37 protein-coding genes are annotated in these 47,297 nt (G+C 71.7%); 19 read left to right on the top strand and 18 right to left on the bottom strand.

The window, feature by feature from the left end:
* Window positions 1-474 precede the first annotated feature (474 nt).
* A complete protein-coding gene (locus tag ACFV1J_RS34355; RefSeq protein WP_385864833.1) occupies window positions 475-1,680 on the top strand; it encodes a Cmx/CmrA family chloramphenicol efflux MFS transporter in 1,206 nt (401 codons plus the stop codon).
* Here the strand turns inward: ACFV1J_RS34355 and ACFV1J_RS34350 are convergent.
* Window positions 1,625-3,565, bottom strand: coding sequence for an FUSC family protein (locus tag ACFV1J_RS34350; protein ID WP_385864831.1), 1,941 nt, complete (start codon window positions 3,563-3,565; stop codon window positions 1,625-1,627). The two genes, ACFV1J_RS34355 and ACFV1J_RS34350, sit on opposite strands and share 56 nt — an antisense overlap.
* A gap of 200 nt (window positions 3,566-3,765) precedes the next feature.
* Here ACFV1J_RS34350 and ACFV1J_RS34345 point away from each other — a divergent pair, with 200 nt between their 5' ends.
* Window positions 3,766-4,767, top strand: coding sequence for an FAD-dependent oxidoreductase (locus tag ACFV1J_RS34345; RefSeq protein ID WP_385864828.1), 1,002 nt, complete (start codon window positions 3,766-3,768; stop codon window positions 4,765-4,767).
* Window positions 4,768-5,072: 305 nt separating this feature from the next.
* Here ACFV1J_RS34345 and ACFV1J_RS34340 read toward each other — a convergent pair whose 3' ends face one another.
* Window positions 5,073-6,413, bottom strand: a complete 1,341-nt coding sequence (locus tag ACFV1J_RS34340) for a M14 family metallocarboxypeptidase (protein ID WP_385864841.1) — start codon at window positions 6,411-6,413, stop codon at window positions 5,073-5,075.
* A 508-nt stretch (window positions 6,414-6,921) separates the two neighbouring features.
* Window positions 6,922-8,901, bottom strand: a complete 1,980-nt coding sequence (locus tag ACFV1J_RS34335; protein ID WP_385864826.1) for a Xaa-Pro dipeptidyl-peptidase — start codon at window positions 8,899-8,901, stop codon at window positions 6,922-6,924.
* Between the two features lie 372 nt (window positions 8,902-9,273).
* Here ACFV1J_RS34335 and ACFV1J_RS34330 point away from each other — a divergent pair, with 372 nt between their 5' ends.
* On the top strand, window positions 9,274-10,776 hold the full coding sequence (locus ACFV1J_RS34330) for a M1 family metallopeptidase (RefSeq protein WP_385864823.1): 1,503 nt from the start codon (window positions 9,274-9,276) through the stop codon (window positions 10,774-10,776).
* Window positions 10,777-10,871: 95 nt separating this feature from the next.
* On the opposite strand, the gene ACFV1J_RS34325 is transcribed toward ACFV1J_RS34330, so the two are convergent.
* A complete protein-coding gene (locus ACFV1J_RS34325) occupies window positions 10,872-11,735 on the bottom strand; it encodes an oxygenase MpaB family protein (RefSeq protein WP_385864821.1) in 864 nt (287 codons plus the stop codon).
* Window positions 11,736-11,912: 177 nt separating this feature from the next.
* Between ACFV1J_RS34325 and sph the strand changes: the two genes are divergently transcribed.
* Entirely contained in the window at window positions 11,913-12,902 is a 990-nt protein-coding gene (sph, locus tag ACFV1J_RS34320) for a sphingomyelin phosphodiesterase (RefSeq protein ID WP_385864819.1), read from the top strand.
* Window positions 12,903-12,940: 38 nt separating this feature from the next.
* Here sph and ACFV1J_RS34315 read toward each other — a convergent pair whose 3' ends face one another.
* The 3 genes from ACFV1J_RS34315 to ACFV1J_RS34305 form a co-directional block, all read right to left on the bottom strand.
* Window positions 12,941-13,423 (bottom strand): macro domain-containing protein, encoded by a 483-nt coding sequence (locus tag ACFV1J_RS34315; RefSeq protein WP_385864817.1) that lies wholly within the window; start codon window positions 13,421-13,423, stop codon window positions 12,941-12,943.
* A gap of 155 nt (window positions 13,424-13,578) precedes the next feature.
* Window positions 13,579-15,045 (bottom strand): amino acid permease, encoded by a 1,467-nt coding sequence (locus tag ACFV1J_RS34310; protein ID WP_385864816.1) that lies wholly within the window; start codon window positions 15,043-15,045, stop codon window positions 13,579-13,581.
* Between the two features lie 261 nt (window positions 15,046-15,306).
* On the bottom strand, window positions 15,307-15,717 hold the full coding sequence (locus ACFV1J_RS34305) for a hypothetical protein (protein WP_385864814.1): 411 nt from the start codon (window positions 15,715-15,717) through the stop codon (window positions 15,307-15,309).
* Between the two features lie 119 nt (window positions 15,718-15,836).
* On the opposite strand from ACFV1J_RS34305, the gene ACFV1J_RS34300 reads away from it, so the two are divergent.
* Entirely contained in the window at window positions 15,837-16,598 is a 762-nt protein-coding gene (locus ACFV1J_RS34300) for a MerR family transcriptional regulator (RefSeq protein ID WP_385864812.1), read from the top strand.
* A gap of 436 nt (window positions 16,599-17,034) precedes the next feature.
* On the opposite strand, the gene ACFV1J_RS34295 is transcribed toward ACFV1J_RS34300, so the two are convergent.
* The 5 genes from ACFV1J_RS34295 to ACFV1J_RS34275 form a co-directional block, all read right to left on the bottom strand.
* Window positions 17,035-19,239: a 3-hydroxyacyl-CoA dehydrogenase NAD-binding domain-containing protein gene (locus ACFV1J_RS34295; protein ID WP_385864810.1), complete on the bottom strand. Its 2,205-nt coding sequence runs from the start codon at window positions 19,237-19,239 to the stop codon at window positions 17,035-17,037.
* A 32-nt stretch (window positions 19,240-19,271) separates the two neighbouring features.
* Window positions 19,272-20,486, bottom strand: a complete 1,215-nt coding sequence (locus ACFV1J_RS34290) for an acetyl-CoA C-acetyltransferase (protein WP_385864807.1) — start codon at window positions 20,484-20,486, stop codon at window positions 19,272-19,274.
* 22 nt (window positions 20,487-20,508) lie between these two features.
* Window positions 20,509-21,651 (bottom strand): acyl-CoA dehydrogenase family protein, encoded by a 1,143-nt coding sequence (locus ACFV1J_RS34285; RefSeq protein WP_385864839.1) that lies wholly within the window; start codon window positions 21,649-21,651, stop codon window positions 20,509-20,511.
* A 161-nt stretch (window positions 21,652-21,812) separates the two neighbouring features.
* Window positions 21,813-22,994 carry a CaiB/BaiF CoA transferase family protein gene (locus tag ACFV1J_RS34280; RefSeq protein ID WP_385864805.1) on the bottom strand — a complete coding sequence of 394 codons (1,182 nt, stop codon included), beginning with the start codon at window positions 22,992-22,994 and terminating at the stop codon, window positions 21,813-21,815.
* A gap of 178 nt (window positions 22,995-23,172) precedes the next feature.
* Window positions 23,173-23,553 (bottom strand): MmcQ/YjbR family DNA-binding protein, encoded by a 381-nt coding sequence (locus tag ACFV1J_RS34275; protein WP_385864803.1) that lies wholly within the window; start codon window positions 23,551-23,553, stop codon window positions 23,173-23,175.
* A gap of 163 nt (window positions 23,554-23,716) precedes the next feature.
* Between ACFV1J_RS34275 and ACFV1J_RS34270 the strand changes: the two genes are divergently transcribed.
* Window positions 23,717-24,457, top strand: a complete 741-nt coding sequence (locus ACFV1J_RS34270; protein ID WP_385864801.1) for an MgtC/SapB family protein — start codon at window positions 23,717-23,719, stop codon at window positions 24,455-24,457.
* A 79-nt stretch (window positions 24,458-24,536) separates the two neighbouring features.
* On the opposite strand, the gene ACFV1J_RS34265 is transcribed toward ACFV1J_RS34270, so the two are convergent.
* The gene (locus ACFV1J_RS34265; protein WP_385864837.1) at window positions 24,537-26,054 is read right to left on the bottom strand and encodes a sialate:H+ symport family MFS transporter; all 1,518 of its coding nucleotides are present in this window, start codon (window positions 26,052-26,054) and stop codon (window positions 24,537-24,539) included.
* Between the two features lie 277 nt (window positions 26,055-26,331).
* Between ACFV1J_RS34265 and ACFV1J_RS34260 the strand changes: the two genes are divergently transcribed.
* Complete coding sequence (locus ACFV1J_RS34260) at window positions 26,332-27,522, top strand: saccharopine dehydrogenase family protein (protein ID WP_385864799.1); 1,191 nt, start codon at window positions 26,332-26,334, stop codon at window positions 27,520-27,522.
* 34 nt (window positions 27,523-27,556) lie between these two features.
* On the opposite strand, the gene ACFV1J_RS34255 is transcribed toward ACFV1J_RS34260, so the two are convergent.
* The gene (locus ACFV1J_RS34255; RefSeq protein WP_385864797.1) at window positions 27,557-28,261 is read right to left on the bottom strand and encodes an endonuclease V; all 705 of its coding nucleotides are present in this window, start codon (window positions 28,259-28,261) and stop codon (window positions 27,557-27,559) included.
* Between the two features lie 169 nt (window positions 28,262-28,430).
* On the opposite strand from ACFV1J_RS34255, the gene ACFV1J_RS34250 reads away from it, so the two are divergent.
* Window positions 28,431-29,852 (top strand): amidase, encoded by a 1,422-nt coding sequence (locus ACFV1J_RS34250; protein ID WP_385864795.1) that lies wholly within the window; start codon window positions 28,431-28,433, stop codon window positions 29,850-29,852.
* Window positions 29,853-29,886: 34 nt separating this feature from the next.
* Window positions 29,887-30,186: a YciI family protein gene (locus tag ACFV1J_RS34245; protein ID WP_385864793.1), complete on the top strand. Its 300-nt coding sequence runs from the start codon at window positions 29,887-29,889 to the stop codon at window positions 30,184-30,186.
* Window positions 30,187-30,255: 69 nt separating this feature from the next.
* Here ACFV1J_RS34245 and ACFV1J_RS34240 read toward each other — a convergent pair whose 3' ends face one another.
* Window positions 30,256-31,722: a sugar porter family MFS transporter gene (locus ACFV1J_RS34240; protein ID WP_385864791.1), complete on the bottom strand. Its 1,467-nt coding sequence runs from the start codon at window positions 31,720-31,722 to the stop codon at window positions 30,256-30,258.
* A gap of 533 nt (window positions 31,723-32,255) precedes the next feature.
* On the opposite strand from ACFV1J_RS34240, the gene ACFV1J_RS34235 reads away from it, so the two are divergent.
* From ACFV1J_RS34235 to ACFV1J_RS34220, 4 genes are all read left to right on the top strand, one after another.
* On the top strand, window positions 32,256-33,161 hold the full coding sequence (locus tag ACFV1J_RS34235) for an SIS domain-containing protein (protein ID WP_385864789.1): 906 nt from the start codon (window positions 32,256-32,258) through the stop codon (window positions 33,159-33,161).
* 96 nt (window positions 33,162-33,257) lie between these two features.
* The gene (locus tag ACFV1J_RS34230; protein WP_385864787.1) at window positions 33,258-34,139 is read left to right on the top strand and encodes a class II fructose-bisphosphate aldolase; all 882 of its coding nucleotides are present in this window, start codon (window positions 33,258-33,260) and stop codon (window positions 34,137-34,139) included.
* A 212-nt stretch (window positions 34,140-34,351) separates the two neighbouring features.
* Window positions 34,352-35,158: a DeoR/GlpR family DNA-binding transcription regulator gene (locus tag ACFV1J_RS34225; RefSeq protein WP_385864786.1), complete on the top strand. Its 807-nt coding sequence runs from the start codon at window positions 34,352-34,354 to the stop codon at window positions 35,156-35,158.
* Between the two features lie 965 nt (window positions 35,159-36,123).
* Entirely contained in the window at window positions 36,124-36,435 is a 312-nt protein-coding gene (locus tag ACFV1J_RS34220) for a hypothetical protein (protein ID WP_385864784.1), read from the top strand.
* A 265-nt stretch (window positions 36,436-36,700) separates the two neighbouring features.
* On the opposite strand, the gene ACFV1J_RS34215 is transcribed toward ACFV1J_RS34220, so the two are convergent.
* Window positions 36,701-37,318: a TetR/AcrR family transcriptional regulator gene (locus ACFV1J_RS34215; protein WP_385864782.1), complete on the bottom strand. Its 618-nt coding sequence runs from the start codon at window positions 37,316-37,318 to the stop codon at window positions 36,701-36,703.
* Between the two features lie 359 nt (window positions 37,319-37,677).
* Here ACFV1J_RS34215 and ACFV1J_RS34210 point away from each other — a divergent pair, with 359 nt between their 5' ends.
* The gene (locus ACFV1J_RS34210) at window positions 37,678-39,876 is read left to right on the top strand and encodes an FUSC family protein (RefSeq protein WP_385864836.1); all 2,199 of its coding nucleotides are present in this window, start codon (window positions 37,678-37,680) and stop codon (window positions 39,874-39,876) included.
* A gap of 353 nt (window positions 39,877-40,229) precedes the next feature.
* Window positions 40,230-40,736: a MarR family winged helix-turn-helix transcriptional regulator gene (locus ACFV1J_RS34205; protein ID WP_385864780.1), complete on the top strand. Its 507-nt coding sequence runs from the start codon at window positions 40,230-40,232 to the stop codon at window positions 40,734-40,736.
* A gap of 243 nt (window positions 40,737-40,979) precedes the next feature.
* Here the strand turns inward: ACFV1J_RS34205 and ACFV1J_RS34200 are convergent, their stop codons facing one another.
* Window positions 40,980-42,107 (bottom strand): WD40/YVTN/BNR-like repeat-containing protein, encoded by a 1,128-nt coding sequence (locus ACFV1J_RS34200; RefSeq protein ID WP_385864779.1) that lies wholly within the window; start codon window positions 42,105-42,107, stop codon window positions 40,980-40,982.
* Between the two features lie 477 nt (window positions 42,108-42,584).
* Between ACFV1J_RS34200 and ACFV1J_RS34195 the strand changes: the two genes are divergently transcribed.
* A complete protein-coding gene (locus tag ACFV1J_RS34195; protein ID WP_385864778.1) occupies window positions 42,585-42,998 on the top strand; it encodes an SsgA family sporulation/cell division regulator in 414 nt (137 codons plus the stop codon).
* Between the two features lie 152 nt (window positions 42,999-43,150).
* On the opposite strand, the gene ACFV1J_RS34190 is transcribed toward ACFV1J_RS34195, so the two are convergent.
* The gene (locus ACFV1J_RS34190; protein WP_385864776.1) at window positions 43,151-43,753 is read right to left on the bottom strand and encodes a TetR/AcrR family transcriptional regulator; all 603 of its coding nucleotides are present in this window, start codon (window positions 43,751-43,753) and stop codon (window positions 43,151-43,153) included.
* A gap of 234 nt (window positions 43,754-43,987) precedes the next feature.
* Here ACFV1J_RS34190 and ACFV1J_RS34185 point away from each other — a divergent pair, with 234 nt between their 5' ends.
* From ACFV1J_RS34185 to ACFV1J_RS34175, 3 genes are all read left to right on the top strand, one after another.
* Window positions 43,988-44,521: a PH domain-containing protein gene (locus ACFV1J_RS34185; protein WP_385864774.1), complete on the top strand. Its 534-nt coding sequence runs from the start codon at window positions 43,988-43,990 to the stop codon at window positions 44,519-44,521.
* Window positions 44,518-46,431, top strand: a complete 1,914-nt coding sequence (locus ACFV1J_RS34180) for a PH domain-containing protein (RefSeq protein ID WP_385864772.1) — start codon at window positions 44,518-44,520, stop codon at window positions 46,429-46,431. Before ACFV1J_RS34185 ends, ACFV1J_RS34180 begins: the two co-directional genes overlap by 4 nt.
* Before the next feature lie 96 nt (window positions 46,432-46,527).
* Complete coding sequence (locus ACFV1J_RS34175) at window positions 46,528-46,941, top strand: SsgA family sporulation/cell division regulator (protein WP_385864770.1); 414 nt, start codon at window positions 46,528-46,530, stop codon at window positions 46,939-46,941.
* Window positions 46,942-47,297 lie beyond the last annotated feature (356 nt).

Genomic DNA, 47,297 nt, shown 5'->3' with positions numbered 1-47,297 from the left:
CGCCGGGCCCGCCAACGACGCCAAGGCGGACGCGCTGCGCCGGGCCGGGCTGCTGGGCAAGGACGGCAGCGGCCGCTGACCGCGGCGCCGGAACGGACGGGCCCCGGGGAGTCTGCGGACCCCCCGGGGCCCCGCCGTGTGTGCGCCTCGTCAAAAATTGCGTGGACGGGCCGGGCGGGCCGCCCTTAATCTGCGCCCATGTCCAGCCCCGAGGCGTCAAGACGCTAGCCACCGGCCGTCCGGTGGCTCTTTCGCGTTGCCTCGCCGGCCCGGCGTTCCACCGTCGCGCCGTCGTCTCTTTGTGCTCCGCCGCCACCGGATCGTCGTCGTCCGCCGTCAGCGCCGTCGTGCGCACGGCCTTCCCGTCCGACGTCTCGTCAGGATCCGTGTCGGAGCCCTCAGGTGCCCGGGCATCGCACCGCGCCCCTGTGAGGTGACGCACGTCGATCCCCGCTGTGGTTGCGGAGTGTTGCTGTGCCCTTCTTCCTCTACCTGCTCGGACTCGCCGTCTTCGCGCAAGGCACCTCCGAGTTCATGCTGTCCGGGCTGCTGCCCGACCTCGCCGCCGATCTGCGCGTCCCACTGTCCGCCGCGGGGTCGCTGACCTCGGCGTTCGCCGTCGGAATGATCGTCGGTGCGCCGTTGATGGCACTGCTGAGCCGGCGCTGGCCGCGCCGCCGGGCGCTGCTCGCGTTCCTGGTCACCTTCCTGCTGGTCCATGTGGCCGGCGCACTCACCACCAGCTATCCGGTGCTGCTCGCCACCCGGGTCGTCGCGGCACTGGCCAACGCCGGGTTCCTGGCCGTGGCCCTGGCCACCGCGGCCTCCGTGGTCGCCGCGGACGCCACCGGCCGGGCCACCTCCGTGCTGCTCGGGGGCACCACCCTGGCCTGTGTCGCGGGCGTGCCCGCCGGCGCGCTGCTCGGGGCGGCATGGGGGTGGCGCTCGGCGTTCTGGGCGGTCGCCGCGCTGGCGGTGCCGGCCGTGGTGGCGATCGTCCGGTCGGTCCCGGCCGACGGCGGCCGGGCGCCCGGCGACGCGGTGCGCGTACGGGGCGAGCTGCGGACGCTGCGCTCACCGCGGCTACTGCTGACCCTGCTCCTCGGCGCGCTGGTGAACGGCGCGACCTTCTGCACCTTCACCTATCTCGCGCCGCTGGTCACCGACGTCGCCGGGATCGGTACCGGCTGGGTGCCGGCCGTACTGGCGCTCTTCGGACTGGGCGCGTTCGCCGGGGTGAGCGCCGGCGGGCGGCTGGCCGACACCCGCCCGGTGCCGGTGCTGCTGACCGGCGGGACGGCGCTGCTCGCCGGGTGGGCCCTGCTGGCGCTGACGGCCGGCAGCCCGGTGGCGGTCCTGCTGCTCGTCCCCGCCCTGGGGGCGCTGTCGTTCGGGGTCGGCTCCACCCTTGTCGCGCAGGCCCTCCATGCGGCAACCGGGGCGCCGACCCTGGCCGGCGGGTACGCCACGGCGGCGCTCAACGTGGGTGCCGCCCTGGGCCCCTGGCTGGGCGGCGCCGCCCTCGCCGCCGGGTTCGGCCACCGGGCTCCGGTCGGGGTCAGCGTCCTGCTCGTGGCCCTCGCGCTGGCGGTGGGCGGAGCGGCCCTCGTCGGCTCCCGCCGGCTCACCCCGCCCCGGCGTGACCCCGGATGTGTTCCAGTTCCGTCGCGACGTCGGTGAGCGTGGCGCAGTCCGGGTCGGCCCGCAGCTCGACGTCCGGCAGGCCGGTGCCCGGCCGGCGTCCCGGGTCCTCCAGGACGTCGGCCATCGCCGAGAGCGCCCGGCACAGCCGCTCGGCCTCCTCGGTGCCCGGGCGGCGGGCGCCGTGGTCGAGGCGTACCGCGCAGGCGGTCGCGGCGTCCACGATGCGTTCGGCGGCGGTGACCACGGCCGGCCAGTCGGGGTTGCGGTCGCGGGCGGCCAGGAGTTCGGCGGCGGCCGTCTCCGCGGCCGCCCGGGCCTCCCCCAGCGCCCGGTACGCGGCCCGGCGCAGCGCCAGCCGCTCGGCCGGGTCCGTGCCGGGGCGGGCGGTGAGGACGTGCCGCAGGAAGCGTTCGGTGGCCCGCAGCGCCGCGGTGACCCGCTGCCCGACCCGGCGGCGCGGGTCCGCGAGCCGCGGCAGATGCCCCACCACGAGCACGATGGCGCAGGCGATGGAGGTGTCGACGATCCGCTCGGCGGCGGCCTCCCGGGCCCCGCTGACGTACACGAACGACAGCACCATGACGGTGATCGCCACGGTCTGCAGCGCGAAGTGCCGGGTGGCGAACGGCAGCAGCGCCCCGCCCGCCCCCGCCACCAGCGCGGGCCACCACTCCCCCGTCAGCAGCAGACCGGCCCCGGCGAACACCAGCACCCCGGCGACGGTCCCGGCGAAGCGGTTGACGGTACGGGAGAACAGCGGGCCCAGATCCGGCTTGACCAGGAAGGTGGCGGTCGCCGGGAGCCAGTACCAGTGGTCGGCCCGCAGCAGCAGCGCCACCGCCGCGCTCGCCGCGATGCAGAGCGCGACCCGCAGGCCGTAGTCCCGCCCGGCCGGTCCGAGCAGTTCGTGCCCGCGCCGGGCCGGCTCCGGCCGCCCCGCATGCGGCCGGTCCCAGGTCAGCGGCTCGCTGCGGGCGAACGCCACCGCCGCGTCCAGCAGCGCCTGGTCGAAGGCGCCACGGCCGGGCGTGCTGGTCTCCGGAGCGGACAGCCGGCCCGGTGGCCGCCCGGTACGCAGCGCCACGGCGAACCGGCGCGGGCCGTCGGCGACCCGGGCCGGCAGCGGGCGGGCCTCCCACAGCAGTGCGACGCTCGCCTCGCACAACGCGGTGGCCGCGGCGAACCGTTCGGCCAGCAGGAGTTCGTCCCGGCCGGCCGGCCGGCGCAGCAGCCGGTCCGTCAGCAGGCGCAGCCGCAGCGCCTCGTCGGCGCGGTCCAGTGCGGCGGTCAGCCGGCGCCGGGCCGGCTCGGCACCGGGCCCGCCGGCCGCGCCCAGGGCGTCCGCCAGCGCGTCGAAGACCGTGGCGACCGCGGCCCGCTCACCGCTGAGCGCACCGCCGGCCGGGCGCGGCGGCCGCAGCACCAGACGCAGCAGGAGCAGCCACAGACAGCCGGCGAGCAACGTCAGGGCCTTGGCCCACGGCGCGCCGGGCAGCGGCATCCCGGCGCCCAGGACCGTGGTGGCCAGCATCTGCATGCCCGCGTTCGAGCGGACCGGCCCGGCGACGCTGCCCGCGCCGGAGACGAAACCGACCGCGAACAGCGCCGGTACCACCCACCAGCCCGCGTCCACGGCCCGCAGCGAGGCGCCGATCAGCATCCCGAGCGCCGAGGCGAGCGCGGGCAGACCGATGTGCACGATGCCGGTACGGCGGGTGCCGGGGCGGTCGTTGACACCGGCCAGCATGGAGCCGAGCGCGGCGAGCACACCGGGCGCCGGGTGGCCGGTGGCGATGCCCGCGCCGAGCAGCGGGCCGGCGCAGAGCGCACCGCGGGCCACGGCGGCCCAGGGCACGGGCAGCCGCTGCCAGCGGAACGGGTGGGCGAGCCAGGCGGGCACGGCGCGCTGGGCGCGGAGCATGGGCCTCCTCAGTCGACGGCGTACGGACGGCGGGCGGATCCGAGGGGCGACATCGGCCGACGGTGCTTGCCCCCAGCCTAAGGTCCCGGTTTGTCCGCACGGCTGCGGGAGGGTTACCGCAAGATCACCCGTGGCGGAAGTCCGGCCGCCGCGGCCGGCGCCGGGTGCCGGCCCGAGGGGACACCTCCTACCATCCCGCCATGACGAGCGACACGGGCACGGACGAGGTGTGGGTGGTCGGCGGTGGCGTCATCGGGCTGACCTCGGCGGTGGCGCTGGCGGAGGACGGCCACCGGGTGCGGGTGGTGAGCCGGGAGGCGGCGGACGCGACGACGTCCGCGGTGGCCGGCGGGCTGTGCTGGCCGTACCGCATCCGGCCCTACGAGCGGGCGGTGGCCTGGTCCCTACGGTCCCTCGACGTGCTGTCCACTCTGGCGCGGCACCCGCAGGAGACCGGCGCCCGGATGGTGACGGGCACGATGGCGGCGGCCGCGCCGGGCGACGACGACGGCCTCTCCGCCTGGTACGCGGCCGTTCCCGGGCTGCGGCCGGCCCGCCCGGACGAGCTCCCCGCGGGGACCGCGGAAGGGTGGCGGGCGCGTACCCCGTTGGTGGACATGACGGCCCATCTCCCCTACCTGGAGCGGCGGCTGACCGCGGCCGGCGGCAGACTGGAACGCCGGGCGCTGACCTCCCTGGAGGAGGCCGGGCGGGCCGCCGGGGTGGTGGTGAACTGCTCCGGTCTGGGCGCCCGCGAGCTCGTCCCCGATCCCGAAGTCCGGCCGGTGCAGGGGCAGTTGGTCATCGTGGAGAACCCGGGTGTGCGGGAGTGGTTCGTCGCCGCGGACGGCGGCGCGACGGACACCACCTACCTGCTGCCGCAGCCGTACGGGCTGGTGCTGGGCGGCACGGCACGCGAGGGCGCCTGGTCGCGGAAGCCCGACCCGGCGGTGGCGGAGGCGATCGTGGCGCGCTGCGCCGGGCCCTTCCCGGAGGTGGCGCGGGCCCGGGTCCTGGCGCACAGGGTAGGACTGCGCCCGGCCCGCCCCGCGGTACGGCTGGAGGCGGAGCGCCTGAGGAGCGGCGCCTGGTGCGTCCACAACTACGGGCACGGGGGCGCGGGGGTGACCGTGGCATGGGGGTGCGCGGACGAAGTGGTGGCGTGGGTGCGGAAGATCCGGGGTGGGGTGGGGTCGGAGTAGGCAGCCGGGGAGGGGCGGTCGTACGGGCCGGGTCGGGGCGGGAGCAGCCGGCCGGACGGGCGGGAGTACGGGCCGCGTCGAGGCGGGAGCAGCCGGCCGGGACGGGCCGGGGCGGGAGTCGGGTGGCTCGCGCCCACGGCCCTTCCAGGGATGCACGTCACGGTATCCGGCCTTCGGGGGCCCGCGTTACGGCATACGGCTTTCGCAGGATCCGCACGACGGCGAACGGCCTGCCCGGGAACCGCATTACGGCGTACGACCTGCCCGGGATCCGCGCTATGGCGTACGGCCCGCCCGGGACCGCATTACGGCGTACGGCCCGCCCGGGGGCAGTCGGTCAGCGGCGTGGCCACCGTGACGTGGTAGGTGGCCCGGCCGTCCAGCAGGAGCGGGGCGAGGCGGCGCAGTGACTGGCGCAGCGGGACGACCACCGAGCCGTCCCGGTCCCGGATGCCGGTCACGCCGTGCAGCGTCAGCTCGTCCTCGGTCTGCGCGAACTGCTCCGGGGTGAGCCGGTAGCCGCACGGCGGGTCGGTCAGGACCTGGCCGGGGGCGGGGGACTCGTTGTCCGCGCCACCGAGGTAGACCGGGCCGCGGTCGGCGTAACCGGCGAGCCGGGCGGCGGTGGTGGCCGCCTCGATGCGCCGGCGGTGCTGCCCGAGGAAGTCGAACGCGCCCTTGAGCGCGGCGAGTTGGGAGGTGACCCGGCGTCTGTTGTTGAGCGCCGGGTCGGCCTTCTCGGCGTCGGTGAGGGCATCGACCCGGGTCTCGACGAGCAGTCCGACGGAGCCCTTCACCCCGGCGGTGTTGCGCAGTATCCGCTCCTGGCCGTCGCCCGCGACCTGCTTGACGGGGTCACCGGTCTCCGGGTCGGTCCAGATGCCGTAGACACCGGTGCTGAAGCCGGCCTTGCGGACGGCGGGGGCGACGAAGTCCTGGGAGAGCGAGGCGGCCTCCCGGTGCACCGGGTCCGCGGTGTTGAGGTTGCGCGGCCACAACGACAGCAGGTCCTTCATGTAGTACGGCACGGTGGGGCCGTACTCGTGCAGGTCGTAGACGGTGTCGGGGCGGTAGTCGCGGAGCACCCGGGCCATCGCGCGGGCCTCGGCGGTCTTCAGGGCGAGGTGGTCGCGGTTGATGTCGGTGCCCTCGGAGTTGCCGCGGGTGTCGGCGGCCCGGCCGTCGGGGTTGGCGGTGGGGACGACCAGCACACTGGTCCGCGCGAGGAACCGCCGGGTGGCCGGGTCCGTGGCGTAGGCGAGGTCCCGGACGGTGGTCAGGCAGGCCTCGCGGCCGGAGGGCTCGTCGCCGTGCTGGGAGCAGATGAGCAGTACGGAGTTGCCGCGCCGTACGGCGGCCGGGGAGGCGGGGGCCGGGGCGCCGATGCGGACGAGCCGGAGCGGGCGGCCCTGCGCGGTGGTGCCGATCCGGTCGATGCGGACGCGAGGGGTGGCGCGGTCGACGGTGGCCAGAAAACGCTGCTCCTCGAACTCGCTGGTCCAGCGGGTGCCGTGGCTGGTTTCGAATCCCGTACGGGGCAGGTGGTTCCCGGTCGCGCGGGCGGGTGGGGCCGGCAGGGTCGCGCCGAGGGTGGCGGTCAGACCGAAGGCCAGCGTCGCGAGGACGAGGCGGCGGGTACGGAGCATCACGGGCGGGTGCCTCCCTTGGATGAGCGGTGGGGGTCGTCGGGGGCGGTGTGGGGGCCGGCTGTGCGGGGGCCGGGGTGCGCGGGGCTGGGGTGCGGGGGGCTGGGGTGCGGGGGGCTGGGGTGCGGGGGCTGGTTGCTTGCGGGGGCTGAGGTGGGGGGCGGGGTGCGCGGGCCGGGCTGTGCGGGGGCTGAGGTGCGGGGAGGGGTGCTGGCCGAGGTTGCTGCGCCGGGCCGGGCGGGGCGGCGGGACCGCGGGGCCGCCCGCGGTGGGGCGGCCCCTAGCTAGGGGTGTCTCCCTGGCCCGGCCTGACCGGGAAGACCGGCTGAACTCGGCCCTACCGGGGAGCTCGGCCTCACCGGGGAGCTCGGCCTGGGTCGGGAGGCCGGGCTGGGTCGGGAGGCCGGGCTGACCAGGGAGGCCGACCGCGGCCAGGGGGTCCGGGCGCGGCCAGGTGTCCGGCCGAGGCCGGTGCGCCGGGCGTGCCCGGGGAGACACCGCTACGCGGTCACTGCGCGCCGGGCATCCGGCTGATCGAGCGCGGCGGGGCGATCCCGTCCAGCGGTGCCGTCCGGTGGCCGGGCAGGGACGCGTGCGCGGTGGCCCGTACGAAGGCCGCGGGGCCGCCGGTCAGCGGCAGGCGTGCCGATGTGCGGGACAGGTCGAGGGTGAGGGTGGGCCGCGACGGGGGCGGGTCGATCAGCCCGGCGTCGGTCCCGGCCACGATCAGCGCGAGGCGGTGCCCGGCGGGCACGATGTGGTCGGTGGCGGCCAGGTCGAGCGTGAGGGTGTAGGGCTTCCCTGGGGTGAGCGGGCGGCCCTTGTGGGGGTCGGCGTAGTTGCCGAGGTCCGCCCAGCCGCGACTGAAGACGGTGTGCGCGACCTTCTCGGTGTCCGCGGCGGTCTCCTTGAAGCAGCCGGTGTCCCCCTTGGTGCCGGCGCCCCAACAGGTGCGCCTGTCGAGGGTGGTGATGCCCTCGCCGTCGGCGCCGTAGTTGCGGATGGTGTCGGGGCCGAGGTCCACCAGGACGGCGGAGAGATGGGCGGTGGAGGTGCTCGGGGTGACGGTGACGGTCACCGATCCCGAGCCGGACAGCCGCAGGGGCGCGCGCAGCGGCCCGGTGGTGAACCCGGCCTTGGCGGGCGTCGACCGGTCGATGTGGGCCGCCCAGTCGGCCTCGCCGATCCGGGGGTCGTCGGTGAAGGCCTCGGTGGCGCCCTGGGGTGCCTTTTGGGTGCCGAGCAGGCCGACGCCGGGTTCCTGGCCGGCGCGCGGGCGCAGTGTGGTGGCCGTGGTGCCGGGCGCGGGCCACTGCGGGTCGGTGGACCAGACACCGGGCGACCGCTCGATATCGGCCATCGGGGCGCGGTCGATGCCGTTGTCGTAGCCCAGCAAATAGTGGTCGAACCAGTGGTGCAGCGTCGTGACCCAGTCCGTGCGCCGGTAGTCGAAGGGGTCGACGTGCCCGGTCTGCGAGAGCCAGATCTTGCGCGCGACGCCGTGCCGGGCGAGCGCGTCCCACCACTGACCGGCGTGCCCGGTACGGACGTTGAGGTCCTGCATGCCGTGGACCAGGAAGACGCTGGCGCGGACCTTGCCGGCGTTGCGGACGTAGTCCCGTTCGGTCCACAGCGCGGTCCAGTCACCGCTGCGCGGTGCCCCGTCGACGAGCTTCTGCTGGACGGCGGCGCACCGTTTCTGCGCGTCCGGGCTGTCGACCGCGTGGGCGAGTGCGTCCGGGCCGGAGTCGTACAGCGGGGCGCCCTTGGCGAAGTAGTAGTCGTACCAGGACGAGATGCCGGCGATCGGGACGATGGTTTTCAGCCCCTTGACCCCGGTGGCCGCGACGCCGTTGGCGATGGTGGCGTCCCAGCTCTTGCCGATCATGCCGGTACTGCCGTTGGACCAGGCGGCGGTGACGGGTCTGCCTCCGGTGCGGGCGGTGTAGGCGCGGCCCCGGCCGCCCAGCCAGTCGACGACGGCCTTGGCCGACCGGATGTCGGAGCGGCCGCCGACGTCGACGCAACCGTCCGAGCGGTTGGTGCCGGCCAGGTCGACGAGGACCGTCGCATAGCCGCGCGGCACGAAGTAGTTGTCGTAGAAGAGCGGGAATTGGACCGGCCGGCCGTGGGCGTCGTAGGTCTTCTTCTGGCTCTCGTTGCCGCGTCCGCAGCAGGAGTAGTACGGGCTGGCGTCCATGATCACCGGTATGCGGCGGCCCTGCCGGGCCGGTTCGGACGGCCGCACGATGTCGACGGCGACACGGTCGGTCCGTCCGTCCGCATCGCCGTCGAGCCGGGTGTCGACCCAGACCGATTCGCGTATCGCGTGGTCGTAGGAGTACACGGGTCTGCTCTCCACGGGTCTGCTCTCGCCGGGCGCCGCCTGCGCGGCGGCCGGCCCGATCAGTGCGGACAGCAGGGCGGCGACGGCCGCCAGCACGAGCGCTGTGAAGGGGATGCGGGGAAACCGCGCAGGGTTCGTCACGGGCGGACCGTAGCGCGGCTCAACTCCCGTGCGTAAGGGTGCGGGTGACGACGGCCGTGCGGTCGGTGACGGCCGGATCCCCCGGGCCGTACGGGACCGACCGGGGCGTCGAGCCCCGCGAGGCACCCGGGAGGAGCCCGGGATCGGCCGGGACGACCGGGGCGGCCGGGGCGACCGACGTGCGGTGGGGCGTACGACACCGGCCGGGGCAGATGGTGGTTCATGTCGGTCCGTGGTTCATGTCGGTCGGTGGTTCACGGCAGTTGGTGGTTCATGTCGGTCATGTGTCAGATCCAGCCATGTCCATGACGCTGCGCCGGTGGGCTGTCTAGGGTCTGAACCAGAGCCATCCCCCTACGAGTTGGAGGACTCGTGCGTCACAGACTCCTCGTCCCGGGCGCGGCCGCGCTCAGTCTGCTGCTGGCGATCCCGGCGTCCGCGGCCGCCAACGCCGATGGACCCGGCACCCCGGGCGCTCCGGGCGTGGGCGACACCTACTATCCCGAGAGCGGAAACGGCGGATACGACGTTTCCCACTACGACCTGCGGCTCAAGTACCAGCCGAAGACGGACCTGCTGGAGGGCACGGCGACCCTGCTCGCCACGACCACCCAGGACCTCTCCCGCTTCAACCTGGACTTCGGCCTCAAGGTCAGCGAGATACGGGTCAACGGCAAGAAGGCCGCCTTCGCCACGTCCGGCAAGCACGAGTTGGAGGTCACCCCGGCCGCGCCGCTGGAGAAGGGCCGGCAGATCAGCGTCGTCGTGCGCTATGCGGGCAAGCCCTCCGAGCTGAAGATCGACGACTTCACCGCCTGGGCCCGGACACCCGACGGCGCGGTGATCGCCCAGGAGCCGGACTCCGCCGTGTGGTGGTTCCCGAGCAACGACCACCCCACCGACAAGGCGACCTACGACATCTCGATCGCGGTCCCGGACGGCACCCAGGCGCTCAGCAACGGTGTGCTGGCCTCGCAGACCTCCAAGCTCGGTTGGACCCGCTACAACTGGCGCTCGGACAAGCCGCAGGCGACGTATCTGACGACGCTGGCGGTCGGCAAGTTCGACATCACCACCGACACGACGGCCAACGGCCTGCCGGTGATCAACGCCGTCAGCAAGGACCTCGGCGCGAACGAGGGCTCGGCGCGGGCGAGCATCGAGCGCACCACCGAGATCACCGAGTGGCTGGAAAGCGTCTTCGGCCCGTATCCGTTCAACGCGGTCGGCGGCTACGTCCCCAACGTGCCGGCGCGGTACGCCCTGGAGACCCAGACCCGTCCGTTCTACGGCAAGAAGGCCTTCGATCGGGGCACCAACGTCTCGGTCGTGGTGCACGAGCTGGCGCACCAGTGGTACGGCGACAGCGTCTCGCTCAAGGACTGGAAGGACATCTGGATCAACGAGGGCTTCGCCGCCTACAGCCAGTGGCTGTGGTCGGAGAAGGAGGGCGAGGGCACCGCGCAGGAGCTGGCGGACTACGTCTACGCCCAGCACCCGGCCGATGACCCGTTCTGGAAGGTCAAGCCGGGCAACCCGGGCGCGGAGAACCAGTTCGACGGTGCCGTCTACGACCGCGGCGCGCTGGCCCTGCAGGCGCTCCGCAACAAGGTCGGCGACAAGGTCTTCTTCGACCTCCTCAAGTCCTGGCCGACCGAGCACAAGTACGGCAACGCCTCGGTGGCCGACTTCGTGACGTTCGCCGAGAAGAAGTCCGGCAAGCAGCTGGCCGGGTTCTTCGACACCTGGCTGTTCCAGCCGTCCAAGCCCGCGACGGGCGCGGCCAAGCGGACCCTGGGCGCGCCCCGGGGACCGGTGGCACAGCCGAAGTCCTGGAAGCGGATCGCGGCCACGCACGACGTGCACGGGCACTGATGCCCGGCCGCTCGGCGGCCGCCGAGCGGTGAACCGGGCGGAGCCGGGGCCGTCGTCCCCCGGCTCCGCCCTCGCCCGTCGTCCCCCAGGGGCCGCTAGTGGGGCGCCGCCTGCCGTGCCGCCCGCCGGGCGCGGCGGGCGATCGGCATGAAGCGCAACCGCTCCGGAAGGACCGGGACCACCACGCGCACCACGCGGCCGAAGCGGCGCAGCCGGCGCTCCTGCGCCTCGGTCCACTCCAGGCCGATGGCGCGCCGGGCGTCCGGCGGCATCAGGCCGATGGTGAGGAACCGTCGGAAGCGGGCGAACCGGGGGCGCAGCCAGGGCCACACCAGCCGGAGCAGCAGCCGCAGCCAGCGCGGACCACGGTCCGGCACCGGCAGCGGCGGATCGGGGTCGGTCAACTCCCGTACCACCACGGTCGCTTCGAGCTCGGTGTCGAGGACCCGGCGGTAGTACGGCCAGAACTCCTCGATGGTCTGCGGCATATCGCGGTCCCGGATGCCCAGCACCCGGCCGACCTGGAGCCATTCCGCGTAGAGCTGCTTCTCCTGCGCCTCGGTGAAGGGGCGGCCGAGGTAACGCCGGGCGTGCCGGAAGACGGGGTACCCGGTGGCGTGCACCCAGGCGTAGGTCGCGGGGGTGAGCGCGTGGTACGGGCGGCCGTGCGCGTCGGTGCCCTGAATGGTCCGGTGCATCCGGCGCAGCCGGCGGCCCTCCTCGGCCGCGCCGTCGCCGCCGTAGACCCACAGCTGCAGCGAGACCAGCGACCGCTCGCCACGGCCCCACGGGTCGGTCCGGAAGGCGGAGTGGTCGTCCACGCCGGCGCCCACCGCGGGGTGCGCGACCTGCATGGTCAGCGCCGGCGGCAGGGTGAACAGCATGCGGATGTCCCCGGCCAACGACCAGAGGACGCCACCGACCGGTGGGGGTTTTGGCTGGTTTTTCTCCGTATTCATGGCATTTCTCATCATACGGCGCCCTCCGATCACGTGTGCGCAGCGGAATCCCCGCCCACGCCACGCGGGCCCGGCCCTGCCTGTACATCTCATACCTCCCAGACGGTTACCTAGAAGTAATGTCAACTGGTTGGATGGCGCCGCCGGACCAAATCCCCACCCCCATAGGGAGATTCAGTGTCGAACCCAGCGCCGCGCACGCCGTCCGCCGCGAGCCTTCGCACCGCCGCTCTCGCCGCGGTCCTCGCCGCCGCGACCGTGACCGCCGCGTCCCCCACCGCATCGGCCGCCACCGCTCCCCATCTGAAGGTGCTGAGCTACAACATCTTCCTGATGAGCAAGAACGTCTATCCCAACTGGGGCCAGGACCACCGCGCCCAGGCGATCGCGGACGCCGACTTCTTCCAGGGCAATGACGTCGTCGTGCTCCAGGAAGCGTTCGACAACTCCTCCTCCGACGCGCTGAAGAACCGGGCCGCCGCGCAGTATCCGCACCAGACTCCGGTGGTGGGCCGGAGCAAGAGCGGCTGGGACGCCACCGGCGGCGCCTACTCGGCCGTCACCCCGGAGGACGGCGGGGTGACCCTGCTGAGCAAGTGGCCGATCCTGCGCAAGGAGCAGTACGTCTACCAGGACGCCTGCGGTGCGGACTCCTTCTCCAACAAGGGCTTCGTCTATGCGGTGCTGGACGTCAACGGCACCAAGGTGCACGTCGTCGGGACCCACACCCAGTCCACCGACCCGGGCTGCAAGGCGGGCGAGGCGGCCGCTGACCGCGCCAAGCAGCTCAAGGAGATCGACGCCTTCCTGGACGCCAAGAACATCCCGGCGGACGAGGAGGTCATGGTCGCCGGCGACCTGAACGTCGACTCCCACAGCGCGGAGTACAACGCCCTGCTCAGCAACGGCGATCTGGCCCCGGCCGACAGCCGCACCGGGCACCCGTACTCCTTCGACACCCAGGAGAACTCCATCGCGCGGTACCGCTACCCCGACGACCCCCGCGAGGACCTGGACTACGTGCTGCACCGCAACGGCCATGCCCGGCCCGCCACTTGGCAGAACGAGGTGGTCAAGGAGGAGTCGGCGCCCTGGACCGTCTCCAGCTGGGGCAAGGACTACACCTACACCAACCTCAGCGATCACTATCCGCTGATCGGCGGCTGAGCCCGAGCGCCGTCGTCCCGCGGCCGGCGGGCGAGGAGTCAGTGGTCGTAGACCGTCACCGGTATGCCGCGCCGGGTGAGCCGCTCGGCTATCAGCGGCTCCACCCGGGACCACTTCCCGCCCGCCAGTCCGCAGCCGATCCGCGGCATGTGCACCGACGCCCCGAGCTCCCCGGCCTTCTCCGCGACCCGGCCGAGCCCGGCATCGATGGCTTCGTACCGCACCGGCACGCCCTTGCTGCCCGTCCTCATGCCCCGCTGGCCGACGACGTTGGCCACCCACAGGCGGTCGCCGACCTGGACGAACTGGGCGGCGCCCAGCCCGAAGTCGTTGCCCGCGCGCTCGCGGTGCCATCTGCGGTAGGCCGCCTCGGGCTCCGGCCAGCGGCGGGAGAGCGCGAGGACGAAACCCTTGCCCCAGCCGCCCAGGTCGTTGCAGACATGCGCGATGATCTTGACGCCCTTGCCCTGTGGTGCGGTGGCGTCCCCCTTGACGTAGGTAATCCCCGTGTTTTCGGTCATGTGTTCACAGTAGGGCCGACCACTGACAATCGACCGCGACCGCACGCCGGCCGGGCGGGTACGGGCCCGGCCGCCCGCGCATGCACGAGGGCGGCCGCGGGAGCCTTCCGGCCCGCCGCGACCGCCCTGTCGTCCTCAGGCGCCGCTGATCGCGACTACTCCGCCGCGTGCAGCTCGCGTTCCTTGGCGATCCGGGCCACCCGGCCGCGGACCCCGAACCAGCCGGCGACCAGCGCGGCGGCGAGGACCGGGATCAGCAGCACGGTCTTGCGGCCGACACCGTCGTCGAACCACATCAGCACGATGACGCCGAGCAGGAAGGCGATGGTGGCGATGTCCGTGACCGGGGTGCCCGGCAACCGGAACCGCGGGCGCTCCAGCACCCCCTCCTTCGTGCGGCGCACGAAGACCATGTGGCAGACCATGATCGTGCACCAGGTGCTGATGATGCCCAGCGCCGCGATGTTCAGCACGATCTCGAACGCCTCGCCCGGGAGCCAGTAGTTCAGCCCGACACCGAGCACACACACCGCGGAGGTGAGCATGATGCCGCCGTACGGGACCTGGTTGCGGTTCATCAGGCCGGCGAACTTGGGCGCGGAGCCCGCCATCGACATGGAACGCAGGATCCGGCCGGTCGAGTACAGACCGGAGTTCAGGCTGGACATGGCCGCGGTCAGCACGACGAGGTTCATCACATCGCCGGCCGCCGGAACACCGACGTTGGACAGCACGGTGACGAACGGGCTCTGGCCGGCGGTGTACTTGTTCCACGGCAGCAGCATCGCCAGCAGGATCACCGAACCGACGTAGAAGACGCCCACCCGCCACATGATGGAGTTGACGGCCTTCGGCACGACCTTCTGCGGCTCACCGGTCTCACCGGCGGTGACGCCGACCAGCTCGACCGCGGAGTAGGCGAAGACCACGCCCTGGAGCACGATCACCACGGGCAGCAGACCGGTCGGGAAGATGCCCCCGTGGTCGGTGATCAGGCTCAGGCCCGGCGAGTGACCGCCCACCGGGTGGTGGCTGGCCAGCAGGAAGATGCCGATGAACATGAAGACGACCAGCGCGGCGACCTTGATGATCGCGAACCAGAACTCCAGCTCACCGAAGATCTTCACGGAGATCAGGTTCACCGTCAGCACGACCGCCAGCGCGATCAGCGCCATCACCCACTGCGGGATGTCGGTGAACAGGCTCCAGTAGTGCGTGTAGAGCGCGATCGCGGTGATGTCGGCGATACCGGTCGTCGACCAGTTCACCACGTACATCCAGCCGGCGACGTAGGCGCCCTTCTCCCCGAGGAACTCACGGGCGTAGGAGACGAACGACCCGGACGACGGGCGGTGCAGCACCAGCTCGCCGAGGGCCCGCACGACGAAGAACGCGAAGAGGCCACAGACCGCGTACGCGACCGCCAGCGCGGGACCGGCGGAGTGCAGCCGCCCGCCGGCGCCCAGGAACAGGCCGGTGCCGATCGCGCCGCCGATGGCGATCATGTTGATGTGCCGGCCCTTGAGGCCCTTGCTGTACCCAGCGTCGCCCGCGTCCTGCTGCGCGCCGCTCCCCCCGTCAGGTGACCTGTGGGCTGTCTCGGTGACGGTTTCTGTGCTCACTGCTGGTGCATCTCGCTTTCGGGCAGGCGCTGGAGCCATGGCCGGGTCCCGCGGATCGCGCGGACGGCCGACGGCACACCTTCCCTGAAGAGCGCCCCTCCGTCTGTGGGCAAGATCACAACGTGTATAGGCCACCCAAGATTTGTCCGCATTCGGCACGAAATTTCCGGCGGCTCATTTCCAAAGACGCAGCCAGTTCGCCCCTTTTGCGCCCCCGCTCCTCCCCCCGTAACGCAAACTTCTTGACCTGTTCCCTTCGGCTCAGACACGCCTTCGCCCCCACGACGCCCTACTCGCCCCCCACCCCCACCTTCGGATACCCGGCCACTCCGCCAACGCACCTTCAATGCCGCACCGGGCCACTCGCGCCGACCACCCGCCGTCGCGCACCAGCGCCTGATCACGGTCCTGAGCCGGGCCCTCCCCGATGAGCGGACGCCCCTTGAACGCGTCCTTGGGAGCGTGCTTGGGGGCGTGCTTGGGGGCGTGCTTGGGGGCGTGCTTGAGAGCGTTCTCGACGAGCGCGAGCGAGACGCTCTTGCCGCTCTTGCCGTGGAGGTCACGACCAGTTCCTTTCTGGCGGCCGGTCAGCGCATCCGCGGCCCGACAGAGGAAGCCGTCGCCCTTGCGGCAGGTCAGCCAGGGGAAGCCGTCCTCGACGAGCGCCGTCACCGATCGTCCGCCGTCGACGTCGTCGATCGCCGTCGGGGCCGACCCCGACCTCCATGCTCCCGTTACCGAAAGACTCCGCAAGGTTTCACAAGAGTGGTGAGACAGCAATACTGTTGAACATGGAGTCCGCCACCGATCTGACGGTCGACGAACTGGCCGCCCGTGCCGGCGTCACCGTCCGCACGATCCGCTTCTACAGCACCCGCGGTCTGCTGCCACCGCCGGAGATCGGCCCCCGTCGGGTCGGCCGCTACGGCCCGGACCACCTCTCGCGGCTCGCGCTCATCGAGGAACTCCAGCACCAGGGCCTCACCCTGTCCGCCATCGAGCGCTATCTGCAGCAGCTGCCGCCCGACCTGAGCGCCCAGGACCTCGCCATTCACCGTGCGCTGGTGGCGAGTTGGGTCCCGGACAAGGCCGAGGACGCGACCCGCGACCAGTTGGAGCGGCGGGTCGGCCGCGAGCTGACCGAGGAGGACCTGGACCGGCTGGCGGCCATGAGCGTGCTCGTACGGACCGACGACCCGAAGGTCTTCCGGGTCGACCCCGGGCTGCTGCATCTCGGCACCCGCCTGCTGGACGTACCGATCGCGCTGGAGGCCATCCTGGCGGCGCGCTCCGTCGTCATCGAGCACACCCGCTCGGCGGCCCGCGAGCTGAGCCGGCTGTTCAAGGACGAGGTATGGGGCCCGCACCGGGAGGGCGGGCCGGATGCGGAGGAGATGGCGCGGATGAAGTCGCTCTCGGCCCATATGCAGCCGATGGTGGTGCAGGCATTGGTCACCGCCTTCCAGCGGTCGATGAAGCAGGAACTGCGGGAGTGGTTCGGCGCGGAGGGCGGGAAGGCGCGGGGAGACGACGCCCCGGGCGAGGCGGATTGAGCCCGGGAGAGGCGGGGCGTAACTCGCCAGGGTGACTGCCCCCGCGAACTAGACCCCTCTCCGCGGGACCGACCGGTACGCGGAAGCACCGACCGGTACGCGGAAGCGGCTGCTACGCGGAAGCGAGCGCCCCGCGGGAGCCGGGGTGGTTGAAGCGCGCTGGCCCGCGTGCGCCCTCGAACCGCCCCACGCCACGCCCCAAAGGCCGCCACGCCCTGAACCCGTCCTACGCCTTGGAGATCCGCCCCTCCGGTGCCTTGTGTGCCGCCCCTTCGTATTACGGCAACGATTACGGAGAGTGATTAGTTCCCGCTTCGCTACTGAGCGTAAGCGTTGAAGCCCGGAGTTCCTGACCGTGAGTAGCGAACGGCGGCGGGGTGAGGCGGGGCGGGAGTGAGGCGGAGCGGGCGATGGTTGTGCCCGCTCCGCAAGGCCATCAGTCGGTGAACTTTTCGCCCCTTTCGGCCTTTTCGACCAGCAGTGCGGGGGGCGCGAAGCGGTCGCCGTAGGCCGTCTGGAGCTCACGGGCGCGGGTCACGAAGCCGGGGAGGCCGACGAGGTCCTCTCGTCCCGGGCCGCCCTGGTAACCGTTGATGTACTGGATCACGCCGCCGGTCCACCCCGGGAAGCCGATGCCGAAGATGGAGCCGATGTTGGCGTCGGCGATCGAGGTCAGCACGCCTTCCTCGAAGCAGCGGACGGTGTCCAGTGCCTCGGAGAAGAGCATGCGTTCCTGCATGTCGATGAAGGGGATGGTGGCGTCTTCGCGGGTGAAGTGCTCGCGCAGGCCGGGCCAGAGGCCGGCGCGCCGGCCGTCGTCGCCGTAGTCGTAGAAGCCGGCGCCCCCGCTGCGGCCGGGGCGGCCGAATTCGTCGACCATCCGGTCGATGACCTCGTCCGCCGGGTGCGGCTGCCAGCTGCCGCCGGCCTCCTCGACGGCCCGCCGGGTCTCCTCGCGGATCTTGCGCGGCAGCGTCAGGGTCAGCTCGTCCATCAGGGACAGCACCTTGGCGGGGTAGCCGGCCTGGGCGGCGGCCTGTTCGACGGAGGCCGGGTCCAGGCCCTCGCCGATCATCGCCACGCCCTCGTTGATGAACTGGCCGATGACGCGGGAGGTGAAGAAGCCGCGGGAGTCGTTGACCACGATCGGGGTCTTCTTGATCTGGCGGACCAGGTCGAAGGCGCGGGCCAGCGCCTCGTCGCCGGTCCGTCGGCCCTTGATGATCTCGACCAGCGGCATCTTGTCGACCGGTGAGAAGAAGTGCAGGCCGATGAAGTCCTGGTCCCGCTCGACGCCTTCTGCCAGCAGCGTGATGGGGAGGGTGGAGGTGTTGGAGCACAGCAGCGCGTCGGGCGCGACGATGTGCTGGATCTCCTTGAACACCTTGTGTTTGAGGGCGACGTCCTCGAAGACCGCCTCGATGACGGCGTCGCAGCCCGCGAGGTCGGCGGGCTCGGCGGTGGGCGTGATGCGGGCGAGCAGTTCGTCGCGCTTCTGCTCGGTCGTACGGCCCCGGGAGAGCGCCTTGTCGAGCAGCCCCTCCGAGTAGGCCTTGCCCTTCTGTGCCGCCTCCGGGGTGACGTCCTTGAGGATGACCTGGATGCCCGCCTTGGCGCAGGCGTAGGCGATCCCGGCGCCCATCATGCCGGCGCCGAGGACGGCTACCTTCTCGACCGGGCGGGGCTCGATGCCCTTGGGGCGGTTGGCGCCGGAGTTGACGGCCTGGAGGTCGAAGAAGAAGGCCTGGATCATGTTCTTGGAGATCTGGCCGGTGACCAGCTCGACGAAGTACCGCGCCTCGATGGTCTGCGCGGTCTCGAAGTCGACCTGGGAGCCTTCGACGGCCGCGGCGAGGATGTTGCGCGGGGCCGGATACGGCGCGCCGTTGAGCTGCTTCTTGAGGTTGGCGGGGAAGGCCGGGAGGTTGGCCGCGAACTTCGGCTGGGCGGGGGTGCCGCCGGGGATGCGGTAGCCCTTGGCGTCCCAGGGCTGCTGGCTCTCGGGGTGTGCGTCGATGAAGGCGCGGGCCTTGGTGCGGAGTTCGTCGGGGGTGGCCGCGACGTCGTGGATCAGTCCGGCGTCCTTGGCGCGGGTGGCGTTGTACTGGGTGCCCTGGAGCAGCACCTTCAGCAGGGCGTCGGCGATGCCGAGCAGCCTTACGGTGCGGGTGACACCGCCGGCGGCGGGCAACAGGCCGAGGGTGACCTCGGGCAGGCCGATCTTGGTGGCGGGGGTGTCGAGGGCGACGCGGTGGTGGCAGGCCAGCGCGATCTCGTAACCGCCGCCCAGCGCGGCGCCGTTGATGGCGGCGACGACGGGTTTGCCGAGCGTCTCCAGGCGGCGCAGGTCGCGCTTGATGCCGAGGCCGGACTCGAAGGCCTGCTGGGCCTGGGCGGGGGTGACGGCGATCAGGTCGCGGAGGTCGCCGCCGGCGAAGAAGGTCTTCTTGGCGGAGGTGATGATGATGCCGCGGATGCTGTCCTTCTCGGCCTCCAGGCGGTCGACGACCGCGGTGAGGGAGGTCTTGAAGGCGTGGTTCATGGTGTTGGCGGACTGGTCGGGGTCGTCCAGGACCAGGGTGACGACGCCGGTCTCGTCCTTTTCCCAGCGGATGGTGGACACTGCTGCGGGTTCACTCATGGTGCGTACTCCGTGGTGGGTGGGACGAGGGGTCAGAGGCGTTCGATGACGGTGGCGATGCCCATGCCGCCGCCGACGCAGAGGGTGGCCAGGCCGTAGCGCTTGTCCTGCCGTTCGAGTTCGTCGACGAGGGTGCCGAGGATCATCGCGCCGGTCGCGCCGAGGGGGTGGCCCAGGGCGATGGCGCCGCCGTTGACGTTGACCTTGTCGAGGCTCAGGCCCATGTCCTTGACGAAGCGGAGGACGACGGCGGCGAAGGCTTCGTTGATCTCGACCAGGTCGATGTCGTCGATGGTCAGGCCGGCCTTGGCGAGTGCCTTGCGGCTGGCGGGGGCGGGGCCGGTGAGCATGATCGTCGGTTCGGAGCCGGAGACCGCGGCGGAGAGGATGCGGGCCCGGGGGGTGAGGCCGTAGCGTTCGCCGACCTCCTTGTTGCCGATGGCGACGATCGCGGCGCCGTCCACGATGCCGGAGGAGTTGCCGGCGTGGTGGACGTGGTCGATCTTCTCGACCCAGTGGTACTTCTGCAGGGCGACCGCGTCGAAGCCGCCGGCGTCCCCGATGGTGGCGAAGGACGGCTTGAGTGCGGCGAGGGAGTCGGCGGTGGTGCCGGGGCGCATGTGTTCGTCGTGGTCGAGGACGACGAGGCCGTTGCGGTCGCGCACGGGGACGACGGACCGGTCGAAGCGGCCGTCCTTCCATGCTTCGGCGGCCCGTTCCTGGGACAGGGCGGCGAACTCGTCGACGTCGCGGCGGCTGTAGCCCTCGATGGTGGCGATGAGGTCGGCGCCGATGCCCTGGGGGACGAAGCCGGTGTCGAAGTTGGTCATCGGGTCGGCGAACCAGGCACCGCCGTCGGAGGCCATCGGGACCCGCGACATGGATTCGACGCCGCCCGCGAGGACCAGGTCCTCCCAGCCGGAACGGACCTTGGCGGCGGCCATGTTGACGGCTTCGAGGCCGGAGGCACAGAAGCGGTTCTCCTGGACGCCGGCGACGGTGTCGGGCAGGCCGGCGGCGATCGCGGCGATCCGGGCGATGTCGGAGCCCTGGTCGCCGACGGGGCCGACGACGCCGAGGACGATGTCGTCGATCGCGGCGGGGTCGAGGCCGGGGAAGCGGCGGCGTACTTCGTGGAGCAGGCCGACGACCAGGTCGATCGGCTTGGTGCCGTGCAGCGCGCCGTTGGCCTTGCCGCGGCCGCGGGGGGTGCGGATCGCGTCGTATACGTACGCTTCGGAACTCACTGGTAAGCCTTTCCGGGGAGGGTTAGCCGAGCAGGGAGCGGCCGATGATCTCCTTCATGATCTCGGTCGTCCCGCCGTAGATGGTCTGGATGCGGCCGTCGGTGAAGGCCTTGGCGACGCGGTATTCGGTCATGTAGCCGTAGCCGCCGTGGAGTTGGAGGCAGCGGTCGGCGACGCGTTTCTGGAGTTCGGTGGCCCACCACTTGGCCATGGAGGCGTGTACGGCGTCGAGGGTGCCGTCGGAGTGGTCGGCGATGCAGCGGTCGAGGAAGGTGCGGGTGACGGCGCATTCGGTGGCCATCTCGGCGATTTCGAAGCGGATGTGCTGGAGCTTGGACAGCGGTCGTCCGAATGCCTCGCGTTCCTTGACGTATTGGGTGGTGATCTCCAGGAGGTGCTCGGCGGCGGCGATGCCGGCGACGGCTATGCCCATGCGTTCCTGGGCGAGGTTGGTCATGAGGTGGACGAAGGCGCCGTTGAGCTCGCCGAGGAGGTTTTCCTTGGGGACGCGGACGTCGTGGAAGAACAGTTCGGCGGTGTCCTGGGACTTCTGTCCGATCTTGTCGAGGTTGCGGCCGCGTTCGAAGCCGGCCATGCCGCGTTCGACGACGAGCAGGGAGAGGCCGTGTGCGCCGCCTTCGGGGGTGGTCTTGGCGACGACGATGACGAGGTCGGCGAGGATGCCGTTGGAGATGAACGTCTTGGAGCCGTTCAGCAGCCAGTGGTCGCCCTGGTCCTCGGCGGTGGTGCGGATGCCCTGGAGGTCGGAGCCGGCGCCTGGTTCGGTCATGGCGATGGCGGTGATGATCTCGCCGCTGCAGAAGCCGGGGAGCCAGCGCCGTTTCTGTTCGTCGGTGGCGAGGGAGGTCAGGTAGGGGCCGATGATGTCGTTGTGCAGGCCCAGGGCGAGTCCGGGGGCGCCGGCGCGGGTGAATTCCTCGGCGAGGACGGCGCTGTAGCGGAAGTCGGGGTTGCCTCCGCCGCCGTATTCCTCGGGTACCGCCATGCCCAGCAGGCCCTGTCTGCCGGCCGCGCGCCAGGCGTCCCGGCTGACGATGCCGTCCTGCTCCCACTGGTCGTAGTGGGGTGTCACCTCCTTGGCGAGGAAGGTGCGGACGGTTTCCCGGAAGGCCTCGTGGTCCTCGGTGAAGATCTGGCGCGGCAGGTGCGCGGTCATCTCGGCGGGCCCTCCTCGGAGCCGGTTCTTGGTGGTCTCGGTGAGCTTGGCGGCCCGGGTGGCGTCCGGGGCGCCCGGTTTCTGGGCGACGGCGTCCTCGGTGGCGCGGGGCGGGTCGGCCGGGTACCGGGGTGTGGTGGGGAGTTTCATCAGTGGGCCGCGTCTTTCCGTTCGGTGCGGTCCGGGGTGCCGGCGGGGTCTTCGGTGGGCGGGGGGAGGAGGCTGGGGGCCTGCCAGTCGTGGGCGATGTCCTCGGTGTCCGCGCCGGGCCGGGCGGGTGGTCTGCGGATCGCGCCGGGGGTGTGGGAGAAGCGGGGTGCGGGCGCGGGCTGGGTGATGCCGCCGTGGTCGACGAAGGTGCCGCGGGCGGCGAGATGGGGGTGGTGCGGCGCCTCGCGCAGGGACAGCACGGGCGCGACGCAGGCGTCGGAGTCCTGGAAGACGGTGGTCCATTCGTCTCTGGTGCGGGTCTTGAAGCGGGCCGCGATCGCGGTGCGCAGTGCGTCCCAGGCGGTGGGGTCGTCCCGGGTGGGGGCCTCGTCCTCGATGCCCAGCAGGCGGATGAATTCGCCGTAGAAGCGCTTTTCCAGGGCGCCGACGGCCATGTAGCCGCCGTCGGCGGTCTCGTAGGTGCCGTAGAACGGGGTCCCGCCGTCCAGGAGATTGGCGCCGCGCCGGTCCTGCCAGCCGCCGGCCGCCAACATGCCGTGGATCATCGCGGTCAGATGGGCGGTGCCGTCGACGATCGCGGCGTCCACGACCTGGCCGCGGCCGTCTTCGGTGCGGGCGTGCTGGAGCGCGGCGAGGATGCCGATGACGAGGTAGAGCGAGCCGCCGGCGTAGTCGCCGAGGAGGTTGGCGGGGATGGCGGGCGGGCCGTCGGGCGGGCCGATCATGCCCAGGGCGCCGGTGAGGGCGATGTAGCCGATGTCGTGTCCGGCGGTGTCGGCGAGCGGGCCCTGCTGGCCCCAGCCGGTCATTCGGCCGTAGACGAGCCGGGGGTTGCGGGCCAGGCACTGCTCGGGGCCGACGCCGAGCCGTTCGGCCACGCCCGGGCGGTAGCCCTCCAGCAGTACGTCGGCGCGTTCGGCCAGGTCGAGGACCTGGGCGACGCCCTGGGGGGTTTTCAGGTCCACCAGCACGGAGCGTTTGTTGCGGTTGGTGATGTCGTAGGCCGGGTCGATGGCCAGCCCGGCGCCGCCGGGGCGGTCGACGCGGACGACGTCGGCGCCGAGGTCGGCCAGCAGCATGGCGGCGAACGGCCCGGGGCCGATGCCCGCGAGCTCGACGACCCGTACGCCGTGGAGCGGGCCGTTGTCTGACTCCGTCATCGCGCCCCATGCCCTTCCGCACTGTGACACTTCTGATGTAACACTCGTGATGTTAAGAACGTGTTCCACTTTCCACAAGCCCCCCTGTCGTGTGGCAACCACGCGGAAAGGCCCGTGCCGACGAGGCTCAACTGCCCTCGCCGTCACGGGCCTTCGCGCGCCTGCTGCCGCTGCGCCGCTATCCCCCGTCGAGCTCGGCGATGAGCTTCTTGGGGGCTATGACGCGGTACGACTCCTCCGCCCAGTCGCAGAGCAGCTCGGCCGGCGGCGCCCCCTGCTCGTCGAGCGGGATCCGCACCCAGCCGGCCTTGCCCAGGCCGTAGCCCGCCGGCTGGGCACCGGGTGAGCTCAGGGCGTGGGCATGCGCCTCCGGATCCTTGAGCTTGACCGTGACGCCCGGTGGATGGCTGCCGTCCTCGACGCCGAGGAAGACGAAGACCTTCTTGTTCACCTTGATGACGCTTTCGCCCCACGGAAATTCCTCGACCGCCCCGGGCAACCCGAGCGCGAACGCCCGTACCCGCTCCCGGACCGTCACCGGACCCGCCGCCTTCGTCATGTGCTCCTCCATGTCCGTTCCCCCGTACGGCACCCTCTGCGGCACCGCCCCGGCGCCACGCGCCTCGCGCACGGGCCGACCGACGCATCCCACGCTAACCGCGGGCACTGACAACGGCCCGCGCAGCGCCGGTCGTCCGGCCGACAGAGGGACAATTGCCGCCATGTCCGCTCCGCAACTCGCCGCCGCACTGTTCGACTTCCACGCCGGTCAGGGACTGCGCCAGTTCACCGAGCTGGCCCTGGCGCTGCTGCTGTCCTCGCTGATCGGTCTCGAACGTGAGGCCCGGCAGAAGAGCGCCGGACTGCGCACCCACACGTTGGTCGGTGTGGGCAGCGCGCTGTTCATGGAGGTGTCGATCCACGGCTTCGGGGCACTGCTGGGCACCGACGGCGTGGCGCTCGACCCGTCCCGGGTCGCCGCCCAGGTCGTATCGGGCATCGGCTTCATCGGCGGCGGCCTGATCTTCGTCCGGAAGGATGCCGTCCGCGGGCTGACGACGGCCGCCACCATCTGGCTGACCTGCGCGATCGGCATGGCGTGCGGTGGTGGGCTGCCGTGGCTGGCGATCGGCGCGACCGCGGTGCACTTCCTCGTCGTCCGCGGCTTCTCGAGGATCTCCGATCTGATCGCGCGGGAGCCCTCTCTCACCCGGGTCGATCTGCGCATCGCGTACCGCACGCAACAGGGATTGCTGGGGCGGATGTTGGAGATGTGCACCGGCCGGGGGTTCCGGGTGACCGATGTCCAGGTGGAGACCGGCGTGGACGAGCAGCGGTTCGCGGCCGAGGTCCTGCTCCGTCTGGAGGGCGCCGCCGCGGCCCATCCCCTGGTGGAGGCGCTGTCCGAGCTGGAGGGGGTGCGCGGGGTGACGCTGGGACGGCAGGACGACCGTACGGAGTGAAGAGGCCGGGGCGGGCCGGGACGGGGCGAGCCTGGTTCAGCCCGGCGCCTCCCCGGCGACCGTACGGGGCGATTCCGGTTCAGCCCGGCGCCTCCCCGGCGGCCGTACGCGGCGGCGCGCCACCGGGTACGCCTGGGCCCGATGCGCCCTCCGGTACGAGGTGGTCGTCGGGCGCGTGACGGTCGAGCAGTCTCCCCAGGCGCTGCGGCACATTGCCGCCCACCAGGAGGATGACCAGCAGCGTCAGGCCGAAGGTGAGCACGGCGAGCGCGCGTCCCAGGGGCATGCCTTCGGCCAGATGGGCGCCGAGGACGGGCGCCACCGCGCCGCCCAGGGCGCCGACGTTGTAGACGAAGCCCAGGGAGGCGGCGCGGGTCGAGGTCGGGAAGTGACCGGCGAGGTATTTCGGCAGGATGCCGGAGATGCCCTGGCTGAGCGCGAGCAGCCCGAAGACCAGCACGCCGAGGACGGGCAGGTTGTCGCGGACCGCGAAGACCGGGAAGACGAAGGCGAGCGAGGCCAGCAGGGTGCAGGCGTAGGCGCGCCGGGTGCCGAGCCGGTCGCCGGTGTATCCCGCGAGCCAGCATCCCGCCATGGTGCCGAAGCCCGCGTAGAACATCACGTCGGTGACCTGCCCGGGCGCGTAGCCGAGGTCGGTCTTGAGGTAGGTCGGCAGCAGGGCCTGGACGGGCCAGCTGTAGAGGAAGGCGCAGAACACGGTCGCCATCAGGGAGACGTACAGCAGCCATCCGCGGCGGCCGCCGAGCTGTGCGGCGAAGGCGACCAGGCAGAGCGCCGCGACAGCCGACAGCCAGGGGACGTACCCCGCTCCTACGGGTGTGAAGACGCAGAAGAGGGCGGCCGAGGCGGTCGCGGCCAGGACGGCGTTGAGCCAGCGGCGGTGCCCGGTGAACAACGGCCGGAACGGATGCGGATGTTCCTCTTCGGTTCGGGTGCCGGACGCGCCGATCTCCCGGTGCCAGTCCCCGGCCTCCGGCAGCGCCCTGCGCACCCAGAGGGCGACGAGGACGGGCAGTACTCCGATCCAGAACATCCAGCGCCAGCCCCAGTTGGGGACCACCCACTTGTAGAGCTCGGCCGCGACGACGGTGCCGCCCGCGTAGCCGGAGATCAGGAATCCGGACGCCCGGTTGCGCCACCGGGTGGGCCAGGTTTCCAGCACGTAGGTCGCACTGGCGCTGTACTCCCCGGCCATGCCCAGGCCGATCACGAGACGGGCGGCGAACAGGCTGCTGTAGCCCCAGGCGAAGCCGCACGCGAAGGTGCCGAGCGAGTAGAGCAGGATGCTGGCGATCATGGCCGTCCTGCGGCCGTGGCGGTCGCCGAGCGCGCCGAGGAGCGCACCGCCCAGCCACCGGGTGATGAAGGCAGCGGAGATGAGCGAGGCGGCGGTGGCGGTGCTCAGGTGGAATTCATCGGCGATTTCGGTCAGCACCAGCGTGATCAGGACGAAGTCGAAGCCGTCGAGGAGATAGCCGATCCAGGCGGCGAACATCGCCTTCCACTGCTGGGGTGTGACCTCGTGGTACCAACGTCGTGGCCCCCGGGGGCCGGATCCGGGTGGGCGGTCGTCCAGATGGTCGTCCAAGGGGCGCGTCGTCACGGCAAACCGGCCTCCTCCTGGAGTCGGCAACGACGGGAACGGGGACATGGGACGTCCTACGTCGTGGCTCACGGTGAATGTGGTCCCGGTACTCCGACCTGTCAAGGGTTGACGCCCCGCCCCACCGCCTCATGGCGCTCCCGGCCGCTCCGGCCCCAACGGGACCGCGTCAGGCCCGCGTTGACGGGACGACGGCGACTGCCTAGGGTCCGAACACCAGCTCAGCAGGGCGGTCGAGAGGACGCGGAGCATGCAACGGCAGGACACCGAGGGACGGGCCCACGACCTCGTCCTCTACGGGGCGACCGGCTTCGTCGGCGCCCTCACGGCCGCCTATCTGGCCGAGCACGCGCCCGAGGACTGCCGATGGGCGCTGGCCGGCCGCAACCTCTCCAAACTGGAGCGGCTGCGGGACCGGCTGACGGAGATCAACCCGGCCTGCGGCGATCTGCCGCTGCTGCGGGCCGAGAGCGACGACCGGGACGCCGTGCACGCCCTCGCCGCCGGCACCCGGGTGCTGGCAACCACGGTGGGCCCTTATCTGCTGCACGGTGAGCCGCTGGTCGCCGCGTGCGCCGCGGCCGGCACCGACTACGTCGACCTCACCGGCGAGCCCGAATTCATCGACCGCATGTTCTTGCGGCACGACGCGACGGCCCGTACCTCGGGCGCGCGCCTGATCCACGCCGCCGGCTTCGACTCCGTCCCCCACGACCTCGGCGTCCACTACACCGTGGGTCTGCTCCCCGAGGGCGTGCCGCTGCGCATCGACGGCTTCGTCCGTACGAACGCGACGTTCTCCGGTGGCACGCTGGCCTCCGCGCTGACCGTCGCCTCGCGGCCGGTCGCCATGGCACGGGCGGCCCGCGAGCGGCAGCGGGCCGAGCCGCGGCCGGCCGGGCGGCGGATCCGGGCCCCGTTCGGCCCGCCCCTCAGGAGCGCGGAGACCGGTACGTGGGGCGTGCCGCTGCCGACCCTCGACCCGCAGGTCATCGCCCGCTCGGCCGCCGCCCTGGACCGCTACGGCCCGGATTTCCGCTACCGCCACTACGCCGGCGTCCGGCGGCTGCCGATCGCCGTGGGCGGGGCCCTGGGGGCCGGGGCGCTGTGCGCGGCCGCCCAGGTTCCGCCTGCCCGGCGCTGGTTGTCGGGCCGTCTGGAGCCGGGCCAGGGGCCGAGCCCGGAGCGGCGCGCCCGGAGTTGGTTCACGGTGCGGTTCGTCGCCTCCGGGGGCGGCAAACGCCTGATCACCGAGGTTGCGGGCGGTGACCCCGGCTACGACGAGACGGCGAAGATGCTGGCCGAGTCGGCGCTCAGCCTGGCCTTCGACGATCTGCCGCGGACCGCGGGCCAGGTGACGCCCGCGGTGGCCATGGGGGATGCGCTGACGGCGCGGCTCCAGAAGGCGGGCATCACTTTCCGGGTGGTCCGGGAGGGATAGCCGAACCGCCGCTCCATCAACAGGAGTTCCGGCCTCACATACCGGCCAGGGCTCGGCGGCACAGCGCGTCGGCGGCCCGGGTGGTCTCCGGAATCCGGTAGTCCGGCGCCAGGTACAGCGTGTGGGCGCAGGCCCGGTCGAGGCTGACGCGGTGCCCCACCGAGACGAAGACCGGTTTGACGCCCGTCCGGGTCCGCAGCGCTCGTCCTACCTCCTCGTCGCCGTCCAGGAGCGGAGAGGTGGCGCCTCGCTCCGGGCCGGGAGGGTCGTAACGGAAGGTGAAGGGGTTCTTGGCGACCCCGATGGTGGGCAGGCCGGTGAGCACCCCCAGGTGGCTGGCGAGCCCGAAGCGCCGCGGGTGCGCCACCCCGTAGCCGTCACAGATCACCAGGTCGGGAGTGCGGGCCAGACGGTCGAGGGCCGCGAGCACGGTGGGGATCTCCCGGAAGGCCAGCAGCCCCGGCACGTACGGGAAGGAGACCTGGCCGACGGCGGTGGCCTCGTCGACGACGGCGCGGGTACGGGCGTCCAGCGCCACGGCGGCCGCGGCGACGACATCGCGCGCGTCGTCGTAGGCGACGTCCACGCCCACGACCGTGCCCTCGAAGCCCGGCTCCGGGCCGGGTTCGTCGAGCCGTACGTGGGGCCGCAGCCGGTCCTGGACCGCGCGGGCCTGGTCCGCGTCGGCCGGCCAGCGCCGCAGTTCCTCGTCGCGGGAGATCGTTCCTGGGGTGTCCATGATGACCGTCACGCTACCGAACGGCTGACCGGCCCGTTCGCCGGGCGGAACGGCGACCGGACGGACGGTCAGTGCCCCTCGGTACGGTGAGGAGAGTGGTCCCGGCACCGCATGCCGCCGTCTCCCGTCCGCCCTCGACACCCGTCCCTGACACCAGCAGAGGCCCGCCATGTCCGACGCACTCCACGAGCTCGACGCCACCGACCTCGCCGCCCGGTTGCGCCGCCGCGAGCTGTCCGCCCGGGAGGTGGTACAGGCTCATCTGGACCGGATCGAACAGGTCAATCCGGTCGTCAACGCGCTCGTCACGCTCGATCCCGAGGGCGCCCTGGCCGCGGCCGCCCGGGCCGACGATCGCCTCGCCCGGGGCGCCGAGGTGCCGCCTCTGCACGGCCTGCCGATCGCCTTCAAGGACACCCACCTCACCCGCGGTATGCGCACCACCTTCGGCTCGCCGCTCTTCGCCGACTATGTCCCCGTCGAGGACGACCTGGTCGTCGACCGTCTCCAGCGGGCCGGCGCGATCCGCCTCGGCAAGACCAACGTCCCCGAGTTCGCCGCCGGTTCGCACACCTTCAACCCGGTCTTCGGGGTCACCCGCAATCCGTACGACACCGGTCGCTCGGCGGGCGGGAGCAGCGGTGGCGCCGCGGCTGCCCTGGCGGCGGGGCTGCAACCCCTCGCCGACGGCAGTGACATGGGCGGCTCGCTGCGCAATCCGGCGTCCTTCTGCAATGTGGTCGGGTTGCGGCCCACCCCGGGGCGGGTGCCTCCGCATCCCGGCGGCGATCTCTGGGACACCCTGGCGGTCCCGGGCCCCATGGGGCGGACCGTCGCCGACACCGCGTTGCTGCTGTCCGCGATGGCCGGCCCGGATCCGCGCTGCCCCTTCAGTCTGGAGACCCCCGGTGCGGCGTTCCGGGTACCGCTCGACCGTGAGCTGCGGGGCCTGCGTGTCGCCTGGGCCCCCGACCTCGGCGGGCACGCACCGGCCGACCCGGACGTCCTCGCCGTACTGGAGCCGCAGTTGGGCGTCCTGGAGGCTCTGGGCTGCCGTGTGGAGACGGCGTGCCCGGACCTGGGCGGGGCCGACGAGGCGTTCCGTACGCTGCGGGCGCACAGCTTCGACCTGGCGCTGGGTGTGCTGCTCGACGCCGACCGGGAGGCCCTCAAGCCCAGCCTCGTATGGAACATCGAGCAGGGCCGCCGGCTCACCGCGGCCGATCTCATCACCGCCACCACGGTCCGCAGCCGGCTGCACCTCGGCACGGTGGACTTCTTCTCCCGGTACGACCTGCTGCTCGCCCCGGTCAGTCAGGTCACGCCGTTCGACGCGGACCTTGAGTACCCGAAGGAGGTCGCCGGCCGTCCCACGGAAACCTATCTGGACTGGATGCGCTCGGCCTATCTGATCTCCCTGCTCGGTGTGCCCGCCCTCTCGGTGCCGGCGGGTTTCACGCCCGGTGGGCTGCCCGTGGGCCTGCAGTTCATCGGGGCGCCGAGGGCCGACCTCGCCGTACTGCAGGCCGGCCATGCCTATGAGACCGCGACCGGCCACGGGCGGCGGCGCCCGGACCTGCCCACCACCTGAGAGCGAGGGAGCCGCCAGTGCATATATTGCAACCATGTTCGTACTGGAACTGACCTATACCGCACCCCTCGAACGCGTCGACGCCGTCCTCGAGGAGCATGTGACCTGGCTGCAGCAGCAGTACGCGGCCGGGCACTTCATCGCCGCAGGGCGCAAGGTTCCGCGTGACGGCGGCGTGATCCTCGCCGCCGGGATGGACCGGGCGACCGTGGAGGAGATCGTGGCCCAGGACCCGTTCACCCTCGCCGGTGTGTGCGAGTACCGGATCACGGAATTCGTGGCGACGACGACCGCCCCGGCCCTGGAGACGTACCGGGAGCAACTGCCCAGCTGAGGCGGTGTACTGGCGAGGCGGGCATCCGGCAGGGCGTGCGGCCGGGAGCCCGCCGGCCGGGCGAGAAGCCTAGGAAGACTTGACGGGCGGCGCCCCGGACGTGCCGAGCGGGGCGGCGCTCACCGGTTCGGGCGCGCCGGCCGCGGGCCACCGGCCGCCGTTGCGCCAGTACTCCTGAATCTCCTCCAGCTGGCGCCCCTTGGTTTCCGGCGCGGTGACGGTCGCGAAGGCCAGCGCGGCGAGGGCGAGCACGCCGAGCGCCGCGAAGGTCCGCGCCGCTCCTGCCCAGGCCATCAGCGAGGGGAAGAACTGGGCGATCAGCAGGTTGGCGACCAGATCCGCGGTGAGCATCACCGAAGCCCCGGTGGACCGCAGCTGCGCGGGGAACGCCTCACTCGCGTAGACCCAGATCAGCGACCCGAAACCGAAGTTGAAGGCCGCGGTGAACAGCAGGATGGCCCCGAAGCCCACCCAGGTCATGGTGCCGTGCAGCTCTCCCGATCCGAAGACCGCGGTGAGCACGCCCAGCATCACGACCATGGTGCCGATGCCGCAGAGCAGTACCACCCGGCGGCCGAGCCGGTCGATGATGAGGATGGCGAGCACGGTGGCGGCCAGTGAGGCGAGCTGGACGAAGGACGGCAGCAGGAAGTTCTGTCCGCTGCCGGTGAAGCCCATCTCCTCGAAGATCTGCGGGCTGTAGTACGTCACCGCGTTGATGCCGGTGATCTGGCAAAAGAATCCCAGCCCGATGACGAAGAGCGCCGCGCGGGCGTAGGGCTTGCGCAGCAGGGAACGCGCCGATCCGCCGCTCTCCTTGGCGAGCGCGGCGCCGACGGCCGCGACCTCCGCGCGGGGGTCTACGTCGGGGTCGGTCATGGCCATCACTTCGACGGCCCGTTCCGTGCGCCCCTTGAGGACGTACCACCGCGGGGTGTCCGGCAGCCGGAACAGCGGAATCAGGACCAGCGCGGCGGGGATCGCGGAGAGCCCGAGCATCCAGCGCCAGTGCCCGCCACCGGACAGGCCCCAGTTGACGAAGTACGTGAGGACGATCCCGGCGACCGTGGCCACCTGATAGGCGGCGACGGAGGCGCCTCGGATACGGGCCGGGGTGGATTCGGCGATGTAGAGCGGCGCGGCGACGATCGAGATTCCGATGGCGACGCCGAGCAGGAAGCGGACGACGTCCAGCACGACGACATTCGGTGCGGCGGCGGAGAGCGCGACGAACACCGCGTACGAGCCGGCGACGATCAGCATCGCCGCCTTCCGCCCCAACGCGTCGGCGAGTTTGCCGCCGATCAGTGCCCCCACGATGGAGCCGAACACCAAAACGCTGTTGACCAGGCCTTTTTCGGTCTCGGTGAGGTGGAAGTCCGTGCTCAGGAACACCAGGGCACCGGAGATGCTGCCGGTGTCGTAGCCGTAGATGACGCCAACGATGGCGCCGGTGAGTGCGAACAGCTTGCCGGTACGGCCGGAGGTCGTGGCGGACGGCGGCGGAGGCGTCGCGGAGAGCTTGGCAGTGGACATGGGCAGTCCTTTGTGCGGCGGGGCGGCCTTGCTGCGGTGAGTGGTGACCGGTGAGTCGTGGCTGGCGAGTGATCAACAACTGACGTCAGTGACTCAGTCTCCGATGAGGCGCAGGTGCTGGTCATGCGCAGATGCAGGCCACGCGCAGGTGCTGGTGACTGAATCACGTGTCGGTGACTGACTAGGTGTCGGCGACTGACCAAGGGTCGGTGGCTGATCATTCGGTGGCTGATCAATGATGACTGATCATGCGAGTATTCGGCGCTCTGCACGCAACTGTCAACACCAAGATTTCAGCTGCCGCTCGCCGAAGCGCAGCAAGGCTCCCGCTCTGATCGCACACCTCACTCCTCCCGCTGCCACTCTTTCGAGGGATGGATCGCTAGCGCAATTGTGCGTACAGTCGATTGCAGCAAGCGAGAAAGTTGCAGTTTCGAGCAGAGCAGCGCAGACGACGGCAGAGTATCCGGCCGGCCCAGAGGGAACCGGCCGCACGGAGCAAGACCGCTTCACACATCACGGGAGGGTGGGCCATGAGCGAGACCTCGTACATGGAGCAGGAACTACACAGTCAGCCGGAGACCTGGCGGCAGGCCGCACGGATGGGAGCGGCCGCCGGCCCGCTGCCGAAGGCGGGGCAACGCGTGGCCGTCATCGGCTGTGGCACGTCATGGTTCATGGCGCAGTCGTACGCGGCGTTGCGCGAGAGCGCCGGCTTGGGAGTGACGGACCCCTTCGCCGCTTCCGAAGCCTTCCTCGGCGGTGACCGCGGCTATGACGCGGTGGTGGCCATCACCCGCTCGGGCACCACGACCGAGGTGCTGCGGGTACTCGACGCGGTCAAGGGACGCATTCCGACGGTGACGATCCTCGGTGACCCCGAGACGCCGGCGGTCGCCCTGTCCGACGAGACGGTCGAGCTTGCGTTCGCCGACGAGAAGTCGGTGGTCCAGACCCGGTTCGCGACCACGGCACTGACGTTGCTGCGCGCACATCTGGGCGAGGACGTCTCCCGGTCCGTGACCGACGCGGAAGAGGCGCTGGCCGCGACGGTCGAGAAGGAGTGGGTGGACGCCGAGCAGTTCTCCTTCCTCGGCACGGGCTGGACCTTCGGGCTGGCCAACGAAGCGGCCCTGAAGATGCGGGAGGCCTCACAGAGCTGGACGGAGTCCTACCCCGCCATGGAGTACCGCCACGGTCCCATCGCGATAGCCGCGCCCGGCCGGGTGACCTGGCTGTTCGGTGAGGCTCCGGAGGGGCTGGAGGCGGATGTGGTGCGGACGGGTGCACGTTTCGTGCGTCATGCGCGCGATCCGCTGACGGATCTCGTCCTGGTCCAGCGAGTCGCGCTGGAGCGTGCACGGGCCCGCGGCCTGGACCCGGACAACCCGCGCAGCCTGACCCGCTCGGTGATGCTCGAGGCCCCGGCCGTCTCCTGACCCGCCGCTCCCCGGCTTCTCCAGCCCTCCCCTGCCCAGTCCGCTCTCTCTTCCATTCCTCTCATTTCGCCTGTCCTGCAAGGGAGTTCACATCCCATGCCCTTGGTCTCCACCTCATCCATCGTCGACGCCGCACGTGAGGCACATGTCGGTGCCGCGGCCTTCAACGTCATCCACTTGGAAACCGCCGAGGCACTCGTCACCGCGGCCGAACGCACCGGCATCCCGCTGATCCTGCAGATCAGCGAGAACTGCGTCCGCTACCACGGCAGCCTGCTCCCCCTGACCCGCGCCACGCTGGCGCTCGCCGAGGGCTCCAGCGCCCGGATCGCGGTTCATCTCGACCACATCACCGATGCCGCACTGGTCCGTGAGGGCATCACCGCAGGGGTCGGTTCCGTCATGGTGGACGCTTCCGCACTCCCCTACGAGGAGAACGTCGCCACCACCGCCGAGCTCACCACCTGGTGCCACGACCGTGGTGCCTATGTCGAGGCGGAGCTCGGCGAGGTGGGCGGCAAGGACGGCGTCCACGCGCCAGGCGTACGCACGGACCCCGACGAGGCCTTGGCCTTCGTCAGCGCCACCGGCGTGGATGCCCTTGCCGTGGCCGTGGGTTCGTCCCATGCGATGCACGAGCGCACAGCAGTGCTGGACAAGGAGCTCATTGCGGCCCTCCGCGCCACGCTGCCGGTGCCTCTGGTCCTGCACGGGTCCTCGGGCGTACCGGACGACGAGTTGCGCCGGGCCATCGCCGCCGGAATGACGAAGATCAACATCTCCACTCATCTGGTCTCCGTCTTCACCCAGTCGATACGCGGGACGCTGGACGCGAACCCGTCGCTGGTCGACTCCCGGAAGTACGTCAAGCCGGCCCGGGAGGCCGTGGCCCAAGAAGCCGCACGACTGCTGGGCGTACTGGCCACTCCGGCGACGGTCCCGGAGCGGTACGCAACCCAGGCAACAGCCCGCAGCTGAGCACCGGCCCGCGACTCAGCGGGGCCCACAGAAGGGAGGCAGGGACCAGGCAGAAAGGAGACAGAAGGGAGGCGGAGGAGGCAGAGGAGAGGGGGCGAGGAGGCGAGGGAGAGCCGAGTGAGGGGACAGGAGAGAGGTGACGAGGGAGGGTGACGAACGAGGGTGCCGGACGGGCGTCATCGTGGTCGATTGAAACGAATTAGGCTCGCGCTATGAAGCGCCATGAACGGATGAACGCACTGCTCGAGCTGCTCGGAGAGCGGGGTCGGGTGGATGTCGAGGAGGCAGCGACCGCCCTGGAGGTCTCGGCCGCCACGATGCGTCGCGACATGGATGCTCTCGCCGAGCAGCAGTTGCTGACCCGCACCCGGGGCGGGGCGGTGCTCAGCTCGGTGGCGTACGACCTGCCGATCCGCTACAAGCATGCGCACCGATCAGCGGAGAAGGAGGCGGTGGCACAGGCTGCGGCGAAGCTGGTCGAACGTGGTGATGTGGTCGGGCTGAGCGGTGGCACCACCACCACGGCGATCGCCCGGGTGCTCGCCACACGTCCGGACTTCGCAGAGGCGGGCCCCCAGCCGCATCTGACGATCGTCACCAATTCCCTGAACATCGCCAATGAGCTGGCCGTGCGGCCGCAGATCAAGATTGTGCTCACTGGTGGGGTGGCACACTCGCGGTCGTTCGAACTGGTCGGCCCTTTCAGCGAGTTGGTACTCCAGCAGATCTCGATCGATATCGCGTTCATCGGGGCGAACGGCATGGATCCGGTGATGGGGGCCACCGTCCACGACGAGGCGGAGGCGCGGGTCAACCGCCTCATGGCGGAGCGCGCCCGGCGTGCGGTGGTCGTCGCGGACTCGTCGAAGATCGGCGAACGGTGCTTCGCCCGGGTCGGTGACACGGATGTCTTCGACACCTTCATCACGGACGCGAGCGCCAAGGAAGCCACCCGCCGCGAGTTCGCCGACCGGGGCCTGCGCGTGGTGACGGCACGCCCGCCGGCGAGCGGTGAGTGAGCGAGTAAGTGAGTGAGCGCGCAACGCGAGTGAGTGCGTGAGCAAGCAATGTGAGTGAGTGGGCCGACCTGGTGGGGTTACCAGGTGGTGTCTCCGCGGAGGGTGGCCGGGGGTGACGTCGGCGCCGCCGTCGAGGTGGATGACCTGGCCGGTGACGTGGGTGTTGCCGGGGAGGTCCACCAGCCAATGCGGTGGCTTGCCGCGGGGCAGGGAGATGCAGGACCAGCTGGTGCCCGTACTGGCGGCGCGGAAGGGTGCGCCGGCGGCCAGCATGGAGGTGCGGCTGCTGGCGTGCGGGTTGACCGATGCGCTCACGGTGATCGATGTGCTCAGCGTTGCTATGGAGCAGTGGGCGCGGCAGGACGGGCCGGGCGATGTGGCCGAGCTCACTCAGTGCGCCTGGGGGGTATCTGCGGATCGACGAGCTGTAGGGGCCAGCGGGCGAGGGCACGGGGGTGGGGGTGGGGGTGGGGCAGGGCGGGGCGGGCGCAGCTGCCGGACGTCGCAGGACCGTGAGCCGGGCCTTCGACGCGAGCTGGCGCGGCGCCTTCGGCCCTGCGTGGCGTCTTCGGCGTGGCGTGGTGGCTTTGGCCCAGCGGGTGTCTTGAGCCAGGTTGGTGGCTTCGGCCTGGCTGGTGGCTTCGGCGCGAGCTGGCCTCGTGTCTACGGCCCGGCGTAGTGGCTTCGGTGGGAGCTGGCGTCGTGCCTTCGGCCTGGCGTGGTGGCTTCGGCGGGAGCGGGCGGGGCGGAGTGGGAGGGCGTGCATGAGGGAGTGGGGGGCGGGAGGTGGCGGGGCGGGTTGAGTGGGGTGGGTTCCGAAAGGGTCGCTCTTGTGTCGCGCTTGTGTCCCTGTGAGACCCCCGAGGCTGTTTTTCCGTGGCGCGTGTGGACAATGGGGAATGAACGTGCGAAGCGAGTCGTGCTTCGCAGGGGGTTGAATCTGAGTTTCCATCGGGGGAGATCACGTGCGGAAGATCATGGCCATAGCGCTGGCAGCGGTGGCGGGCAGCGCCTCGCTCACACTGGTCGCATCGTCGCCGGCAGCGGCCGCCGACCACTCACCGCAGTGCGTCAAGGTGCGGAAGTACTTCAACAAGGGCCAGGCCCGATACGTACGCCTGTCGAATCTGTGCACCCAGCGCGTGTCGTGCTACAAGATCGTCATTCCTCACTACAAGGACCCGAGCGGTCGCCTTCCCCGGGGGGCGACGAAGGACGTCCGGTACGGCACGACGGGGATGCCGCGAGCGCTGTATGTGAAGAACGTTTCCTGCTGAGGGCAGCGATCCCTGGCTTCCTCTGGGGCAGTGATTCCTGCAGTGAATCGTGCAATGAATCCCGCTCGGAGTGGTGATCAGTGAGCGGCGATCAGTGAGTGATGATCAGTGAACGGTGAGCGGTGAGCGGTGGGCCGTCGGGGAACCGGCGGCCCCTCGTCTGTTTCCGCCGTGTCGACCTGGTGGCCGTCGCTCGACATACGCGTCAGCCAGGACGTGATCGCGGTCCGCCGCGCAGGGCGGGCAGCCGCTTACGGCATGGCGGTCAGTCGCGTACGGCGATGCCGTCCAGGACCATGGAGAGGTACTGGCGGGCGATCTCCTCGGGGCTGTGCAGACCGCCCGGGCGGTACCAGCTCGCGGCGACCCAGACGGTGTCGCGCACGAAGCGGTAGGTGAGCCGGACGTCGAGGTCCGCGCGGAAGACGCCGTCGGCCACGCCTCGTTCCAGCGTGCCCAGCCACGCTTTTTCGAACTTCTGCTGGGAGTCGGCGAGATAGCCGAAGCGGGGCTGGCCCGCGAGGTGCCGGGCCTCCTTCTGGTAAATGGCGACGGCGGCGCGGTGCCGGTCGATCTCCCGGAAGGACTCGGTGACCAGGGCCTCGATGGTTTCCCTGGGGCCGAGCCCGGCGGCGAGTACGGCGTCATAGCCGTCCCAGAGCTCCGTCAGGAAGGTGGACAGGATCTCGTCCAGCATCGATTCCTTGGAGTCGAAGTGGTAGTAGAGGCTGCCCGCGAGCATCCCGGCCTCGTCCGCGATCCGGCGGACGGTCGTGGCGTTGTAACCCTGCGCGGCGAACACTTCGGCCGCGGTGTTGAGCAGTTCGCGGCGGCGCTCCGGTGACGCCGGGGCGGTCGTGGTCTTCTTCTTGGCGGCTGGCACCCGGCCATTGTCGCTCTGTTGGGGCGCCCCTCCCTCCACGGGACCTGGACCTGGAACTGGACGTGGACGCACCTGCACCTACATCTGCTCTCGCCTACCGGATCTTCCCTTCCCCGGCTCTCCCCTTTCCCCGAAGTCCCACTCTCCCCTTGGATCTGCCCGTTTCCCGGACCTGCCCTTCCCGCCGGACCGCAGGCAACAGACCCCACAGGCCCCCAGCCCCCTCCCCAAGCCCCCAGGCCCCCAGGCCCCCAGGGGCCAGGCCCCGACCCGACCCCCGCGCAACTAATTCGCAAGTAAAACACTTGCGAATTTTCTGTTAGCCTGAATGCATGGGGAAGCACGCCAGACCTGCCGGGATGTACGCGAAGCCGACGAAAAGGCGCCGGAAGGCCGGGCCGGGGGGCGTGGTGCGCGTCCGGCCGTTGCCGATCAAGAGCACCGTGCGGCTGCGCCGCCCCGTCGACATCTGGCACAAGCCGGCACTCAGCGCGGTCGTGGCTCTCGGGATTCCCGACCTCACGCTGTTCGCGCTGGGCCGGTTGGATCTGGTCCTCTACACCTCGGCCGGGGCGATGTGTGCCCTGTACGCGCACGGGCTGCCGTACGCCGCTCGGGCCCGGACGCTGCCGTGGGTCGTCCTTGGCATGGTCGCGAGCCTGGGTGTCGCCCTGACCGCGGCGTCTCTCGTCAGCTCGCCAGCTCTGCTCGTGGTCCTCGCCTCGTTGGTCGCGGCAGTGCACAAGATGCTCTGCGACGCCACGCGTATCGGGCCGCCGGGGAACCTCATCCTGACCTTCATCGCGGCGTCGGCCTTTTTCGTGCCGCAGCGCCTCGGGCAAGTGCCACTTCATCTCGCGCTGGCGCTCGGGAGCGGCGTGCTGGCGTGGCTGGTGTGTATGGCGCCCGCGCTCGTACGGCCGCACGGTCCGGAACGGATCGCCGTCGCCCGGGCGCTGGAGGCCGCGGCGGGACTGTTGCGGACGGAAGGGATGCGCGCGGAAGAGATGTCCGCGGATGGGATACGTGCGGAAGGGGTGCGCGCGGATGGGGTGCAGGGGGAAAGGGGGCAGGCGGAAGCGGTACCGGCGGGTGTGGGAGTGGCGCCGGCGGGAGTGGCGCAGGCTCGGCATGGGGTTGCGGCCGCGGTCAATGCGGCCTGGCACACGTTGTTTCTGGTGCCGGCTCGTACGCCGGAGAAGGCTGCTGTGCGGGCCGCACTCGAACGGCTGCTGGTACGGGCGGAGTCGGCGCTGGGCGGCACGGCCGCACGGAGCGGCACGACGGTGTGGGGAGGGACGGCGCCACGGGGAGGCACGGCGGCGCGGGGAGGCACGGCGGCGCGGGGAGGCACGGCGGCGCGGGGAGGCACGGCGGCGCGGGGAGGCACGGCGGCATGGGAAGGCACGGCGGCGCGGGGAGGGACGGCGGCATGGGGAGCGGAGGCTGCGTGGCGAGGGGCGGCGGGGCTGGGAGGGGTGGGGTGGGGGGCCGAGGCTGAGCGGTTCGGTGGGTGGGCACGTGCGTTGCGGAGTGGGCGGTCGATGCCGCAGATCACGCTCTCGGAGGCGGAAGCCGAGGAATGGGCGGGGGTCGCCGCGGAAGGGACGGCCGTCGTCGGGGGCGAGGGGGCGCCGGGGCTGCGACGGCCCGCGCCCGGGCATCCGCGGGGGCTGGGTGCCGTACGTGCGTTGCTGGCGCGGCTCGCCCCCGGGTCGCCCTTGCTGCCCATAGGTGCGCGGGTCGCCGTCGGCTGCGCACTGGCGGGCTGGGCGTCCCTGGCCGTCGGTGTCGGGCATCCGTACTGGGCGGTGGTCACCGCCGCCTCCATCTACCAGGCGAACACCACGCTCTCCTGGCAGCGCGCCCTGCAACGGACGCTCGGCAATCTGCTCGGGCTGCTGCTGTTCACGGCGCTGCTGCCGCTGATCCACACCGGTCAGCTCGCGATGATCGTGCTGGCGCTGGCCTTTCAGCTCGGGGCGGAGGCGTGCATCACCCGCAACTACTGGTTGGGGTCGGTCTGCGTGACGCCGATGGCGCTGCTGCTCACCGAATTCGGCAACCCCCTGCCGGCGCACACGCTGATCGCGGACCGCTGGATCGACACGGTGGTGGGCGCGGCCGTGGGAGTGGCCTGCTGCATGTTGGTGACCAACCGGCGGGCCGCGGACCGGATCGAGTCCGCGTTGGAACGGGTGGTGACGGCGGAGAGCGCCGCGCTGGAGCTGCTCGCGTCCGCGGCCGAACCGTCGCCACGGGCGGCGGACGGCGACGTGCGGAAGTTGGGCTGGGCGCGTGACCGACTGGCCGGGAGCCTGGTCGAGCTGCGTGAGGCGGTGGAGGTGGCGTCCGGCGAGTGGTGGCAGCGCGCGCTCCCGGAGGAACGGATCGCCCGCGCCGAGCAAGAGGGGCACCGCACGCTGGCCGGCCTCGTACGACGGCTCTCCGCACCGGCTGTCGCGGCTGCTTCTGCGTCGGGTGTCCCGGCCGCTTCGGCTTCGGCTTCAGGTGTCTCGGCTGCTTCGGCTTCGGCTTCGGGTGTCCCGGCCGCTTAGGCTTCGGGTGCCCTGTCTGCTTCGGACGCGGCTTCGGCTTCCGTATCTGCTGCGGCTTGCCCGTCTGTTTCGGCGTCTGCTCCGGCTCCGGCTTCCGCAACCGCTTCGGCTTCCTCGCCTGTTTCGACGTCTGCTCCCACCTCGGCTTCCGTATCTGCTGCGACTTCGGCTGGGCTGGGGCGTCGACTGCGGATGCGGCTGCGGTTTGCACCCGCTGAGCCGGGAGGGAGCGACTCGCAGATCCTTCCGGCCCTCGCCCGTCCGGCCCCCACCCCCGCGCCCGTGGCGCACGTCCGGTGTCGTATGAGCAGGCACAATTGGAGGCGTACGCCATGGCCGGGAGGAGAGTGCGGGTGACCGAGGACATCGTCGCAGGGGTGCTGCGCCAGTGGCAGCAGGTGCACCCCGGGCTGGACACCGGCCCGATGGCGGTGATCGGACGGCTCAACCGCTGTTCCGCGCTGCTGCAGCAGGCGGCCGATGCACCGTTGCGACGGGCCGGGCTGACCCGTCCCGAGTTCGACATCCTCGGCACGCTGCGCCGGATGGACCGCGAGCTGACGCCCGGGCGAGTGGCCCGCGAGACGTTCGCGTCCGGTGCGGCGGTGACCAAGCGGGTGCGGCAACTGGAGGAGCGGGGGCTGGTCGCCCGCCGCCCCGACGACCGGGACCGCCGGGTCGCCCATCTTTCGCTGACCGATGAGGGACGCGAGCTCATCGACCAGCTACTGCCGGAGCAGCTGCGGTACGAGGCCTCGCTGCTCGACGGCATCGGTGATCAGCGGCAGCAGGAACTCTCCGCGGCGCTCGGCGAGTTGCTGGTCGTACTGGAGGGGCGCCTCGGCAGCCTGATGGACTGACGTCGGCAGCCTGATGGGCTGAGGAGGCGCGAAACCCGCCCGAGGCTGCGCACGGTCCCAGGCATGCAGTGGGAGCCGTGCATGTGCTCACGGCCCCAGGCGCATGCCATCGGAGCCATACATGCGCTACGGCTCCAGACACACGGATCAGCGCCATACGTGCGCTCCCGGCTCCACACACGCGGATCAGTGCCATGCGTTGGTCTCACGGCCCCAGGCACGCGGTGGGACCCGTACGCGGGATCACGGCTCCAGGCGAGCGATGCGGCCCCGTTCGCCCGCGGCCCAGCAGCCGAGGTCGGGGGCGCAGTCGACGGTGTCGTACGAGCCGGTGTCGAACGGGTGCCAGGTGTGGCCGCCGTCGACGGTCAGATCGCTGCCGGACGGGCCGACCGCCAGGGCGATCCGGCGGGAGTGCGGGAGCCAGGCCGCGCCCGAGCGGTAGGCCTGCGGGGGCCGGTCGGCCGCCGTCCAGGTGGTGCCGGCATCGGCGCTGACCGCGGCGGCGCGGGGCGACGGCTGATCGGCGCGGAAGTCGCCGCCGACCGCCAGCCCGTGGGTGCGGTCGCGGAAGGCCAGCGCGAAGACGCCGCGGGCCGGGTCGCCCGCGGGGATCGGAGCGTCGGTGACCGACCAGGTGCGGCCGCGGTCGGTGGAGTGCAGTACGCGGGCGGTGGCCGCGCCGCCGGTAGCGATCCAGGCGTCGTGGCTTCCGGCGGAGGCCAGGCACTGGCCGCTGGCGGCGAACGCCGCCTCACCCTGCTGCGCCGGAGGCATACCGTCCGACGGCAGTACGCGCCAACTACGGCCACCGTCCCCGGTGGAGAGCACCCGGTATCCGCCGTCCACGGGGTCGCTGAGGGCGATGCCGTGGCGCCGGTCGAAGAAGGTGAGGCAGTCGTAGAACGCGTGCGGGTCGGTGTTGCGGAAGCTTTCCGTCCAGGTGGCACCGGCGTCGTCGGTGCGGAAGACGCGGGACGCCTCGCCCTCGCCGATCGCCAGGACGACCGCGCGGCGCGCGTCGAACGCCTCGATGTCGCGGAACTCCAGCGTCGCGGCGCCCGGCGGCGACACATCGGTCCAGTGCCGGCCCCCGTCGTGGGTGCGCAGCACGGTGCCGGACGTACCGGCCACCCACGCGGTGCTCCGGCTGACGGCTGCCAGACCGCGGAATCGGGCGGTGCTGCCGCTGTCCTTGAGGTGCCAGCCTGCGTGCGGCGCGGTGAGCGACACCGCCGAGAACGGCTCGCGGGCGGCCGACGGGTCGGGCGTGACGGGCCGTGCGGCGGCCGGGCCGGCGGCGAGGGAGAGGAGGACGGCCGCGAGTGTGGTGAGGGTGGCGAGAGTGGCGACAGGGGCGAGTGCGATCACGCCAACTGGCTGGCGTGGTCGGCGGGTTCGCCGACCGCTTCCCGCGCCAACGTCCTTACCCACACCCACACCCACGTCAGTGCCAGCGTCAATGCCCACACCGCCGCCAACATCGCCGCCAACACCAACGCCCGTGCTCACGTCCACGCCCGCGTTCGCCCTGCGCCGCATCAGTCCCACCCCGCTCACGTCAGTGCGTGGAAGCTAACGGAGCCCGGTGGTTACGTCCAGACCGCCGGATGGCGGTCAGGGCCAGCCTGCTGACACCTCGTCACATGCCCTCCACCTACTACAGCCACCCACACCCCACCCCCACCCCGACCCCCGTGACGCAGCTCACGCGTAAACCCGTAGTGATCGGCGCACCCCCTCCCGCCGCCAGCTCGTCCTAATGGACAGGGCCGCATCCGCACGCCCGTACCACCGCTACCACCGTTACCGCCATCACCACTGTCACCACCGTTAGGGAGCCAGGCGATGTCCAGCGTCATCGACCATGCCGTTCAGGCCCGTCTCATCGCGACCGCTCCCCGGTCGCGGGAGATTCCGGCGAGCCTGCGGTACGACCGCACCGACCCGTTCGCGGTGCGGCTGGTCTTTCCGCCGGCGGCCTCGCTGGACGGGGCCGAGGTGGTGTGGACGTTCGGCCGGGAGCTGCTGGAGGAGGGGCTCTACGGGCCGGCCGGGGCGGGTGACGTGCAGATCTGGCCGTGTACGTCCGAGGAGATCATGGTCGAGTTGCGCACCGACGGCGGGATGGCGGTCGTGGAGTTCGCGGCACAGGAGCTGCGGGAGTTCCTGGAACTGTCGTACGGGGTCGTCGCGCAGGGCGACGAGGCACGGCACCTGGACGTCGAGGCGGATCTCGCCGCCCTGTTGCGCGAGGCGTAAGTGGCCCCACCCCCGGGGGGCCGACTCCCGTGGCGCCGACTCCGTGGACCCGACCCCGTAGGCCCCATCACTTGGACTCCCCTCCCTTGGACCCCGATGCCTTAGCCCCCCAGCCCGCCCCCGTCCCCGTTCCCGTTCCCGCTTCCTCTCGGTCATCCCTTCCCGAAGAGGTTCTCCAGGGAGCGGTCCAGGAGTCGGAGGGCGGTTTGCGGCTCGTGGACGTCCAGCAGGACATAGGTGGCGAGTCCGTCGACCATGCTGATCAGCAGCATGGCCTCCTCCTCGGTGGCGCGCTCGGGGGCCAACTCACCACGTGCTACGGCACGTTGGAGCTGGCTCACGAAGAAGTCGCGGAGCTGTGGGATGCCTTGCTGGGCCTCGGCGCGCAGGGCTGGGTCGTGGACGGCGCGCACGTAATAGGCGGCGCCGACCAGCAGGCCGGTGCGGCTCTCCTCGTCCAGCGGCAGCATCCCGGAGAGGCAGGCGCGCAGCACCTCCCGGGGCGTCGGCTCGCCCGTGAGCGCCTCGATGCGCTCGCGGATGCGGTCGGCGGCCAGCTGGTTGATCCGCCGGAGGGCGAAGAGCAGCATCTCGTCCTTGGTGCGGAAGTAGTGCTGCAGCCGGCCGAGCGAGATGCCGGCCTCGGCGGCGACATCGCGCAGGCTGGCGCCGTCGAGGCCACGGGTGACGGCGATCCGCCAGAGCGCGGCGGAGATCTCCTGCCGTCTGGCTTCGTGATCCACCTTCTTGGGCACGGCGGAGGACTCCCTTTCCCGCTTCCGCGTCTCTCACGCTTCCGCATCTCTCGCGCTTCCGCGCCTCTGACACATCCGCGCTTCGCGCACTTCCGTACTGCTCGCGCTGCCGCGCCGCTGGCACTTCCGCGCCTCGCGCGCGTCGGCGCTTACGCGCTTCTCGTTTTGCAAGTCGCTTGTACCGTTATAACGTACCGCTATCCAATACAGTTGACCTGGAAACGGTGACTCCGCATGTCCGAGCCCGAGGCCGAGCCCCACGCCGCCCTCGTCCTGCGCCCGCCCCGCCACCGCGTCGATCCCCGCGCCCGCCGCTGGTGGGCGACGCAGGCGCTGTTGACGCTCAGCGGTCCGATGCTGCTGACCGCAGTCGTCATGGCGGTCCTGTCCGTACTGTTCTTCCCCGGCGCTCTGCCGTGGCTGGGGCCCCTGTTGCTGGTCGTGCTCGTCGTGCCGGGGCTCGGCTATCTCGTGGTGATGCCGCGCTGGCGGTACGCGGTGCACGCCTGGGAGCTCGGCGAGCGGGCGGTGTACGCGGCGGGCGGCTGGTTCTGGCAGAAGCGCCGGATCGCCCCGCTCTCCCGGGTGCAGACGGTGGACACCGTGCGCGGTCCGCTGCAGCGGCGGTACGGGCTGGCGACGGTGACCGTCACCACGGCCTCGACCGCCGGGGACATAAAAATCGCGGGACTGTCGGACGCGGACGCGGAAGAACTCTCGCGGCGGATCGGCGAGGCCGCGCAGCAGGTACCGGGTGATGCCGTATGAGTACGTCCCACCCGGCGCAGCCCACGTCGTGGGCCGACCCCTCGCACCCGCCCCAGTGGCGGCGGCTGGATCCGCGGACGCTGCTGGTGCACTGCGGCTGGATGGCCGCGCCGCTCGGTTCGCTGGCGTTGACCGCACTGGCCACCGGCGGCCGGATCAGCCCCGGCGGCTGGATCACCCTGGCCGTCATCGCCGCGTCGTTCGCCGTCGTCACCACGCTCGGCCTGATCCGCTGGGCGCGCACCGAGTTCCGGGTGAGCCTCCTCGGAGGTGACGACGCCGCAAGCTCGCACGCCCGCACCTCGCACGCCCTCATCGCGCAGGGTCCCACCTCCCAGGGCCCCACCACACACGGCCCCACCTCCCACAGCCCCACCACACACGCTCCGACCACCCACGGTCCCACCCTCGACATCCGTAGCGGGCTGTTCAACCGGCGGCTGCGGAGCATCCCGCTGCACCGCATCCGCACCGTCGATCTGACCGCGTCACCGCTGCACCGGCTGCTGGGCGTCACCGTGCTGCGGGCCGGTACGGCCGGCTCGGGCGAGGGCGGCGGGGCGCTGTCGCTGGATGCGCTGGCGGTGCCCGAGGCGGCGCGGCTGCGCGCCGAACTGCTGGCCCGGGCCGGCAGCGCGGCCGCCGACGGCGACCCGGTGCTGGCCCGTATCGACTGGCGCTGGCTGCGCTACGCGCCGCTCACGTTCTGGGTCGTCGGCGGGGTCTTCGCGGCGGCGGGTTCGGTCTACCGGGCGCTGGACGGCATCGGCATCGAGCCGTGGAAGCTCGGCATCGTCCGGCAGGCGTTCGCCGAGTTCGGGACCAGCGCCCTCTGGCTGACGGTCCCGGTGGCGTTGCTGGCGGTGCTCGCCCTGGGCTCGGCCGGCGCCCTGGCGCTCTACGTCGAGAACTGGTGGAACTACCGCCTGGAGTGGGCCGACGGCCGGACGCTGCAGGTGCGCCGCGGGCTGTTCACGACACGGTCGGTCGCCATCGAACGGGCGCGGTTGCGCGGGGTGTTGCTGCGCGAGCCGCTGCTGCTGCGGGCCGGTGGCGGTGCGGTGGTCAGGGCGGTGGCCGGCGGTCTGGGCAACCGCGAGGAGAACCGCAAGCGGAGCGGGCTGCTGCCGCCGGCACCGCGCGCGGAGGCACTACGGGTGGCGGGCGGCGCACTGCGCGCACCCTTCCCCGCGACCGGGACCGCGACCGGGGCCGAGACCACGACCGGGACCGAGACCGGAGCCGGGGCCGGGACCGTGCCCGAGACCGCGACCGTCACCGTCACCGGGGCCAGGACCAGGAGCAGGGCCGGCCATGAGCATGAGGGAGACGGGAGTGCGCCCCCGGCCACCCTGGCCCCCCACCCCCGCGCCGCCCTCCGGCGCCGCAGGATGCGCGGGCTGCTGTTCGCCGTGCTGCCCGTCACCGCGCTGCTCGCCGGGCTGGGGGCGGCCTTCACCCCCGTACTGCTGCACTGCGCCTGGGTCTTCGCGGTGGTGGCCACGCCGCTGGTGTTGTGGCTGGCGCGGGATGCGTACCGCAGTCTCGGCCACGGTGTCCAGGGCGGCTTCCTGGTCGCCCGGTCGGGCACCTTCAGCCGTGACACGCTCGTCCTCCAGCGGTCCGCGATCGCGGCATGGACGTTCACGGATTCGCCGTTCACCCGACGGGCCGGTCTGGTCACGCTGACCGCGGCGGTCGCGGCGGGCGAGGACGGCTACCGCATCCGGGATCTGGCGGCCGGCGAGGCGGCCGGATTCGCGGCGGCGGCAGGTCCGGGGATTCTGGCGGAGTTCCTGGTTCCGGCCGGGGAATCCCCGGAGGGCCCGGTGAATTCCCGGAAGTTCCCGGCCAGTTCGGGGAGAACACAGCAGGGGCGGCATCGCTCCGGCAAGAGCCCGGCAACATGAGATACATCACACACCTGTCGCGTGCACGGCGAGAGCGGGCACACCGTCCTACTGGACGAGCCTTTGCCCAACCAGCAGCCGTGAGGGAGCAGCGCGATGAACACCGTCATCGACCACGCCGTCCAGGTCCGTCTCATCGCCACCACCCCCGGCCCCTACGCGGTGCCCGCGGTGCTGCACTACCAGCCCGCCGACCCGCTGGCCGTACGGATGTCCTTCCCGCCGGAGATCTCGCTGGACGGTTCGGCGGTGGAGTGGGCGTTCGCGCGGGAGCTGCTCGCGGAGGGGCTGCGGGCGACGGCCGGGCGGGGCGATGTGCGGGTGCGGCCGTGCGGCCCGGACCGCACGGTGATGGAGTTCCACGCGGACGAGGGCATCGCCATGGTGCAGCTGGACACGGCGGACGTACGGCGGTTCCTGGACCGGTCGTACGCGGCCGTACCGGCCGGCAGTGAACTCGCCTACCTGGGCATGGACAGCGGACTGGCCGAGCTGTTCGGCACGGCGTAGGACCGCGCGGAAGCCCGGGCGCACGGACGGCGCGGGAAGCCCGGGCCCGCGGACCGCGCGGGAAGCCGGACCGTGGAGCAGAACCTGGCCGCGGGAGGGCAACAGACACCGGCGAACGGCCACCGGCAACCGGCAACCGGCACCGACAGACCCCGACAGCCCCCGACAGCCCCCGACAGACAGCAGCAGAAGCCGACAGACGACAACCACAGACTGGGCCGACCGCGCCGTGACGTCACCGGCGCCGCCGGCTCGTAGTACGGCCGTGGGGGCCGGGTCGACCCCGGCGGGGGGGCCCGGGTGGTTTGACGACCCGGGGGGGGGGTGGTAATACTGCCCGTGGGGGGCGCGAATAT

The organism is Streptomyces sp. NPDC059649 (assembly GCF_042734445.1).
Taxonomy (GTDB): domain Bacteria; phylum Actinomycetota; class Actinomycetes; order Streptomycetales; family Streptomycetaceae; genus Streptomyces.
The sequence above is the reverse complement of the archived record's forward strand: the minus strand, read 5'-3'. Positions and strand labels throughout refer to the sequence as shown.

Coding starts and splice junctions, on each gene's coding strand:
- ACFV1J_RS34350 (WP_385864831.1), bottom strand. CDS start 3,565: ATGCTCCGCGCCCAGCGCGCCGTGCCCGCCTGGCTCGCCCACCCGTTC.
- ACFV1J_RS34345 (WP_385864828.1), top strand. CDS start 3,766: ATGACGAGCGACACGGGCACGGACGAGGTGTGGGTGGTCGGCGGTGGC.
- ACFV1J_RS34340 (WP_385864841.1), bottom strand. CDS start 6,413: ATGCTCCGTACCCGCCGCCTCGTCCTCGCGACGCTGGCCTTCGGTCTG.
- ACFV1J_RS34325 (WP_385864821.1), bottom strand. CDS start 11,735: ATGAATACGGAGAAAAACCAGCCAAAACCCCCACCGGTCGGTGGCGTC.
- ACFV1J_RS34315 (WP_385864817.1), bottom strand. CDS start 13,423: ATGACCGAAAACACGGGGATTACCTACGTCAAGGGGGACGCCACCGCA.
- ACFV1J_RS34300 (WP_385864812.1), top strand. CDS start 15,837: ATGGAGTCCGCCACCGATCTGACGGTCGACGAACTGGCCGCCCGTGCC.
- ACFV1J_RS34295 (WP_385864810.1), bottom strand. CDS start 19,239: ATGAGTGAACCCGCAGCAGTGTCCACCATCCGCTGGGAAAAGGACGAG.
- ACFV1J_RS34280 (WP_385864805.1), bottom strand. CDS start 22,994: ATGACGGAGTCAGACAACGGCCCGCTCCACGGCGTACGGGTCGTCGAG.
- ACFV1J_RS34275 (WP_385864803.1), bottom strand. CDS start 23,553: ATGACGAAGGCGGCGGGTCCGGTGACGGTCCGGGAGCGGGTACGGGCG.
- ACFV1J_RS34270 (WP_385864801.1), top strand. CDS start 23,717: ATGTCCGCTCCGCAACTCGCCGCCGCACTGTTCGACTTCCACGCCGGT.
- ACFV1J_RS34260 (WP_385864799.1), top strand. CDS start 26,332: ATGCAACGGCAGGACACCGAGGGACGGGCCCACGACCTCGTCCTCTAC.
- ACFV1J_RS34255 (WP_385864797.1), bottom strand. CDS start 28,261: ATGGACACCCCAGGAACGATCTCCCGCGACGAGGAACTGCGGCGCTGG.
- ACFV1J_RS34250 (WP_385864795.1), top strand. CDS start 28,431: ATGTCCGACGCACTCCACGAGCTCGACGCCACCGACCTCGCCGCCCGG.
- ACFV1J_RS34245 (WP_385864793.1), top strand. CDS start 29,887: ATGTTCGTACTGGAACTGACCTATACCGCACCCCTCGAACGCGTCGAC.
- ACFV1J_RS34240 (WP_385864791.1), bottom strand. CDS start 31,722: ATGTCCACTGCCAAGCTCTCCGCGACGCCTCCGCCGCCGTCCGCCACG.
- ACFV1J_RS34235 (WP_385864789.1), top strand. CDS start 32,256: ATGAGCGAGACCTCGTACATGGAGCAGGAACTACACAGTCAGCCGGAG.
- ACFV1J_RS34230 (WP_385864787.1), top strand. CDS start 33,258: ATGCCCTTGGTCTCCACCTCATCCATCGTCGACGCCGCACGTGAGGCA.
- ACFV1J_RS34225 (WP_385864786.1), top strand. CDS start 34,352: ATGAAGCGCCATGAACGGATGAACGCACTGCTCGAGCTGCTCGGAGAG.
- ACFV1J_RS34210 (WP_385864836.1), top strand. CDS start 37,678: ATGTACGCGAAGCCGACGAAAAGGCGCCGGAAGGCCGGGCCGGGGGGC.
- ACFV1J_RS34195 (WP_385864778.1), top strand. CDS start 42,585: ATGTCCAGCGTCATCGACCATGCCGTTCAGGCCCGTCTCATCGCGACC.
- ACFV1J_RS34185 (WP_385864774.1), top strand. CDS start 43,988: ATGTCCGAGCCCGAGGCCGAGCCCCACGCCGCCCTCGTCCTGCGCCCG.
- ACFV1J_RS34180 (WP_385864772.1), top strand. CDS start 44,518: ATGAGTACGTCCCACCCGGCGCAGCCCACGTCGTGGGCCGACCCCTCG.
- ACFV1J_RS34175 (WP_385864770.1), top strand. CDS start 46,528: ATGAACACCGTCATCGACCACGCCGTCCAGGTCCGTCTCATCGCCACC.